The sequence below is a fragment of the Rhizobium sp. BT03 genome (assembly GCF_030053155.1).
GTDB lineage: Bacteria > Pseudomonadota > Alphaproteobacteria > Rhizobiales > Rhizobiaceae > Rhizobium.
The window spans coordinates 508,529-565,717 of sequence record NZ_CP125640.1; the positions used below are offsets into that span (position 1 = coordinate 508,529).

The following is a 57,189-nucleotide window of genomic DNA, read 5'->3' on the forward strand; positions in this document are numbered from 1 at the left end:
GGCGGCGGCGCGGGTCGAGACCGGCACTCGTGAGCGTGACACCTGTCATGGCATTACCTTCCTGTTGATGCGCCTCTATAGACCCTGGAAAGCGGCTTGTCAGCCTTGCCAAGGCCGCATTGTTCATCGCATTTTGGCCGCATGCGCCCCGCCATTCTCGATCCTTTGTTTTCTCCCATTTCGGGCCTTCCGGGCGTCGGCCCGAAGATCGCCGAACTGCTGGTGAAGCTGCTCGGCCGCGAGACGCCGGAGGATTGCCGGGTCATCGATCTCCTCTTCCATGCGCCCTTTTCGTTGATCGACCGGCGCAACCAGCCGGGCATCGCCCGCGCGCCGCAGGGTGCGATCGTGACGATCACCGCCCGCGTCGACCGCCACCAGGTGCCGCCGCGCGGCAAGAGCAATGTGCCCTACCGCGTCTTCCTGCATGACGAGACCGGCGAATTGACGCTGGTCTTCTTCCGCGGCCAGGCGGCCTGGCTGGAAAAGCAGCTGCCGATCGATGCCGAGGTGACGGTCAGCGGCAAGGTCGACTGGTTCAACGGCCGCGCCTCGATGGTGCATCCCGACTATATCGTCAAAGCTGACGAGGCGGAGAACCTACCGCTGGTCGAGCCGATCTATCCGCTGACGGCAGGGCTCTCGCCGAAGACATTGCGCAAGATCATCGATGCCGCCCTGCCGCGGTTTCCCGAGCTGCCGGAATGGATCGACTTGGCGCTGGCGCAGAAGCAGGGCCTGCCGTCCATCCGCGACAGTTTTCATATGCTGCACGAGCCGCGCGACCCCGCCGATATCGACCCGCAGGCCCCAGCGCGGCGGCGGCTTGCCTATGACGAGTTCCTCGCCGGCCAGCTTTCGCTGAGCCTGGTGCGCCAGAGGCTGCGCAAAGTGGCCGGCCAGCCGGTGCAGGCGACGGGAGACATCAGCGGCAAGATCCTGAAGTCCCTGCCCTTCTCGCCCACATCAAGCCAGAACGGGGCGATCGCCGAGGTTCTGAAGGACATGGCCGGCACCGAGCGCATGCTGCGGCTGCTGCAGGGCGATGTCGGCTCCGGCAAGACGCTGGTGGCGCTGATGGCGATGGCGGCGGTGATCGAGAGCGGCGGCCAGGCGGTGCTGATGGCGCCGACCGAAATCCTGGCGCGCCAGCACCACGCGACGATCTCGAAATTCGCCGCCTCATCAGGACTCGGCATCGAGGTGCTGACCGGGCGCACCAAGGGGCGCGAGCGAGAGGAGATGCTCGAACGCATCGCCTCGGGTGCAGCACAGATCATCATCGGCACGCATGCGCTGTTCCAGGACAGCGTCGCTTACGCCAAGCTGATGCTGGCCGTCGTCGACGAGCAGCATCGTTTCGGCGTGCACCAGCGCCTGAGGCTGACCGCCAAGGGCATTTCGCCGCACATGCTGGTGATGACGGCGACGCCGATCCCGCGCACCCTGGTGCTCGCCGCCTTCGGCGACATGGACGTTTCCAAGCTCACCGAGAAACCGGCCGGCCGCAAGCCGATCCAGACGATCACCGTGCCGATGGAGCGGACCGGCGAAATCGTCGGGCGGCTGCAATGCGCGCTTGCCGAGGGCAAGAAGGCCTACTGGATCTGCCCGCTGGTCGAAGAATCCGAAGAGCTCGACCTGATGTCGGCCGAGGAGCGGCATGCGACACTGGTCTCCGCCCTCGGCCCCGATATCGGCCTCATCCACGGCCGCATGAGCGGGCCGGAGAAGGATGCGGCGATGATGGCCTTCAAGACCGGCGAGACCCGGCTTCTCGTCGCCACGACAGTCGTCGAAGTCGGCGTCGACGTGCCGGATGCGACGATCATGGTGATCGAACATGCCGAACGCTTCGGTCTGGCGCAACTGCATCAGCTGCGCGGCCGGGTCGGGCGCGGCGATGAGGCTTCGACCTGCATCCTGCTCTATAAGGGTCCGCTCGGCGAAACCGGCCATTCCCGGCTTTCGATCATGCGAGAGACGGAGGACGGTTTTCGCATCGCCGAAGAGGACCTGAAGCTGCGCGGCGAAGGCGAATTGCTCGGCACAAGGCAATCCGGCACACCGGGATTCCGCATTGCCAGCCTCGAGGCGCATGCCGATCTGCTCGAGATCGCCCGCAAGGATGCGGCCTATCTGATCGAGCGCGATCCGGAACTGACCAGCGAAAGAGGACAGGCGATCCGCACCCTGCTCTATCTCTTCCGCCGCGACGAGGCGATCCGGTTCCTCAGAGCAGGATAAAGCGCGCCACACGCGCCATGCATGTTGTTATCCCAAAATCGCTAAACACTTTTGGGCGACATGCATCATTCAGCCTTGGAAACGGCCACCGGCTTCGGCCGCGGCAAATGCTTCGGCTTCGGCTCGGACTGAGGGATTTCAGGAGCCACGAGCCCGCCTGAGATCAGGAACTTGGCGGCATCTTCCGGCGACATGTCGAGCAGCACAATCTTCTCGCGCGGTACGAAGACAAGGAAACCGGCGGTCGGCACCGGCGTCGGCGGCAGGAAGACCGCAACCATATCCTGGCCCATGGCGTTGAACTTCGAAGCGATCTCGCCCTTGGCGTCGGTGGCCACGAAAACCAGCGCCCAGAGACCGGGACTGGGATATTCAATGAGGCCGACTTTCTTGAAGGAGTTCGACTGCTCCTTCAGCACCGTTTCGAAAATCTGCTTCACGCTTCTGTAGATCGTGCGCACCAGCGGCATGCGCTGGACGACCGATTCGCCGAAACCGACGATGCTCTGGCCGATCAGGTTCTTGCCGAGAAAACCGACAACGGTGATCAGCACGACGGCCGTCAGCAGGCCGAAACCGGGAATGGCGAAATTGAGATAGCTTTCCGGATTCCAGCGCGCCGGAATATAAGGCCTGACCCAGCTGTCCGACCAGTGGATGAAGGTCCAGGTCAACCAGATGGTAATGGCGATCGGCGCGCAGATGATCAGGCCTGCGAGAAAATTATTTCTCAGCCGGGTCGCGACCGGCATTCTGGGGGTGTTGTCGGTCATCTCTCCTGATGAGCTCCATCTCGGTCCTGGACAGGCCGGAACGCCGGCCTTCCCCCTTGTCCGCCGACCAAAATTGCCAGAATTCGGGGCGTCGCACAATATGTTTCGGCGCGAAGATCGGGTCGTCGCGGGCTTATTCCACGGTCACGGACTTCGCCAGATTACGCGGCTGATCGACATCAGTGCCCATGAAGACGGCGGTGTGATAAGCGAGCAGCTGGATCGGCAGCGAGAAGATCATCGGCGCGATGATTTCGTCGACGACAGGCAGGGTGATGGTCGCCATGGTCGGTAGTTTCGAGGCGGCAGCACCGGCCTCGTCGGTGATGAAGATGATGCGGCCGCCGCGGGCTGCGACCTCCTGCATATTCGAGACGGTCTTTTCGAAGAAACGGTCGAAGGGGGCGATGACGATCACCGGCATGTTCTCGTCGATCAGCGCGATCGGCCCGTGCTTCAACTCGCCGGCGGCATAACCTTCGGCGTGGATATAGGAAATTTCCTTGAGCTTCAGCGCGCCTTCCATGGCGAGCGGGAAGCTGGTGCCGCGGCCGAGATAGAGCACGTCCTTGCACTTCGACAGTTCGCGCGACAGGCTTTCCATCTGCGGCTGGATGAGGTTCAAGACCCGGCTCATGATGCGCGGCATTTCGGCGAGGTGACGCACCAGCGCCCTTTCCTCCTCGGCACTGACCGTGCCGCGCGCCTTGCCGGCGCCGATCGCCAGCGATGCCAATACGGCCAGCTGGCAGGTGAAGGCCTTGGTCGAGGCGACGCCGATTTCGGGGCCGGCCATGATCGGGAAGACCGCGTCGGATTCGCGGGCGATCGTCGATTCGCGGACATTGACGACGGCGCCGATCTTCAGGCCGTTATCGCGGCAATAGCGCAGCGATGCCAGCGTATCGGCGGTCTCGCCGGACTGGGAGATGAAGAGCGCGGCCTGGGAGGGCGACAGCGGCATTTCGCGGTAGCGGAATTCGGAAGCGACGTCGATCTCGACAGGCAGACGGGCATAGCGCTCGAACCAGTATTTGCCGACGAGGCCGGCGAGATAGGCGGTGCCGCAGGCCGAGATCGCCAGGCCGGTCGCCGCCTTGAAATCGATCGCGGCGGCATTGGCGCCGATCGTGTTCTCGGCGAAATCGACGTAATGGCTGAGGGCGTGGGAGATCACCTCCGGCTGCTCGTAGATTTCCTTTTCCATGAAATGGCGGTGGTTGCCCTTGTCGACGACATAGGCGGTCGCCTGCGAGATCTGCCGGGCGCGCTTGACCGGCTTGCCGGCGAAATCGATGACGGCGACACCGTCCCGGGTGAGGACGGCGAAATCGCCGTCGACGAGATAGGTGATCTCGTTGGTGAAGGGCGAGAGCGCAATCGCATCCGAACCGAGGAACATCTCGCCGCGGCCGTAGCCGACGGCAAGCGGCGGGCCGGAACGGGCGGCCATGATCGTGCCGGGATCGGCCTTCAGCATGACGGCGAGCGCATAGGCGCCGGTCAGCCGGTTCAGCATCTGCAGCATGGCGGCGCGCGGCTCCAGGTCCTCGCGCAGGTATTTCGCCATCAGCTGGGCGACGACCTCGGTGTCGGTCTGGGTTTCGAAGACCGCGCCCTGCGCGGTCAGTTCGTCGCGCAGCTCGGAGAAGTTCTCGATGATGCCGTTATGGACGACGGCGACACCTTCGACGAAATGCGGATGGGCATTGGTTTCGTTGGGAACACCGTGGGTCGCCCAGCGCGTATGGGCAATGCCGACCAGGCCTGGCAGCGGCTCGGCGTCGAGGCGCTTTTCCAGATTGAACAGCTTGCCCTCAGCGCGGCGGCGATCCATCACCCCCTCATGAATGGTGGCGACGCCGGCGGAATCATAGCCGCGATATTCGAGACGCTTCAGCGCATCGACCAGACGCCCGGCTACAGGCTGCGTTCCGACGATCCCCACAATACCGCACATGTAATATCCCCATGAGCCTCTAACAATGAGGCCAGTCCTAACGATTTCCGCTTATTTCTCAATCACCTCGGCGGTCACTTTCAATTTCCGCCAGTTACGCAAAGCGGCCTTCAAGCCTTGACCTTCTTCGCCGCCTTGATGGCAAGCGCGCGCTCGCGCAGCAAGGATGCGCGGCCAGGCTTGACCTCCTGCCGGGCGCGGCCAAGCGCCAGCGCATCGGCCGGCACGTCGATGGTAATGACGCTGCCGGAGGCGATATAGGCGCCGTCGCCGATCGTCACCGGCGCGACCAGCGAGGAGTTGGAGCCGATGAAGGCGTTTTCGCCGATCACCGTCTCGGCCTTGTTGACGCCGTCATAATTGCAGGTGATCGTGCCGGCGCCGATATTGCTGCCGGCGCCGATGACGGCATCGCCGATATAGGTGAGATGGTTGACCTTGGCGCCCTCGCCGATCCGGCCGTTCTTGACCTCGCAGAAATTGCCGACCTTCGAACCATTGCCGAGATCGGCACCCGGCCGCAGCCGCGCGAAGGGGCCGACGGTCGCACCCTCACTGACATGGGCGCCTTCGATATGCGAGAAGGCATGGATGACGGCGCCGCTGTCGATCACCGCGCCGGGGCCGAAGACGACATTCGGCTCGATCAGCGCGTCCTGGCCGATGACGGTGTCGTAGGAGAGAAAGACCGTTTCCGGCGCAATCATGGTAACGCCCGAAAGCATCATCTCATGGCGGCGGCGCTCCTGCCAGAAGCGCTCGATGACGGCAAGTTCGGCCCGGGTGTTGCAGCCGGTCATCTCGATTTCAGGGGCGTCAACGGCGGTGACGCGGCCACCGAGCGAGCGGGCGATCTCGACGAGATCGGTCAGATAGAATTCGCCCTTGGCATTGGCATTGCCGATGCGCGACAGAAGATCGAGCGCCTTGCGGCCGTTGATCGCCATCAGCCCGCTGTTGCACCAGGTGACGGTTCGCTCGGCATCGGTCGCGTCCTTTTCCTCGCGGATGGCGATGAGTTCGCCGTCCTTGACGAGCAGGCGGCCGTAGCCGGTGGGGCGATCGGTGTGGAAGCCGATGACGACGATATCGCTGCCGTCGGCAAGTCCTTGGCGGGCTGCCTTCAGCGGCCCGTCGGTCTGCAGCGGCACGTCGCCATAGGTGACGAGAATATCGTCATAACCCTTGGCGATCGCCTCGCGCGCCGCCAGCACTGCATGGCCGGTGCCGAGGCGCTCTTTCTGCAGGCAGGCTTCGATGCCGACGCCGGCAATCGTTGCAGCCTTCGCCACCTCCTCGGCGTCGCGGCCGACGACGAGCGCGACGGAGGAAATGCCGGCGGAGGCGACCGCCTCGACCACATGGGCGATCATCGGCCGTCCGGCGACCGGATGCAGCACCTTCGATTTCGAGGATTTCATCCGCGTGCTGTCACCGGCGGCAAGGATGACGGCAAGACAAGTACGTTCCATGATCTGCTCCGCGAATCCACGCCATGAGGCGGCTTTGTTGCCTCATACTGCATAATTCCTGAAATCGGAATCGATTTTCGGAAAGCACGCTGGGTGGATTGAAAGTCTTTGCAGCGTGCTTTGCGCGCCCGAAAAGACGCGCGGTGCCCTCAGATCAGCAAAGCCTTTACGGGTGTTAAATTTCGGTCGAAATCGACACGATGACAGTGTCCGAACCGACGGCGGCAAAGGCCTCGTGCACATGGTGGCGGCCGTCCAGGATGACGAGCTCCATGGCGCGGCGCGCAGCAAGGCTGTCGCCGGAAACGATCGCATCGACGATGCGCATATGGGTGTCGGCGATATTGGCGAAGCCGTTTTCGGTGGGCGGCGTGCTCATACGGAACATGCCGACGAGGGCCGCCTCGATGAGGCTGCCGAGCGTGCGCATGAAGGGATTGTGCGAGGCTTCGGCGATCGCCAGGTGAAAGCGAAGGTCGGCAAGCGCCAGGCTGTCGGCCGTATGGCCGCTCGCCGCCATATCGAGCGCCAGTGCGCGCAGCGTCTCGATATCCTCGGCATTCGCCCGTTCGGCGACAAGGCCAGCGGCGAAGGGTTCGACGGCGAGACGGATATCGTAGAGCTGCAGCAGGAATTCTTCCGTCACGCCATTGTCGAAGTGCCAGGCGATGATCTCGCTGTCGAACATGTTCCAGAGGTTCTTCTCGGTCACACGCGTACCGACCCGCGCCTTGGCGACGACCATGCCCTTGGCGGCGAGGGTCTTCATCGTCTCGCGCAAGACGGTGCGGGACACCTTGAAGCGCTGCGCCAGTTCGGTATCGCCAGGCAGGATCGAGCCGACCGGATAGGTGCCGGCGACGATCGCCTTGCCGAGTTCGTCGACCACCTGCGCGTGGCTCGTCCGGGTTCTGCGCCCCGTCTTACGTGTCTCTTCCAATGTGTTGCGCAAGCGATCCCTCTCCCCTTCAGGCGTACCTCTTGTTCAGACTGGAAACGAACAGGATGGCTTTCTGCATCAGGATGAATGCAAACAGCAGAAGCCCAATCAGGATCTTGGTCCACCAGCTCGACAGCGTGCCGTCGAAGGTGATGTAGGTCTGAATGAGCCCCTGGATCAGGATACCGATCAAGGTTCCCGCCACGAATCCCGCTCCTCCGGTCAGCAGCGTCCCCCCAATGACAACCGCCGCGATGGCATCGAGTTCGACGCCGACTGCTGCAAGAGAATATCCGGCAGAGGTGTACAGCGAAAAAACGATCCCGGATAGGCCTGCCAGAAAGCCCGACAGCGCATAAATCTGGATTGTCGTGAGTCCCACAGGCACGCCCATCAGCCGCGCCGTCTGCGGGCCGCCGCCGAGCGCATAGACATTGGTGCCGAAGCGGGTGCGCTGGGCGATGAAAATGCCGGCGGCAAAGACCAGAAGCATGATGCCGCCGATCAGCGTCAGCCGGCCGCCTCCGGGCAGCCGCCAATAGAGGCTCGTCAGCGTCGAATAATATTCGTGGTCGATCGGGATGCTGTCGATCGAAAGCACGAAGGCCATGCCCCGCGCCAGGAACATGCCGGCGAGGGTGACGATGAAGGCCGGCATTTCCAGATAGTGGATGATTGCGCCCATGACTGCGCCGAAGGCGGTGGTGATGACGAGCACCAGCGCGAAGGCAAGCAACGGATGGATCGCCGTCTTCTGCAGGATCACCGCGAGGAAGACGCCGGTGAAGGCGATGATCGAACCGATCGACAGATCGATACCGCCTGAGATGATGACGAAGGTCATGCCGACGGCGGCGATCCCAAGGAAGGCGTTGTCGGTCAGAAGATTACCGATGACGCGGGTCGACAGCATGTTCGGATATTGCAGCGTGCAGCCGGCATAGGCGAGCACGAAGATGACGATGGTCGCCAGCAGCGGCAGGTATTTGGAGTTCATTTCGGCTGCTCCCTTCCGCCCTGCCGGCGGCTGGCGAAGATGGCGAGCGACTGCACCGCCGGCGACTGGATGACGAGGATGACGATAATGATGACCGCCTTGATGATCAGGTTGAATTCGGGCGGGAAGCCGGAGGACAGGATGCCGGTATTCACCGCCTGGATGATCATCGCACCGATCAGCGATCCGAGAATGCTGAAGCGGCCGCCGAGCAGTGAATTGCCGCCGACGACGACGGCGAGGATGGCGTCGAGTTCGAGCCACAGGCCGGCATTGTTGGCATCGGCGCCCTTGATGTCGGCCGCGACGATGATGCCGGCGATCGAGGCGCAGAGCCCGCTCAGCATATAGACCGCCATCAGCAGCACCGGCGTTTGAATGCCGGACAGCGTGCTGGCGCGGCGATTGATGCCGACGGCCTCGATCAGCATGCCGAGCGCAGTCCGGCGGACGAGCAGGATGACGAGCAGGCCGACGAGAAGCCAGATGACGACGGGCATCGGCAGGAGGGCCATGGAGCCACTGCCGAAGAAGGTCAGCCCGTCATCGTTGAAGGTCAAAATGGCGCCTTCGGTGATGAGCTGGGCGATGCCGCGACCGGCGACCATCAGCACCAGCGTGGCGATGATCGGCTGGATATTGAGGACAGCCACCAGGAAACCGTTCCAGACGCCACAGGCAATGCCGATCGCCAACGTCAGGATAATGGTGTAGGCCACTGAATTTCCTGAGACAATCGACGATGCGGCAACCGCACCACAGATGGCGATAACAGCGCCGACGGACAGATCGATGCCCTTGGTGGCGATGACCAGCGTCATACCGATCGCCAGCAACGCCACCGGCGCGCCGCGGTTCAGCACGTCGATCAGGCTGCCATAGAGGCGGCCGTTTTGCACCACGACATTAAAAAACTGCGGTGACGTGATGAAATTCAACAAAAGAATGACAACAAGCGCAATCAATTGCGGCGCCAGGCGATAAGCCAGCGCGTTCAGCGAGGACCTCATGCCTCCTCCATCTTATGCTCGGCCGCGGCGATGGCATCGACGATGCCGGCGGCCGTGATCCGTTCGCCTGTGAGTTCGGCGATATGCTGCCTGTCGCGAAGCACGATGACACGTGAACTATAGGCGACAAGCTCTTCAAGTTCCGAGGAAATCACGATCAGCGACATGCCTTCGCCGCAGAGCTGCTCGATCAGCCGGATGATCTCGGCATGGGCGCCGACATCGATGCCGCGGGTCGGCTCGTCGAGGATGAGAAATTTCGGATTGGTCGCCAGCCAGCGGGCGAGGATCGCCTTCTGCTGGTTGCCGCCGGAAAGCAGCCGGATCGGCTTCTCGCGGTCGGTGGTGCGGATATCGAGCGCCTTGATGTAACGGTCGGCAAGCGCATTCTGCTCGGTGCGCGACAGCGGCCGCGTCCAGCCGCGGCGGGCCTGCAGCGCAAGCGCAATGTTCTCCCGGATCGACAGGTCGCCGACGATGCCGTCGGTCTTGCGGTCCTCGGGGCAGAAGCCGAAGCCCTTTTCGATGGCCGCGCGCGGGCTCGAAAGCGTCACCGGCTGGCCGTCGATCGTGGCGCTGCCGCTGTCGGCATGCTCGACGCCGAAGAGAAGTTCGGCGGTTTCGGTGCGGCCGGAGCCGAGCAGCCCGGCAACGCCGACCACCTCGCCGGCGCGCACGTCGAGATCGAAAGGCTTGACCTTGCCGCGCTTGCCGTAACCCGAGAAGCGATAGCGAACCTCGCCGGCGGCATGGCTGTGTTCCCTGACCGTCTCCTCGACATGCGCCAGTTCGCGGCCGAGCATCATGGCGATCAGGCCCTGGCGCGGCAGATCGGTGGCGTCGCGGGTGCCGACGAGCTTGCCGTTGCGCAGCACGGTGATCCGGTCGCTGATCGCATAGACTTGCTCAAGAAAATGGGTAATGAAAACAATTCCGAGACCGCGTTTCTTCAGGTCCTCGATGATGCGGAAGAGCAGTGCCACTTCCTGGTTGTCGAGGCTTGCCGTCGGCTCGTCCAATATCAGAACCTTGCCGGAAAGATCGACGGCGCGGGCGATGGCGACCACCTGCTGGACGGCGACGGAGAAGCGGCCAAGCTCGGCGGTGACGTCGATATCGATGCCGTAGCCGGCCAGCAGTTCGCGCGCCTTGCGGTTCATCGCGCGCACATCGGTCATGCCGAAACGCCTTGGCTGGCGTCCGAGAAAGAGATTTTCGGCGACGCTCAGATTGGCCAGCAGGTTGACCTCCTGGTAGACCGTGCCGATGCCGAGCTTCTGGGCGGCGAGCGTGTTGGCCGGATTGATTTCCTGGCCGTCGAGCGTCAGGCTGCCCTCGTCACGATGATAGGCGCCGGTGATGCATTTGATCAGTGTCGATTTGCCGGCACCGTTCTCGCCCAGCAATGCGTGCACCTCGCCCTTGCGCAGCGTGAAATCGACCTTGTCCAACGCCACTGCGCCGGGAAAGAATTTCGATATTCCTGAGGCCGCGAGAACGTTCTCGAAATCGTGAATCATAAGGGTGTGTTATCCTGATATTGACGGCGAAAGCCGCGCCGCGGCCGGACATGACGTCCCAAGGCGGCAAGGCAGTTCCGCACCGGTCCATGACGGGCCGGTGCGGTTCTACAGCGCTTGAATGCTGCATCTTTCACCCAAATCGATCTCGATTTGAGGTTATGCAGCGGTGTCAAATCAGATCAGTAGCCCTGACCCTTCTTCTCTTCGTAGACCTTCATCGGCTCGTCGGCAGGGGTGTAGAGCTTGGATTCGGTCTGGATCCACTTCGCCGGAGCCTTCTTGTCCTTCAGGTAGGCATCGAGGGCATCGAAGGCCGGGCCTGCCATGTTCGGGGTCAGTTCGACCGTGGCATTGGCTTCGCCTTCGGACATCGCCTTGAAGATATCGGGAACGGCGTCGATCGAGACGACGAGGATATCCTTGCCGGGCTTCAGGCCGGCTTCCTTGATCGCCTGGATGGCGCCGACGGCCATGTCGTCATTATGGGCGTAGAGTGCGCAGATATCCTTGCCGCCATTCTCGGCCTTCAGGAAGCTTTCCATGACTTCCTTGCCCTTGGTGCGGGTGAAGTCGCCAGTCTGGCTGCGAACGATCTTGAGGTTGTCGTGGCCGGCAAGAGCTTCTTCGAAGCCCTTCTTGCGGGCGATGGCCGGCGACGAACCGGTCGTGCCCTGCAGCTCGACGACGTTGCACTTCTTGTCGCCAACGGTCTTGACCAGGAAGTCACCGGCAACCTTGCCTTCGTGGACGAGATCCGAGGTGACAGCCGTCAGGTAGAGATCATCAGGAGCCTTGATGGTGCGGTCGAGAAGGATGACCGGAATCTTGGCTTCCTTGGCTTCCTTGAGAACGTCGTCCCAGCCGGTTTCGACGACCGGAGCAATGAGGATGGCATCGACGCCCTGAGCAATGAAGGAGCGCAGTGCCTTGATCTGATTTTCCTGCTTCTGCTGCGCATCGGCAAACTTCAGATCGATGCCGCGCTTCTTGGCCTGTTCCTTGGTGACGGTCGTTTCAGCCGCGCGCCAGCCCGATTCCGAGCCGATCTGCGAGAAGCCGACGGTCAGTCCGCCGGCCGAAGCCGAACCGAACATGCAGGCAGCAAGAATCGTGGCACTCAAAAGTGCAGTCTTCAATTTCATGATTTCCTCCCAAGCCGCGTCTCGCGGCGCAGGGTCAAAAAATCATATAGTATTACTTTTGTAAATCGGAATCTTTGCATGCACCGCAGCAAAAAAAAGAGCGCCCCACAGGGCGCTCTTCGCAACTGCGAATTGAGTGCGGTTTATTTCCCCGGCAGCTTGTCGTCGACCCCTTCGACATAGAAATTCATGCCAAGCAGCGTGCCGTCATCCGCCTTCTCGCCGGCCTTCAGCCAGGGCGTGCCGTCCTGCTTGTTGATCGGGCCGGTGAAGGGATGCAGTTCGCCTGACTTGATCTTGGCTTCGGTTTCCTCGGCCATCTTCTTCACGTCGTCAGGCATGTTGGTATAGGGCGCCATCTTCAGGATGCCGTCCTTCAGACCGTCCCAGCTCTGCTCGGACTTCCAGGTGCCGTCCAGAAGCGCGTGAACGCGCTTGGAGTAGTAGGTGCCCCAGGTATCGACGATCGCAGTCAGCTGCGCCTTGGGGCCGGCTGCGATCATGTCGGATGCCTGACCGAAGGCATGGATGCCGCGTTCTTCGGCAACCTGCATCGGCGCGGTCGTATCGGTGTGCTGGGTCAAGACGTCGACGCCCTGGTCGACCATCGCCTTGGCGGCATCGGCTTCCTTGCCGGGATCGAACCAGGTGTTGACCCAGATGACCTTCAGCTTGAAGCTCGGATCGATCGACTTGGCGCCCTGCTCGAAGGAGTTGATGCCCATCACCACTTCCGGGATCGGGAAGGAGGCGATGTAGGCGGCACCATGATTCTTCGAGGTCTTGGCGGCGATCTGGCCGAGGATGTAGCGGCCTTCGTAGAAGCGCGAATTGTAGGTGGCGAGGTTGGGGCCGGACTTGTAGCCGGTGCCGTGCTCGAACTTGACCTTCGGGAACTTGGCGGCGACCTTGACCGTCGCATCCATGAAGCCGAAGGACGTCGTGAAGATCAGCTTGCAGCCGGAACGGGCAAGGCGTTCGATGGCGCGCTCGGCGTCCGGGCCTTCCGGCACGTTTTCGAGGTAAGGCGTTTCGATCTTGTCGCCGAATTCGGCCTGGACCTGCTGGCGGCCGAGATCGTGGGCCTGCGAATAACCGCCATCGGTGTGCGAACCGACATAGACGAAGCAGACCTTCGTCTTATCGGCGGCTTGAGCGGCCGACGAGATGCCGATCACGGCGGCGGCCGAGGCGGCGAGTGTCAATGCGTATTTCTTCATGGGAACCCCTGTTGGTTTGAAGTTGTTGCGGAAACCCGTCTTTATCGTGTTGCCTTATCGCTCCGGCACGAAGGCTTTTCCGAGCGAGGCGGGCGTATTGATCAACGTCGTGCGCCGATTATGAGAAATGATGATGAGAACCACAATAGTCGCGGCATAGGGCAGCATCGAGAGGAACTGCGAGGGAATGCCGAGACCGAAGGCCTGCGCGTGCAGCTGCAGGATGGTGACCGCGCCGAAGAGATAACCGCCGGTAAAGACCCGCCACGGCCGCCAGGAGGCGAAGACCACCAGCGCCAGCGTGATCCAGCCGCGCCCCGCCGACATGTTCTCCGCCCATTGCGGGGTGTAGACGAGCGACAGCTGGGCGCCGGCAAGGCCGGCGCAGGCGCCGCCGAACATCACCGCCAGATAGCGTGTGCGGATAACCTGAATGCCGAGCGCATGGGCCGAAGCGTGACTGTCGCCGATCGCTCTCAGCTTCAGCCCGGCGCGGCTGCGGAAGAGGAACCAGCTGACGCCGACCACAAGCGCAATCGACAGGTAGAAGATCAGATCCTGCCGGAAGAGAACATGGCCGATGACCGGAAGATCCGACAGGACCGGAATGACGATCTCTCCCAGCCGGATGCCGGGAACGCTGACATAGGCCTCGCCGAGCATGCCTGAGGCGCCGAGACCAAGAAGGGTGAGCGCCAGCCCTGTCGCCACCTGATTTGCCACCAGCGTCAGCGTCAGGAAAGCGAAGAGAAGCGAGAAAAGCGCGCCTGCCGCAATGCCGCAGACGATGCCGACATAGGGCGAGCCCGACATTTGCGCGCCGGCAAAAGCGGCAACCGCGCCCATGATCATCATGCCTTCGACACCGAGATTGAGAACGCCGGAACGCTCGGTGACGAGTTCGCCTAGCGCGGCGATGACGAGCGGCGTCGAGGCGGTAATCACCGTCAGCAGAATCGCTTCGAAGATGCTCATGCCGCGCCCCTGACCCGCGACCAGACGATGCGGATTTTGTAATAGATCAGCGTATCGCAGGAGAGCACGAAGAAGAGCAGCAACCCCTGGAAAACGCGGGTGACCTTGTCGGAAACGCCGAGCGACAGCTGTGCGGCCTCGCCGCCGAGATAGGTGAGCGCCAGCACCAGGCCGGAGGCGATGATGCCGAGCGGATTGAGGCGGCCCAAGAAGGCGACGATGATGGCGGTGAAGCCGTAGCCCGGCGAGATCGCCGGCTGCAGATGGCCGATCGAGCCGGAGACCTCGGCTATCCCGGCAAGGCCGGCAAGAGCGCCGGAGAAGAGGAAGCTGAACCAGATCATCTTCTTCGAGGAGAAGCCGGCAAAACGCCCTGCCCGCTCCGATTGGCCGAGCACGACGATCTCGAAGCCTTTTAGCGTATAACGCAGCATGAACCAGACGCCGACCGCGGCGACAATGGCGAAGATGAAGGCCCAATGCGCCCGGCCCGATTCTTCCCAGATTGCCGGCAGCACCGCCTCAGGCGCGAAATCACGCGAGACCGGAAAGTTGAAACCCTGCGGATCGCGCCAGGCGCCGCGGATCAGCCAATCGAGAAAGAGCTGGGCGATATAGACCAGCATCAGCGATGTCAGGATCTCATTGGTGTTGAAATGCGCCTTCAACAGCGCCGGAATGGCGGCGAACAACGCGCCGCCAAGCGCGCCAAGGATCAGCATCAGCGGCAGCACCAGCGGCGAATGCCAGTCGTAGAAGACGATCGGCAGATAGGAGCCGGTGATGGCGCCAATGGTGAACTGGCCTTCGGCGCCGATATTCCAATTGTTCGAGCGATAGCAGACTGCCAGGCCGACGGCGATCAGGATCAGCGGTGCGGCCTTGATCGCCAGTTCGTGCAGCGACCAGACCTCAAGCAGCGGCTCGACGAAGAAGGCGTCCAGCGCCTCGACCGGATCCTTGCCGAGCATGGCAAACATGATGGCGCCGAAGGCAAGCGTCAGGGCAAGGGCCAGCAGCGGCGAGACGAAGGCGAAGAGCTTCGAGACGTCGGGGCGTTTTTCGAGCTCAATGCGCATGGGCCGCCTCCGCGACAGAGCCCGTTTCGTGCAGGCCGCCCATCAGCAGGCCGATCCTTTCGCGCGTCAGTTCGCCGGCCGGATAGGGCCTGGAAAGCCGTCCCTCGGAGATGACGGCAATTTCCGTCGCCACTTCGAAGATCTCGTCGAGATCCTGGCTGATCACGACGACGGCGGAGCCGGCCTTTGCGAGATCGACGAGCGCCTGGCGGATGCGGCTGGCAGCCCCGGCATCGACGCCCCAGGTCGGCTGATTGACGACGAGCACGGCCGGCTGGCGGTCGAGTTCGCGGCCGACGATGAATTTTTGCAGATTGCCGCCGGAAAGCGAGCCGGCGGCCGGATCGTCGCCGCTCTTGCGCACATCCATCGCCTCTGAAATCCGCCGCGCAGCACATTTTACCGCGCCGTGGCGGATGATGCCGAGCACGCCGAGAAAGGCTTTCCGATCCGACTGACTGCGGGCGAGCACCAGATTGTCCGACAGTTTCATGGCAGAAACGGCGGCATGGCCGTGCCGTTCCTCCGGCACGAAGCCGGCGCCGAGCAGGCGGCGGGCGGTGATGCCCTCAGTGCCCACCGGCTTCTTGCGGATGACGATCGCCTCGGCCGACGCGACCGGATATTCGCCGGAGAGCGCATCGAAAAGCTCGCTCTGGCCGTTGCCGGCAACACCGGCAATGGCGAGGATTTCGCCAGCGCGCACGGCCATCGAGACATCGCGGAGCGGCATGGCGAAAGGCGTGCGCGCTGAAACCGACAGGTTGGCAACGGCAAGCTGCACGTCGCCCTTGTCACTGCGCTCCGGATGGGTGACGGTCGCCACCTCGCTGCCCACCATCATGCGGGCAAGCGAGGCGGGCGTTTCCTGCTTCGGATCGCAGGCGCCGGTGACGCGGCCATGGCGCAGCACGGTGGCGCGGTCGCAAATGCGCTGCACCTCTTCCAGCCGGTGGCTGATATAGAGAACCGAACGGCCTTCGGCCCGCAGCTTGAACAGCGTCTCGAACAGCCTGTCGGCCTCCTGCGGCGTCAGCACCGATGTCGGCTCGTCGAGAATGATCAGCTTCGGGTTCTGCAGCAGCGCACGGACGATTTCGATGCGCTGGCGTTCGCCGACCGAGAGATCGGCGACATGGGCATGCGGGTCGAGCGGCAGGCCGTAGGCTTGCGACAGCGCCCTCGCCTCCTCGGCGATCCTGTCGATCGGGATGGCGTCATCGAGCGACAGGGCGATGTTTTCGGCAACCGTCAGCGCCTCGAACAGCGAAAAATGCTGGAACACCATGCCGATGCCGAGCTTGCGGGCCTCACCCGGGGAGGTGATCGAAACCGGCTTGCCCTGCCAGAGGATATGCCCATGCGTCGGCTCCAGAACGCCGAACAGCATCTTCACCAGGGTGGATTTGCCTGCGCCATTTTCGCCGAGAAGCGCGTGAATTTCACCCGGCGCAATATCGAGATCGATTTCATTGCAGGCGGCAAAGCCACCGAAAAACTTCGTCAGCTTCTGGACGGATAATAACGCACCGGCTTCCGGCACATTCAATGGCGACACGTTCCCCTCATTTCTTCTGCCGATCGGTCCGTTCGGATCTCATGGAATCAGCAGCGTCGTTCCTGTTGTTTTTCTTGTTTCCAGATCCGCGTGAGCCCGCCCAACCTCACGCAACGGATAGGTTTGATTGACATTGATACGCACTTTGTTGCTTTGCACAACATCAAATAGCGCCTTGGCGCTGTCGATCAGCTCCTGGCGTGCGGCGATATAAGTGAAGAGCGTCGGCCGCGTCGCAAACAGCGAGCCCTTCTGCGCCAGCGCGGCAAGGCTGAAATTCTCGATCGGCCCGGAGGATTGGCCGAAAGAGGCAAAAAGGCCGCGCGACTTCAGGCAGTCGAGCGATTGTGGAAAAGTATCCCGGCCGATCGAATCATAGACGACATCGACGCCCTTGCCTGAGGTGATCTCGCGGACCCGGACGGCGAAGTCTTCACTCTTGTAGTTGATCACATGGTCATAACCATGGGCGAGCGCCAGCGCGATCTTGTCCTCCGAGCCCGCCGTGCCGATGACGATGGCGCCGAGCGCCTTTGCCCATTGGCCGGCGATCAGCCCGACACCGCCGGCGGCAGCATGGAACAAGAGGACCGTCCCGGGCCCCACCTTGAAGGTGCGGTTCAAGAGATATTCGGCGGTCATGCCCTTCAGCATCATCGCCGCTGCCGTTTCAAGCTCGATGCCATCAGGCACATGCACCAGATGGCGCGTTTCGATATTACGCTCGACGCTATAGGCGCCGTCGGCGCTGGCATAGGCGACACGGTCGCCGATCTTGAAATCCGTAACACCGGGGCCGACCGCCGTGACGGTGCCGGCGCCCTCCTTACCGGCGACGAAGGGCAGATGCGGCGCCTTATAGGTGCCGTTGCGGAAATAGACATCGATGAAATTCAGGCCGACTGCCGCCTGTCTAAGCTGCACCTCACCGGCCGAAGGCGGCGGCAGATCGAGTTCGACATAGTCGAAAACCTCCGGCCCGCCTGTCTTCGAGAATGAAACCGCCTGTGTCTTCGTCATTTGCCTGTCCTCAAGCTTCGCGTCCGAGAGCGGGGAAGAATTGCAGCACCGCGCCGATGACGTAAAGATAGAGCCCGGTCACGATGAAGAGAATGAGCGCCCATTCCGGCGTGTCGAAGTGCATCAGCAATGACAAAATGCCGAGCGCCGACCACAGGAAGAAGACGCCGAGATTGAGCGGACGCAGCCTTTTGACGCGGACCGGGTGGAGGAAATTGATCGGCAGGAAGGTCAACACCACCGAAATCGTCACGACGGCGAGCGCCGTCGTCGCGCTGGCATCGATGACGAACAGGGTGAAGACGATCATGTTCCAGACGACGGGAAAGCCGGAGAAGAAGTACTCGTCGGTCTTCATGCCCATATCGGCATAATAGATGGCGCTGGAAACGACGATCATGCCGGCGGCGACGAAGGACCAGGGCTCGCCGATCATGCCGCTCTGATAGAGCGCGAAAGCCGGCAGCAGCACATAGGTGACGTAGTCGATGATGTTGTCGAGCGTATCGCCAGACCAGTTCGGCAGCACTTCCTTGACGCGCACCTTGCGGGCGATCGGCCCGTCTATGCCGTCGACCAGCAGGGCCAGACCCAGCCACCAGAACATGTCGATGAAGCGGTGTTCGGCGGCGGCAACGACGCCGAGAAAGGCCAGGAAAGAACCGGAGGCCGTCAGGATATGGACAGAAAAGGCGCGCATCTCCGCGTAAGGAACGCGTTTGTACTTAAAAATCTTCATATTCCCCCGACCGCCCTATCACGCTCGCCCCGGCAAGCTTGTTTTTTGCCAACCATCACCGGCCCCCTCTTTCCTGAATCGGGACCCGACGCCGTAGGTCTTTGTTGTCGCACCGTTTTTGCCGAAAACCGGCGTGCAGTCCAGGCGCGCCGCCCTAATATGCATCCTTTGCCGGGCTTCGCCAGCGGGAAATACGACATTGCCCGCTGCCCCCTGGTTGGCCATTGAATCCTGACAATGACATGCATATTTCCCTTCAGGAGCACTGCGTGGAATGGAATGCCTTTAATTCGAGCCCGATATGTAATATCTGCCTCGCATCCGACAGTTCATCCGACGAAACGGGATCCGCTACCGCAATGAACGCGCCTGCAAAGACCGAAGACTTCGCCTCGTCCATCCCCGCCGGCGTCTACGCCGAGACGGTGCTTTCCGTGACGCATTACACCGACCGGCTCTTCCGCTTCACGATGACCCGGCCGCAGGGCTTCCGTTTCCGTTCCGGCGAATTCGCGATGATCGGCCTGATGGTCGAGGGCAAGCCGGTCTTCCGCGCCTATTCGATCGCCAGCCCTGCCTGGGCCGAAGAGCTCGAATTCTTCTCGATCAAGGTGCCGGACGGCCCGCTGACCTCGCATCTGCAGGCGATCAAGCCGGGCGACCAGGTGCTGATGCGCAAGAAGCCGACGGGCACGCTGGTGCTCGACGCGCTGACGCCGGGCCGCCGTCTCTATATGTTCTCGACGGGAACGGGCATTGCGCCCTTCGCCAGCCTGATCCGCGATCCCGAGACCTATGAAAAATTCGAGGAAGTCATCCTCACCCATACGACCCGCGATGTCGCCGAGCTGAAATACGGCTTTGACCTCGTCGAGGAGATTCAGAACGACGAGTTGCTGAAGGAAGTCGTCGGCGACAAGCTGCGCCACTACGCGACCGTCACCCGCGAAGATTTCGAATATCGCGGCCGCATCACCGACCTGATCTCCTCCGGCAAGCTGTTTACCGATCTCGGCGTGCCGCCGCTCGATCCGGCGATCGACCGCGGCATGATCTGCGGCTCCTCGGCCATGCTGAAGGACACCAAGGAACTGCTTGAAAAGGCCGGCCTCGATGAAGGCGCCAACAGCAAGCCCGCCGAATTCGTCATCGAACGCGCTTTCGTCGGCTGACGTTTTCACTGGCAATAAGATTTGAAAATGGCTCCGGAAACGGAGCCGTTTTCATGTGCGGGCGAGATAATCGATCAGCACCGCCATGGCGGCTTGCGCTTCCTCCGCCCTGCCCTGATGGATGGCGCGGATGACGGCGACATGCAGCGCGATGGCGCGGTCCATGCGCTCCGGGCTTGCCGTTGAGTACCAGAGGCGACGCGCATGCGTCTGCACCGGGCCGAGTGCCGCCATGATGAAGCCGTTCGGGCAGGCATCCTCGAGGATTTCGTCGAAAGCCTTGTCGGCAGCGAAGAAGCCGGCGAGATCGCCGGTGACGGCGCATTGCTCCATCGCCCGGGTGCAGTCGCCGAGGCGGACACGCTGCTCGTCCGTCGCATGTTCGGCGGCAAGGCTTGCAGCGATCGGCTCCAGCTCACGGCGCACCTGCATGACGTTGCCGTGATCCTCCGGCGCGATCTCCGCCACCTGCAGCCCGACACGCGGCTTCACCCGGATCAGCCCCTGCCAGGCGAGCTTCTGGATCGCCTCGCGCACCGGTGTGCGCCCATGGCCCGCCATATCGATCAGCTGCTTTTCGGTGACAAGCGCGCCGGGCTTCAGCGCCAGCGTGACGATCAGATGCTCCAGCGCGAGATAGGCAAGATGGCTCTGTGACGTCTGCATGCTGAAAGTCCGCTGCCCAATCTGATATATCACATAGTGGCACGGTCAAAAACCGAAGACAAGTCGGCATCGAAATATTGGAATGGAGACAAGGAGATAACAGCGGGTGTGAATTCGGCGAATGCGATTGCTGACTTGGTCTCCGCCGCGAAAGAACTCCCTTCACTCGCCCTCCGTCCTCCTCGGCCTTGAGCCGAGCATCCACACCAGATCCACCAGCGGTAATGGCATGGATCCTCGGCTCAAGGCCGAGGAGGACGGAAAGCGGGTTGGCGTTCCTCCCGAACTCACCCACGGCGTAAAGAGCCGCCTCGCGTCGGGCGCTCTACAATGCCGGCACCTACCCTTCGGTTCAGCCTTTGCGAAAAGCTCGGCTGGAGACCGAGATCGGATTTTGACACGGGTCCTTTGCATTGGCGAACACATAACCGTCAGCCTTGTGAAGAGTACCGAACTCCAGACCGTTCTCTGCGCACCGGATGCAAAAAGCCTCGACATCCTCTACGTCGAATACAAGCTTGACGATGGATTGGCCGCTCCGCCGCCCTTTGGCGGCCTGATGAAGCATTATATTGGCACCGCCGTCCTGAGCGACGAGTTCAACGATGCGGTCGCCAGGCAGGCTGGTCGCCTTGAATCCGAAGTGCTTCTCACAAAACCGCGCCGTTTCCTCGACGTTCCCGGGGTAGATCACCAGCCTGTTGAGCGGCATGACGGCGCCTCATGTTTCCTCAAGTTTACTTTGAGTGCAATGCAACCGCTGTTCCTGCGGCTGCGTTGCCTCAGGCCAAACTTAACTGAACAGAATTCCCGAAACCTGCGTGCCATCCGCAAGGTAGAAGAACTCGATGCTGTTTGCTCCGGCGTACCAGTCTTGCAGTATCACCGTGGCGTTTTCATAGCCTGTGCCGGGCGTCGCGTCGGCGTGAGATTGAAGAACAAGATCATCCCCTACTCTCATGTTATCCAAATCCGCAAAAGATAGAACCCTGTCCAGATACACCGCGTCACTGCCTCCGACACCGGTGTCCTTGATCGTCGCAGCAAGAGCCATGTTCACACGGTAGCTGTCGCCGTCGTTGCCGCCATCTGCAAAACCTTGGCCCAATATCAGGTTCAGGGTATCGCTGCCGTCGTCGCCATAGAGCTGGAAATCGCCAGTGCCGCTAAAGAGCGTATCATCGCCGCTGCCGCCATGAAGCTGATCGTTGCCGCCACCACCGTTCAGCGTATCATTGCCGGTGCCGCCGGTGATGATGTTGTCGCCGGTATTGCCGGTCAGGGTCGCGTTGCCGGTGCCGGTGAAAGACAGCCGCTCGACGTTGGCGTCGTTCGCCATGGAATAGGTCGCCAGCGTGGTGCGGATCTCGTCCGTCCCTTCTCCAGCAGCCTCCGTGATCGTCACACCCTGGGCGTCGACAAGGTAGATATCGTCTCCCGCGCCTCCGACGAGGGCGTGTCCCGAAGTGGAAGAGGACAGGGTGTCGGCGAAGGAAGAACCGACGACCCGCTCGAAATTGGCCAGAACGTCACCCGCCGCATCACCGCCGGTGACGACATTGGTCGTCAGGTTGATACTTACCGCATCACTGGAGAACGAATAATCGATCGTATCCAGAGTGCCCGCTCCACCATTCAAATTGTCCGCCGAAGCCGAGCTGAAGAAGGTGTCATCGAAGTTCGATCCCTTGAATGCTTCAATGCTGTCGAAGCTGTCGCCGGCGGCGTCACCTGCATGGACCCCGGTCTTCAAATCGAGAGTGATTGCAGCCGCAGCATTAGCATAGCTGGCGGTATCCGTCCCTGCACCACCGATCAGCTGGTCGGCTCCCGCCCCACCGATCAGCGTGTCGTTGCCGATGCCCCCCCGTGATGACGTTGTCGCCGGCATTGCCGGTCAGGGTCGCGTTTCCGGTGCCGGTGAAGGTGAGATGCTCGACATTGGCGTAGGCCGCCATCGAGTAGGACGTCGCGGTGGTGCGAATCTCGTCGTCGCCGGCGCCTGACGATTCGGTGATGATGGTGTTCTGGGAGGCGACGACATAAGTATCATTGCCGCCGCCGCCCTGCAGCATCTGGGTGCTCGTGGCGGTCGAGCCGAGCGTATCTGCGAAGGCCGAGCCGATGACCTGCTCGATGCTGACGAGGCTGTTGCCCTCGGCGTCCCCGCCCGATGCGACAGTCGTCACTCCGCTTGCCCCAAGGGTTACATTGACTGCTGCCGCCGAGGAGGAATAGCTGACGGTGTCGGTGCCGACGCCGCCGTTGAACGTGACGGCCGTGCCGTTGCCGACGAAGGTGTCCTTGGAGGAAGAGCCCTGGAAGACCTCGATGCTGCTGAAGGTGTCGCCTGCAGCGTCGCCGGTGTGAACTCCGGTCTTCAGATTGATAGTGATCGCAGCCGCTGCATTGGCGTAGCTGGCGGTATCCGTCCCTGCACCGCCGATCAGTTGATCGGCTCCAGCACCGCCGGCGAGGATGTCGTTGCCGATGCCGCCATCGAGCACGTCGTTGCCGGCACCACCATTCAGCGTATCGTTCCCCGTGCCCCCGATCATGACATTGTTGCCGGCATTGCCGGCCAGGTTCGATCCCCCGGTGCCGGTAAAGGTGAGGCGCTCAACGTTGGCGAAGGCCGCCATTGAATAGGTTGCCAGCGTGGTGCGGATTTCATCCGTGCCCCCTCCAGCAGCCTCCGTGATCGTCACGCCCTGATCGCCGACGAGGTAGATATCGTCTCCGGCTCCTCCGACGAGGGTGTGTCCGGAAGCGGAAGAAGCCAGGGTGTCGGCGAAGGAAGAGCCAACGACGCGCTCGATGTTGACGAGGCTGTTACCCTGGGCGTCGCCGCCCGATGAGACCGTCGTCACCCCGGCAGCCCCAAGGGCCACGTTGACGCCTACAGTCGAAGCGGAATAGTCGACGGTATCGGTACCGACGCCGCCGTCGAAGGTGATGGTCGTGCCGTTACCAATGAAGGTGTCGTCGAAGTTCGATCCGCTGAGCACCTCGATGCCGCTGAAGGTATCGCCGGCGGCGTCGCCGGTGTGGACCCCGGTCTTCAGATTGAGAGTGACTGCGGCTCCCGCATTGGCATAGCTGGCGGTATCCGTCCCTGTGCCGCCGATCAGTTGGTCGGCGCCACCGCTGCCGATCAGGATATCGTTGCCGCCGGCGCCGTTCAGGATATCGTCGCCGGCGCCGCCGGTCAGGATGTCATCGCCGGCGCCGCCGGTCAGGTTCACTGGCCCGGTGCCGGTGAAGGTCACCCGCTCGATATTGGTGTAGCCAGCCATTGAAAAGGTTGTCAGCGCGGTGCGGATTTCGTCCGTGCCCCCGCCAGCGTCCTCGATGATGGCGACGTCCTGGACGCCAAGGACGTAGACGTCGTTCCCGGCCCCGCCCTGCAGCACGCTCCCGGGCGCCGCCGAGACCAGCAGGTCGTCATAGGCTGAGCCGATCACCTTCTCGATGCTGCCATAGGCGTCGCCTTCAGCATCGCCGCCGCTGCCCGTACCGGTCCAGAAGCTGACGGTCACCGCAGCCGTCGAGGTCGAATAATCAACCGTGTCGAAGCCATTGCCGCCGTTGAAGCCGGTGGCCTCCGAGCCGCTCACGAAGGTGTCGTTAGAGCTCGAGCCGATGAAGCCCTCGATCGAGGTGAAGGTATCACCGGCCGCATCGCCGGTGTACACGCCGGTCTTCAGGTTGATCGTCACGGCCGACACGCTCGAGCTATAGCTCGCAGTGTCAATGCCGGCGCCGCCATCCAATTGGTCTGCCCCTGTGCCGCCGATGAGGGTGTCATTGCCGTTGCCGGCGATCAGCTGGTCATTACCGGCGGCGCCGTTCAGGAGATCGTTGCCGGCGGCGCCGGTGATGGTGTTGTCCAAGGCATTGCCCGTGCCGTCGAAGTTAACAGTGCCGGTATAGGTCAGTCGCTCGACATTGGCGTAGCCCGCGATGCTCAGCGTCCCTTGCTCCGTCTGCACCGTGTCGTCGCCTTCGCCCGCCGCCTCGACGACGGAGACGCCCTGGACGCCAAGGACGTAGACGTCGTTCCCGGCCCCGCCCTGCAGCACGCTCCCGGGCGCCGCCGAGACCAGCAGGTCGTCATAGGCTGAGCCGATCACCTTCTCGATGCTGCCATAGGCGTCGCCTTCAGCATCGCCGCCGCTGCCCGTACCGGTCCAGAAGCTGACGGTCACCGCAGCCGTCGAGGTCGAATAATCAACCGTGTCGAAGCCATTGCCGCCGTTGAAGCCGGTGGCCTCCGAGCCGCTCACGAAGGTGTCGTTAGAGCTCGAGCCGATGAAGCCCTCGATCGAGGTGAAGGTATCACCGGCCGCATCGCCGGTGTACACGCCGGTCTTCAGGTTGATCGTCACGGCCGACACGCTCGAGCTATAGCTCGCAGTGTCAATGCCGGCGCCGCCATCCAATTGGTCTGCCCCTGTGCCGCCGATGAGGGTGTCATTGCCGTTGCCGGCGATCAGCTGGTCATTACCGGCAGCGCCGTTCAGGAGATCGTTGCCGGCGGCGCCGGTGATGGTGTTGTCCAAGGCATTGCCCGTGCCGTCGAAGTTAACAGTGCCGGTATAGGTCAGTCGCTCGACATTGGCGTAGCCCGCGATGCTCAGCGTCCCTTGCTGCGTCTGCACCGTGTCGTCACCTTCGCCCGCCGCCTCGACGACGGAGACGCCCTGGACGCCAAGGACGTAGACGTCATTCCCGGCCCCGCCCTGCAGCACATGCCCGGGCACCGCCGAGACCAGCAGGTCGTCATAGGCCGAGCCGATCGCCTTCTCGATGCTGGCATAGGTGTCGCCTTCAGCATCGCCGCCGCTGCCCGTACCGGTCCAGAAGCTGACGGTCACCGCAGCCGTCGAGGTCGAGTAGTCCACCGTGTCGACGCCGGCGCCGCCATCCAATCGGTCTGCCCCTGCGCCGCCGATGAGGATGTCGTTGCCTCCGAGGCCGGAGATCTGATCATCTCCGGTCGTGCCATTCAAAGTATCGTTACCTGCCGTTCCCGTAATGACTGCCATTTTAGCCCCCTGGCGATTCAAATGTTGAAAGAAATGATGTTGTTCGTCCCGACACACATGCTCGACGTGGTCGCTGAGCGGGTTCATGAAATAAGGGAGGACCGTTCGATCGCCCTGCGAATGAAAACCTCCGTGGGCCAGTAAGAGCTTGAGATCGCGAAGCCTTTACCGTTCGTTTTGAATCGTCTGAAATCCCAGCAAACGCGCGTTTTGTCAGCGCACCATCAACCACCGCAGCCATGCGTGGCATCAGGCGCTCGCGAATGATCTCAAGAAAGAGTCCTGTCGTGCGGAGGAGCACGGCGGTCAGGGTCGGAACGCTTTTGCCCGGCATCACCCGATGGTAGATCTCGATCATGAAAATCGGCGTGTTGAGCGCCAACATATTGATTAGACACGAGAAGAGAAACACGCCCCCTGAAGCGGCAAGGCAACTCCGATACTCCTGAGGCTGCTTTCTACCCAGCACTGCATCCCTCTCGCCGCTTATAACTCCCCACGAGATCGTTAGGACGACAGGAATTCAGGCGCAACTTTTAATTTAAAATCTTGACATATGGCGAAGCCTATGCCCGCCATAGTATTAAACGTTGGAAGCAAATGTCGATAAAATATCTATTTATGATTGAATTCAGCCTCTTAAATAACATTCAAATTCAATAAAAAGAAATTCGAATAGCTGCAATCGAGTCATCTCCCAGAAATTATTCCACAACATTTCAGAGCATGAGCCGCAGCCTCAGAAAGCGCCAGCGCCAACGAACGACGCATTGGAATTGCGACGGCAAGACGGGCGGAACTATTTTTCTCGCAGGAGCTATTTCACAATGGCCGAAGTCGGAATGATGCCTAGTGCAACTGCGAGATAGCCGGCGTGACGCGGCCCACGCGCATCGAGTTTTTCTGTAACGGAATTCAAGGCTGATCGCACGGCGGTGCCCGAAACCGAACGCATATCGCCAATCTGTTTGATTTCATAGCCGGCAACGTAGAGCGCCAGATAGTCCGTTTCCTTGACGGTCAATGCGGAAACGCGAGAAGGTTGCGCTGCCGATTTCACCTCGATCTCCGCTGTCCGGAGCTGAATGGCTTTGCCAATCTGAATGAGCGATGGCAGAGCACAGCCCTTGAACGTCGCCCAATCGTCCCCCTCAAGATTTGATGTGACGCTGAACAGCGCCCGCCCGGCCTGGGCATCGACAAGAGGTATGGAGACGCCATTATTGCCGACGCCATGGCGCTCGGCTTCTGCGAAGAAGGACGCGGTTTCCTTCGACACAGACCTCAAATGGCTCCAGTCTAACGGTTGAGATGCTCTGCGTGCGGCGATCTCGATGGGGTCGGTGCGAAGGTAATTTTTCGACTGATAGAGTTTCTTCCACCTGTCGGAATAGGTTTCTGCAACGAGCCGTTCATTGGTCACCCGGCCCGGAATGAAAAGAGCTTGATAGGCAAGATTGGCAGCCCCGACCAATGCGCGCAGCTGATGGACAATTGCCGAGAGATGGCCAATTTCATGGAGGTTGCGGATGCAGTGGAATGCTTCCTGCAGGATACGCTGGTCGACAGACATTTTCTTCCGAAATCAATATTTCTAATCAGCAGCAGACCGACGCGGCCCGCATGCTTTTGATATACATTCATTACAACGAGGATTTTACAGTGTGGGTTGTATTTATCCAGTCTGCATTATTGCGATGCAGAATTGACATTGTCAGGCGACACCGCGGAGGGAATCTCAAGCACCCGGACAGCGGTCCATCCAGCACTGCCAATCATAAGATTCCCATGCACCCTGCGATGACGCATTCATCACGCGTCACTCGTGCCGCAGCGCCTCGATCGGGTTCAGCTGCGCAGCCCGTCTTGCCGGGAAATAGCCGAAGATCATGCCGATGGCGGCGGAGAAGAGGAAGGCGACGGCGACCATCATTGGGCTGAAGACGAAGGGGACTTTCAGGAGCGTCACAGCCACCAGACCGAGGCTCAGGCCGAGAGCGATGCCGGTGATGCCGCCGAAGAGCGAGAGCGCCACTGCTTCGACCAGGAACTGGGTGAGCACCTGGTTTTCCAGCGCGCCGATCGCCAGGCGAATGCCGATCTCGCGGGTTCGTTCAGTGACGGAGACCAGCATGATGTTCATGATGCCGATGCCGCCGACGAGCAGGCTGATGGCGGCGACGGCGCCGAGCAGGCCGGTCAAGAGCGTCGTCGTGCCGGTCATCGCCTCGGCGATCTGCGTCATGTCGTTGACATTGAAATCGTCCTGCCGGCCGGGGATGATCTTGCGGCGCTCACGCAGCAGGTTTTCGACGTCGGCCTGCACCTTGGCGGTGGAGACGCCGTCGCGCGCCGAGATGATGATCTGCGGCACGTTGCTGTTGCCGCTGATGCGCCGCTGGAACACCTTGACCGGCATGATGACGACATCGTCCTGATCGGTGCCCATGCCGGACTGGCCGCGCTTGGCGAGCACGCCGATAACCGGGCATGAGACCTTGCCGACGCGGATCTGCTGGCCGATCGGGTCGGCGGCGCCGAAGAGCTGCGAGCGCACCGTCTCGCCGATGATGCAGCGGGACTGGCCGCGCTCCTCGGCGGGGGTGAAAGTGCGGCCGAGCGCCAGGTTCCAGTCCTGCGCGACGAAATAGTCGTTGGTGGTGCCGGAAACGCTGGTCGAATGGTTCTGGCCGCCTGAGATGACCGTTGCTGTCGACTGGTTGAGCGGCGCCACGGCCCTCAACCCGCTGATCTGGTCGCGGATGGCGGCGACGTCCTTGACGCTGAAGCGCTTGGCCTCGGAGCTCGCCCGGCCGGGGCCGAACTGGCCGGGACGGACGAACAGCATATTGGTGCCGAGCCGCGACAATTCGGTCGAGACCTGCGCGGTCGTGCCGTTGCCGATCGTTACCAGCGCGATGACGGCTGCAACGCCGATGACGACGCCGAGCACGGTCAGGAACGAGCGCAGCATGTTGCGGCTGATGGCGCGCAGAGCCAGCTTCAGCGTCTCAAACAACATGATCCGCCCTCCTCCGGTGCTCGACCTCGGTCTCCAGCTTGCCGTCGACGAATCTGAGCAGCCGCTGGGCATAGGCGGCGATATCGGGCTCGTGCGTGACCATGACGATGGTGATGCCCTGCTCGCGGTTCAGCCGGGTCATCAGATCCATGATCTCGATGCTGGTTTTCGTGTCGAGATTGCCTGTGGGTTCGTCGGCCAGCAGCAGCGCCGGTTCAGTGACGATGGCGCGGGCGATGGCGACGCGCTGCTGCTGGCCGCCCGATAGTTCCTGGGTCTTGTGATGTTCGCGGCCGGAGAGGCCGACCAGCGCCAGGGCTTCGCGCGCCCGTTCACGGCGCTCGCGCACCGCCATGCCGCGATAGATCAGCGGCAATTCGACGTTCTCGACCGCCGAGGTGCGCGACAACAGGTTGAAGCCCTGGAACACGAAGCCAAGCAAATGGCGGCGTAAGAGCGTCAGCTGGCCGCGGTCGAAGCCGCCGGTCGGAATGCCTTCGAAGATGTAGTCGCCCGACGTCGGCACGTCGAGGCAGCCGAGGATGTTCATCGCCGTCGACTTGCCCGAGCCCGACGGGCCCATGATCGCGACGAATTCATGGGCGTTGATGGCAAGGTCGACATGGTCGAGCGCGCGGATGGCCGCCTCGCCCTCGCCGTAAACTTTCGAGACCTGCCTGAATTCGATGAGCGGCGGGCTTGCCATCCGTCTCTCCGCCTAGTTCGCACGCGTTGTGGCGTCGGTCACCAATGCGTCACCTTCCTTGAGCTCACCGGAGACGACCTGGGTGAACTGGCCGTCGGATGAGCCGACCTGGATGACGACAGGCGTGGGCCGGCCGCCGTGCAGCACCCAGACGCGGCGCTGAGCGCCCGTCAGCGCCTGACCGGAATTGCCGCCGCCGCGCTGGCGCGGCGGACCGAAGATGCCGAAAATACCGCGGCCGCGCCGTTCGGCCTGCGGGGGCGCATAACGCAGCGCCGTGTTCGGCACCATCAGCGTATCCTTGACGGCCTCGACGGTGACGTCGGCGGTCGCCGTCATGCCGGGGCGCAGCAGGAGATCGGCATTGTCGACGGAGAGGACCGCCTTATAGGTCACAACATTGTTGACCACTTCGGAGGCGAAGCGGATCTGCTCGATCTCGGCTGGGAAGCTCCGGTCTGGATAGGCGTCGACAGAAAATTTCGCCTTCTGGCCGACGGCGATCTGGCCGACATCGGCCTCGTCGACATCGACCTGCAGCTCCATCTTCTTCAAGTCGCCGGCGATGGTGAACAGGATCGGCGCCGAAAGCGAGGCTGCGACCGTCGCACCCGGATTGACGGCGCGGGTGAGGATCACGCCGTCGATCGGCGAGACGATCTTCGCCTTGGCGAGATTGACCTCGGCAAGCTGCAGGTCGGCTTCCGAAGCGAGCACCTCGGCTTCGTTGATCTGTTTGGCGGCGACGGCGGAATCATATTTGTAAGTGGCGTCATCGAGGCTCTGCTGGGTGGAGACATTGCTCCGGACCAAGCTCTTCAGCCGCTCGAGCGAGGTGCTTGCCGACTGCAGATCGGCATTGGCCTTGGCGACGTTCGCCTTGGCCGAATTCAGCTTGGCGCGCGAACTCTTCACATCGGCCTCAAGCTTGTTGGTGTCGAGCAGCGCCAGCACGTCGCCTGCTTTGATCGTGCTGTTGTAATCGACATTGACGTCGCGGACCGTGCCGGAAAGCTCGCTCGATATATCGACCTGCTCGGTCGGCTGCACCGAGCCGGTGGCGGTGACGAGCACCGTCAGATCGCCGCGTTTTGCCGGCTGGGTGGCATAGCTCACTTCGCTTTGCCCGCGGCCCATATAGAAATAGGCGGCGACGGCTGCTGAAGCAACGAGGATCAACAGGATGAACAGCCGCCCGCGCCAACGGCTGCGCTTGTCCTGCCGTCCCGATGCGGCAAGCACCGCCGCGAGGTCGGACGCGCCGCTTGTCTGTGCCGCGGTCTTCTTGCCGGTTCCGGTATCGTTCATGTCATCCTCGATCAGTCAGCGGCTGCCTTGGCCCCGCAGTAAAATAATCACAGCGCAGATGAACCGGGCATTAGCGTTGCCGCCGAAGTGGCACGGAATTGCGGATGGGAGAAATGAAATATTGGTAAGAAAAGTCAAGTTTTGGCGCGGAGCGCTCGTCAGCCGGCATCCTCGGCATATTGGCCAGCACCCGGCAGCGGATGCAACCAGCGCTCGCGCCGCTTGATCCAGACTTCATGATCCGGCGCAAGGTCGCTCGGCGGGCTATCGAGCGAACCGAGGCGAATTTCCACCGCCTCCTCCTGCAGGCAGAAAAGCCTGCCGCCGCAGGCGGGGCAGAAGCTGCGGCCGGCGAAAGTGGCGATCTCGCCGCTGTGGGAAAAAGCCAGGCGCGGCCAGACCGCGAAGAAGACGAAGGCGGAGCCGCTCGATTTGCGGCAATCGGCGCAGTGGCAAAGGCCGACGCGAAGCGGCTCGCCTTCGACGCGATAGTCGACTGCCCCGCACAGGCAGCTTCCCGTCCGGATCCGCATAGCGGTCGTCAGGCGTCGAGACTGGTGAGCAGTCCCGGCGGGCGGCGCTTGGCCGCCATCAGCAGATCGAGTTCGGTGGCGGATGGGCCGAACTTGTCGTAGAGGCGTTTTGCCTCCTTGTCATCCAACCGGTATTTCCTGGCAAATTCGCCGATACTGTAGGGGCGGCCACGCAACACTCTTCGCGCCGGGGTCGCCGTATTCGGTGCGTCGGTCATGGGTTTCTCCTTTCATTCCATGCCCTCTAAGTTAGAGCGATGGGGTCGATTGGAAAGAGCCGACGAGCTGGAGCGGGCTTCCGGCGTAGATCGATCGGGCTGATCGCGGAACCTTCCTGCCGCCAGACGCATTGTCAAATCGAGGTTGCGGGCCGCGCCAAGCGGACGCGGCGGCGCCGGAGAACATCGGGATTTTTCCGCTTTCTCCCGATGGCCAACGAAACGGCAGGCGAGCTCCCTACCCGCCCGGTCCGCTTCCTCATCTCCTCATTTCGAGACGAGATCACGAAATATTAAAATGTGGAACGCATGCGCTGGAGCGAGGTTTTTCTTTCGAGGTCGACGTGGCCTCGTTCAAACCCAAGGAGAACCGAATGGCAAACCAAGGTGGAACCCATGAACAGCACGTCAAAGCCGGGCAGCAGAGTCACAAGAGCGACGCCAATGCCCGCAGCTCCTCTTCAGGTGGCCGCGACGCGCAGTCCAGCGGATCCCGCGGCGGCAGCCATGAACAGCATGTAAAAGCTGGTCAACAGAGCCATAAGAACAGCCACTAAGGCTGTCCTGAGATGAATATTCGGCCCGCGCCTCCATTTCGGCGCGGGCTTTTTAAATACACGACGCTCGCATCGCCAGCCGCATAGCCCTATTCCGACCCACCGGGGTCCGGCCGATCTTGCGTCAATCTCGCTCGTAGTTCCCGAAGAGTCCGAGCTGAAATTGCGCTAATTGCCACTAGCATCAGAGACCCGACAAAATTCAGAGAGTAAATGACTGAGAAGTTGAAGTTCTTTCCACCAAGCATAATTTCAATGAAGTAACACTTTGAAATAGTACAGGCGGCTGTAATAGGAAATGAAATAACTATTACCCAATAAAATGCGTAAACAAGTGCAATAAAATATAAATTCCACAATTCCTTTTTAAGAGAAAATTCATCCATGGCGATTAAGGGCAAATCGCCTCGCAACTTCTTTTCGATAGTATATATCCCCACAAAACACACCATTGTCGCAATCTGCCCCATGAATATGATGAAACGCAGATCGTATTTGTGCAAAAACATTAGCGAAATTGCAGCAATAATTCCCAATGGAAATAGATAAGCCGCGACAAAACGCTCTCCCGTCATCTCTCTCCGATGCACGAGAGCTGTGGTAGTCACATAAGCCGACCATATGGTGGCTACGATCGGAATGGGGCCAATAACCCACGGCACGCCAATAGACGGCATAAAGTCCCCCAGAGATACCCTAACAGTATTCTATCAACTCAGAGATTTATCAACGACCAACCTTTGTTAGCGCATCTACGGCTCAATAAGCTTGAGGAAGCCTTGAGGCGAATGTTCGTTTGAGGGTCATTTCCTGCCCGTCAAGACAGACGCCGGCCGTCCTCACCAAAGAGGTGCAGCACGGCGGGGTCGAGACGGAGCGGCAGGTTGTCGCCGGATTTCATTTGCTGCTGGCCGGCGAAGACCGCGATCAGTTTCTTGCCGGCCGCTTCGGTGTGGACGACGGTTTCGGAGCCCAGTTCCTCGACAAGGGTGACCCGCGTGTCCAACTGGCCTGCGGCGGCCGCATCGGCCAGGGTGATGTGTTGCGGGCGGATGCCGATGCTGACCCTCTCGCCCGTCGGGTGTGTCTCCCCGGCAGTGACCGAAATGCGATGGCCGCCGACGGTTTCGACCTCGGCAAAACCGTTCTCGTGGCCGACGATCGAGCCTTCCAGGAAATTCATATGCGGGGCGCCGATGAAGCCGGCGACGAAGCGGTTGGCCGGCTTGTTGTAAAGTTCCAACGGCGTTCCCACCTGCTCGATCCGACCGCCTCTCAGCACGACGATGCGGTTTGCCAGCGTCATCGCCTCGACCTGATCATGGGTGACGTAGATCATCGTCGCCTTCAGGCGGGCGTGAAGGGCGGCGAGTTCGGCGCGCATGCTCACTCTCAGCTCGGCGTCGAGATTGGAGAGCGGCTCGTCGAGCAGGAAGGCATCAGGCCGGCGGACGATGGCGCGGCCGATTGCGACGCGCTGGCGCTGGCCGCCGGAAAGCTGGCCCGGGCGGCGCTGCAGGAAGGGCTCGATCTCCAGCATGCGGGCGGCATCGGTGATGCGGGCCTCGATCTCGGCCTTGGCCACCTTGGTATTCTCCAGGCCGAAGGCCAGATTTTCCCGCACGCTCATATGCGGATAGAGCGCATAGGACTGGAAGACCATTGCGAGGCCGCGGTCGGCGGCGCCGATCTCGGTGACATCCGTGCCGTCGATAGCGATGCTGCCGCCTGTTGGCTTATCGAGGCCGGCGATGAGGCGTAGCAGCGTCGATTTTCCGCAACCGGAGGGGCCGACGAAGGCGACGAACTCGCCGTCCTTGACCTCAAGCGAGACATCGCGGATGACCTCGACGGAGCCGAAATTCTTGACGATGTTTCTGAGCTCGAGCCCGCTCATGCACTCTCCTGTATTTTTGTAGCCTGGCCTATTTCAGGCCGGAGCCGGCGATGCCTGTGGTGATGAAACGCTGCAGGAAGACGAAGATCAGCACGACGGGGATCATCGAGACGACGGTCATGGCGAGGATATAGTGCCATTGCACATTGAGCTCGCCGGCATAGACGTTGAGGCCGACCTGCAGCGTATAGAGTTCCTTGCGCGACAGCACGATCAGCGGCCAGAGGAAGTCGTTCCAACGCCAAACGACCGAGAAGATCGCCAGCACCGCCAGTGCCGGCGCCGAGAGCGGCAGGATGATTCGCCAGTAGATCTGCCATTCGCTGGCCTTGTCCATGCGTGCGGCGTCGATTAGCTCGTCCGGGATCGTCAGCATATATTGGCGGAGCAGGAAGACACCTGTGGGGGTGGCGACCGTCGGCAGGATGACGCCCCAGAGGCTGTCGAAAAGGTTCAGTGTGCCGATGACGGAATAGAGCGGCACGACGATCACCGAGAGCGGCACCATCAGCGTCGCCAGGATCATCAGCATGACGGCGGTGCGGCCAGGGAACTGGTATTTCGACAGCGCGAAGGCGGCCATCGAATTGACCAGCAGCGTGATCGCCGTCGCCACAACGGTCACGAAGACGGAGTTGCGCAGGAACAGGAAGAAATCGAAGCGCTGGAACGGTTCGGTGTAATTGGCGGCGGCGAATTCGACCGTGCGCACCGGGGTGCGGTCCTTGATGTTCGCCTTGACGATTTCGCCAGGCTGTTTCGGATCGACCATCTGGCCGATAATGCCGATGCGGCGGACTTCGGCGAGCACGCGGCTGCTGCCATCAGGCATGGTGACGTTATAGAGTGGCAGCGGCTTGTCATAGCCCGGCACGACGGCCTGTTCGGTGACATAAGGCAGCAAGGACGGCGGGAATTCGGCAAGGGCGGCTGGTGTCTTGAAGGAGGAGAAGACCAGCCAGACGGCCGGGCCGAACATCAGGAAGACGCCCGAGATCAGCCAGATCCAGGTGACGACATCCGTCCAGTGCCAGCCGCGGCCGCGGCGGCGCAGCAGGAACGAGCCGACAGCGCTCATTGGCGTGTTCCCTTCTTCTCGTTGCGGCTGCTGACGCCCAGCTGGACCAGCGTCAGGATGACGAGCACGATGCCCATCAGGATCGACGCGGCCGACGCAAGCCCCGGATTGCGCAGCGAACTCGCAAAGCCCGTCTCGTAAATATACTGGGTGATGTACATGGTGCTGGTGCCCGGGCCGCCGCCGGTGAGAACGAAGACCTCGTCGAAGATCTGCACGGCGCGGATCAGCGCCAGCACTAGGACGACGATGAGGTTCGGCATCAGGAGCGGCAGGGTGATGCGGCGGAAGATGCGAGTGGGACTCGCCTTGTCCATCGCCGCCGCCTCGTAGAGATCTCTCGGGATCGCCTGCAGGCCGGCGAGCAGGATCAGCGCGTAAAAGCCCATATGCGCCCAGACCGAGACGAAGACGGCGAAGAAGAAGGCCCAGAAACGATCGCTGAGCCAGGAGAAGGGCTCAAAGCCGAAAGGGCTCAGCGCATAGTTCAGCAGGCCCTGACGCTGCAGGATCCATTTCCAGATCAGGCCGACGACGACGGGCGACAGCAGCACCGGAAAGAAAAAGACGGCGCGCCAGAAGCCGCGATTGGAAAGCTCGCGATTGAGGATCAGAGCCGTCGCCAGCGCTGCGACCAGCATGGCCGAGACCTGGAAGACGACGAAGACGGCGGTGTTGCGCACCGCCGCCCAGAAAGTGTCGGCGGCACAGGTCGAGGGGTCGAGATAAGAGCCGCAATCGAACAGGATGTGGTACTGGTCGGCACCGACATAGGTTCTGTTCGGCAGGAAGATGGCGCCGCCGCTCGTCGTCGAATAGATGAAGTTGATGACCAGCGGCAGGAGCACGAAAACGCTGAAGATCAGCATGTTAGGCGCCAGGAAGACGCCCGCCATGCCGTTCAGCCCCGTCAGCTTCTGCCAGGCGCGCATGGGAATATCGACGATCCCCATCAGGAGCCGGACAGGTGCTGCGAGCGCCTGCCGAGGGCCGGCCTTTGCCCGCGGTTCGGAAGAAACCATCTTCTCCGCCATCTATCCGTCCGTCAGTTGGCGCCGACCTTGGCCTTGATGTCCTCGTCGATGCGGGCATAGGCGTCGTCGAGCTTCATTTCGCCGGCGATCACCTGGCTGATGCGGGCGACGATGGCGCTGTAATAGGCGTCCGACCACTTCCAGCCCGGCAGTTTCATGGCCGGTGCGGCCGTCTGACCGGCGGATTCGACGAAGGCCTTCAGCGCCGCCTGCACATGCGGATTGTCGGTCTTGAAGTCCATCTGGCCTGAGGCGACGCCCTTATGCGCCGGAATGAACAGGCTGCGCTCGGCAAACTCCTTCTGTACGTCGGCGCTCGCCAGGTAATCCATCACCTTGGCGACATCCTTGGGGTTCTTGGTGTATTTGACGGCGACGAGACCGGCGCCGCCCTGCATGCCGGTGCAGGCGGCCGTGCCGCAGGGGCTTCCCGACATCACCCAGTCAAAGCTGTCGCCGATCTTCTGGGCGAAGGCCGAAATCTGCCAGCTGCCCGAATAATAATAGGCAAGACCGCCATTGATGAAGTCTTCGGCGGCGGCGCGATAGGTGGTGCCGGCAGCGCTGACCCAGACATCCTTGTTGATGGTGCCGTCCTCGTTCCATTTGACGAAGCGGCTGAGGAACTCCTTGGCGCCCTGATCGATCGGCGCCGGCTTGCCGTCGGCGGCGATATAATTGGCGCCGTAGGAGATGTTCGGGCCGGAGACGCGGTGGCCGGAGCGGTCGATCGCCATGGCGAAGACCTTCTGGCTGTCGGCGACCTTCCTGGCGGCGGCCGCCCAATCGTCCCAGGTCGCCTTCTGGCCGGGGATTTCGACGCCGGCCTGCTCGAACAGCGTCTTGTTGACGAAGCCGCCGGTCAGAGTCAGCTGCGTCATGAAGCCGGTGATGGCGTTCGAGCCGTCGGGACGCATCCAATCGGCCTGGGCGCCGAAATTGTCGTCCCAATATTTCGCATCGGCGAGCAGCGGACGCAGATCGAGCCAGTGCTGGGCCTGCGCCTTCAGATTGGTGACGCGGGCGATATCAGGCCCCTTCCCGGCTTCGAGCTGCACCGGCAGCTGTTCCTTGACCACGTCGTAGGAGACCTCGTCGAGGATGACGTTGACATCGGGATTGGCCTTGGAGAAGCGCGCCAGCAAGTCCTTGACGACAGCGCCTTCGCCGCCGTCAGAATACCACATGATGCGCACGTCGCCGGCATGGGCGGCAACGGTACTCAAGAGAACCGCAGCCAAAGCCGCGCCGATCGATTTCATTCTGGTCATTTTCTCCTCCTCCTGACCGATGAATTGTTGTGCCTGGCCGGGTCCTCCACCCGGTCAGGCATGTCATCTATGAGGCGGCGCGCCGAGGCTGCCTGCCGGGTATCTCAAGATGTATCGCGTCTCCCCGCACCGACCAGTCCGACGGCCGAAGAATGCGGCCTTCGGCGCGCACGGTGCCGTCCTCTTCGAAGACGACCTGGCCATAATCCGGATCGATGACGATCAAGGCGCCGTTATTGTCGCGGGGGGCGGCGAGCGTGGCGAAACGTGCCCGCATGCCGTCAAGGCCGCCTTCGCGGGCGAGATCGGAAAGACGGACGATCCAGCGGCCCCTGCGGCCGGCGAGGCGCAGCTCGACATCCGTCGTCGGGCCATGCTTCACCGGCTCGAGCACGCCATTGCCGATCAGCATCGCAAGGCCGTTGCCGGAACGGGCAAGCGCCAGATTGCCATCGACCACCGTGTTGTCGAAAGCTTCGAGCGGGAACCAGGCATGAGTGAAATCCGGCTGGCCCTCGTGGATGTCGAAATCGAGAATGGCGAGATCGCGATATTGATGGACGCGCGGCAGCGTTCCGCAGCCGCCCCAGAAGCTCGGCCGGCCGTAACCGAACTGGATGGTCTCGCCGGGATGGTTGATCCAGACCTGCGCTTCCGGCCGGTCGCCGAGGCGCAGATGCAGCACCGTCTCCTGATATCCCCAGGCACAGGGACGATAATGCGCGATGGTGCCGAGCGCGGTGTCGCGCGTCTTGTAGTGATAGAGGGCAGCAAAACGGTTTTCGCCCTGGGAAAAGGTCCATTCCTGCGCGGCGTCGGCGTCATGCGCGGCGATCGCAGCAAGGCTTTCGGGAAAATGCAGGCCGTGGTCGCGGATGCAGACGGCAAGCTGCGGCAGCGCGTGGACGCGCCGGCCATACCAGCCGCGGCCCCAGAGCAGCCGGGCAATGGCCGAGAGTTCGACCGAACGGCCGGGGCGCAGCGTATGTTCGTAGGAGCGGCCCTGGCTGCCGGTCAGCATGCCGTGATGGGCCGAGCGGGCGACGATCTCCATCAGGCGGACGATGCTGGCATTCGCCCGGGCGCGGATCGTCTCATCCGGGGCGCAGGCGGCAAGCGCCGTCAGACCCTTGAGGTCGATCGGGAAATAGGGAACGGAATTCCACTCGGCCATTTCCCAGCGCTCGAAATGATCGAGCCAGGCGCGGACCCGCTCTTCGCCGACCTTCATCTGCTCGGCGCCGGTGCGGCCGGAGCGGACGAAGACGGCGTCGGGGAAAAGCCGGCCGCCGAGATAGGCGGCGGTGTGGAAGAGCAGCGCGTGGTTTTCCGAGAAATACCACTGAACGTCGTTGCCCGGCTCGTCCATCCAGTAGCGGTAATTGAGGACCGCTTGCTCGATCCTGGCGCGCAGATCCTGCGACAGCAGATCGCTCCAGCGGGTATAGGCAAAGAGCAGCGGCACCAGCACGAAATCGGCGCAGTCGTGACAATCCTCGATGACCGGCAGCATGGCCGAGATTATCGCTTCGGTCTGCTCGCCGCCCTGCCCCACAGCCAGACGCGCGAAAGCGCAGACCGTATCGGGCTCGGAATGGGCGGCGACTTCGGCCAGCGCCTCGGCGACACGATCTTCCAGCGCAGCCGGCGCCGGCCCCTGGCGCTGGGGATGACAGATCTCGACGCCGAGGGTGCGGCCGAGCGAAAAGTCGCCTGTTTTGAGGGTGATGCGGAAATGGCGGAAATCGGCGGGCATATCAGCCGAAGTGCCGAGTTCCAGCCTGGTTGCGCCCTTCTCCAACGCGAAATCATAATCGAAGCGCTCGGCCGACATGAAGTCGCCTTCGATCTCGATATGGCAGGTCAGCGCCATCGGCAGCGGCGCGGGAAACAGGATCGTCACGTCCTCGCCGAGATAGGCGGTGCGGTCGAACCGCATGCCTTCGAGGATCGCCTCCAGGCCATCCGCAGCATCGGCGGCGATCGGAACGGGAACAGCGGTTTCGACCTCAGGCCCGTCGAGATAATCCAGCTGGAAATAGAAGCGGGCGTCGCGTTCGGCCAGATCGCCGAAATAGACGCGGATCTCGTTGAGGCCGGCGACAAGCTCCACCTCGAAAGTCTGTTGCGCTTCTAGATTGCGCTCGTAAGGCGCCATGAAACCCTGTTCACGGCCGTTGACGAAGAGGATGGCGCCGCCGCAGGTCGACAGGCGAAGCGTGGCAGCCCCGCCCGTGCCGGCATCGAGGAAGGTGCGCGCCCAGCAGCCGATGCGGGTCGGGCGAAACCAGAAACCGGAGAGATCGACACGCGGCGAGGCAAAGGGCAGCCACCACCGGACCGCCTCGAATTCGGCGGTCGGTTGCGGTCTTTGGCCGGAGAAGGATTTTTTGAATTCGGTGCGGCAGGGATATTCGTGCGGAATGAAGTTCTTCGTCTTGGTAACGAAGAAAAACGGATCCATCCTGCCTTCCATCGGCCGGTCGGCGATGTCGTAGCGCTCTTGTGAGAGGTGGCCGAGCTGCCAATAGACGATCGGGCTCTGCTTGCCGGTGGCGCGGCGAAGATGGGATTTCTCAGCGGTCATGCTTCAGCTCGTTCGAGCCGCGAGACGTCGGAAAAACCGACGCGTGGACTGGCCGTCAAACCGCATCTTCAAAGCCTCCCTGCTCTGTCGCTTGCCGCGGACTCCTCAGGCAATTGTGCATAGGCATTCCATTTGCGCAATCTGAAAGATTTTTGCATAAAGAGGTAGCAGCGAGGAGCAGACATGGCAGCGGAGCAGAAAAAAGGCAGGCGCACACGCCTCGACGATATCGCCGCCCGGTGCGGCGTCTCGATCAGCACGGTGTCGCGGGCGCTTGCCGGTGAAAAAGGCGTGAGGCCCGAAATTCGCAAGCTGGTGCTGGAAACGGCAAGTGCGGTCAGCTACGCCCTGCCGGCCAGCGTCGCCGGCAAGAAGGTCATGCTCGTCGCCTCCGGCGCCGCGATGATCGATTATGTCCGCAACCAGTTCACGCTTTATGTGCTCGAAGGATTGAATGCGCGCGCGGCCGCTCTCGGCATCGAGATGGCGATGCGTCCGGTCGCAGACAAGGCCGATGAAGCCCGTGCCATCGCCGAGATGCGGGATAATCCAAGCTTCGGCGGCATGCTGATCCTGACCGTCGACGAGGAGGATATGCTGGCCGCCGCCGCCGGTCTCGGCAAGCCCGTCGTGCTGGTCAACAGCGACGATCCCTATATGCGGCTTTCCAGTGTGACGCCCTGCAACCGCTCGGCCGCCTTCATCGCCGCCGAACACCTGATCAAGGCGGGGCACGAACGCATCCTGTTCATGCTGCGGCCGGGACGGCGGACGATCGAGCGGCGTCTGGAGGGCTGGCGCGATGCCCTGCAGCATCACGGGCTGAAAGCCGATGCCGACCTGGTGCTCGAGGTCGACGACTGGCTGCCGGAACTCGGCGCCGAGGCGATCACCCGCCTCGTCCGCGACAAAGGCCTTTCCTTCACCGCCATCCTGACGGCGGGCGACAGCCTTGCCAGCGGCGCCGTACGCGGATTGCAGGCGATGGGTTATGCCGTGCCGCAGGATATCTCCGTCATGGGCATAGACGACCTGCCGCAATCGGCCTTTCTCAATCCGCCGCTTTCGACGGTGCATATCCCGATGCGCGAACTCGGCGCCACCGCGCTCGATCTGTTGCGCGACATGATGCTCGGCCTGGCCACGCCGCGGCGGCGCGTCGAGCTTTCCTGCCATCTCGTCGAAAGGGGTAGTGTGGCGGTGGTCAGCGGCGCTGCAGGGGGAAATATCAGGCCTCGATAAAGCTCGCTTCGAACAGTTCGCGTGCATAGGCATCATGGGTGATGCCGGCCTGCAGATCCTGTTTGGTCAGTTCGTCGACGAAGCCGCCGTTCTTCATGATCAGCACCCGGTCGCACATATGGGCGATGACCGCGAGGTCGTGGCTGACGAGCAGATAGGTCAGCCCCTTTTCATCACGCTGATCGGCAAGCAGGTTGAGGATTTCGGCCTGGACGGATACATCGAGCGCCGATGTCGGCTCATCGAGCAGCAGGATCGGCGGCGACAGAATGAGCGCCCGGGCGATCGCCACGCGCTGCCGCTGGCCGCCGGAAAGCTCATGGGGAAAACGATTGGCGAAGCTCGCCGGCAGGCCGACCTGGATCAAGGCCTTTTCGACCTTCGACCAGATCTCCGAATGGCGCATGGCGCGCAGCGGCTCGGCGAGCGCGGTGCCGATGCGGTGGCGCGGATGCAGGGAGCCGTAAGGGTCCTGAAAGACCATCTGGGCGAATTTCAGCTCCTCGCGGGAGCGATGCTTGCCGATCGGTCGGCCGCTAAGCTCGATCTGCCCGGTCCAGCCGGTCTCCATTCCGGCGAGGCAACGCAGCACCGTCGATTTGCCGCAGCCGGATTCGCCGACAATGCCGAGCGTCTCCCCCTGCCTGACCTCAAAACTGATGCCCCTGACGACATGGTTGCTGGATTTGCCGGAGGCGAAGACGACATCGAGGTCGCGGACATTGATCATTGCGCGGTCTCCAGATCGAGTTTCGCCCTGTCGAGAACGGCGAGCCGGCGAACCGGGTTCTTCGGGTCGGGCAGCGCCGCTATCAGCCCGCGGGTATAGGGATGGCGGGCCTCTTCGAGACTGGTCAGGGTTTCGACGATGCGGCCGGCATACATGACGATGATGCGCTCGCAGAAGGCCGCCACCATGCGGATATCGTGGCTGATCAACAGCAGGCCGGAATTGTTCTCGCGCACCAGTTCATCGAGCAACAGCAGCACATCCTTTCGCACGCTGACATCGAGCGCCGAAGTCGGCTCGTCGGCAATGACCAGCTTCGGCCGCGCCAAGAGCATCATGGCGATCATCACGCGCTGACCCATGCCGCCCGATATCTGATGGGGATAAAGCGCCATGACCCGATCCGGATCGCTGATGCGCACACGCTCCAGCATGGCGCGGGCGGCGTCTTGCGCCGGGGCCTTGCCGAGACCGAGGTGAAGGCGCGCGGCCTCGGCGATCTGCTTGCCGATCGAGAGGACCGGATTCAGCGAATAACGCGGATCCTGCATGATCAGCGCGATGTCCTTGCCGCGAAGCGCGCCCATCTGCCGCTCGCTCTTTGACAGCAGGGGATCGCCGCCGAGATCCAGGCGTTCGGCGGAGACCACCGCTGCCGGCGGCAGCAGGCGCATGATGGCGCGCCCCGTCGTCGATTTGCCGGAACCGGATTCTCCGACGATGCCGACCCGTTCGCGCCCGACGTCGAAACTGACATTGGAAACGGCGGGCACGGCGCCGCGGCCGAAGCGGACAGTCAATCCTTTGACGGAGAGAACGGGCTGCAGATCATGATCCTGCATTTTACGATCTGGCATGGCGGGGATCCAGAATGTCGCGCAGAGCATCTCCGGCGATGTTGAAGGCAAGGCTGGTGAGAAGGATGGCGATACCCGGCATGACGGCGACCCACCAGTAATCCAGCATGAATTTGCGGCCGTTGGAGATCATCGCCCCCCATTCCGGTGCCGGCGGTTGCGCGCCAAGGCCGAGAAAGCCGAGGGAAGCCGCCGTCAGGATGATGCCGGCCATATTGAGGGTCAGGCGAACGATGACCGAGGGAACGCACATCGGCGCAATATAGAGAAGAAGGATGCGGATTGGCGAAGCGCCGTACAGGCGGGCGGCGACCACATAATCGGCATTTCTGACGACAAGGGCTTCGGCGCGCGCCAGCCTGGCGATCGGCGGCCATGCGGTCAGCGAGATCGCGATGATTGCCGTGGTCAGGCCGGCGCCGAGTGCGGCGGCAAAGGCCAGCGCCAGGATCAGCGACGGGAAAGACAGGACGATATCGGTGGCGCGCATCAGCAGGGCGTCAGTGCGCCCGCCGAAGAAGCCGGCGACGACGCCGATCAGCAGGCCGATCGGACCGACGATCAGGGAGATCGACAGCACGGTCTGGATGGTGATGCGCGTGCCGAAAATCAGGCGGCTCAGAATGTCGCGGCCAAATTCGTCGGTGCCGGCCCAATGCGCCAGGCTCGGGGCCTGCAGGGCATCGCCGAGCGATTGCACGACCGGATCATAAGGCGCCAGAAGCGGCGCCAAGATCGCGATCAGGCACAGCAGGCCGAGGATGACGAAGCCGGCAAGGCCAAGCGGTTCCGCAGCCAATTTGCGGCCGGCGCGCGCAAACGAGGCGGCGACGCGGGTCGACACGCTTGGCGGGCGGATCTGAATGTCAGTGCGGATGGCGTCGCTCATCGGGCCGCCTCCCGCATGCGCGGATCGAAGACGGCATAAGCGACGTCGGCGAGGAAGTTTAACAGCATGAAGATGAATCCCACGATGATGGTGCCGGCCACGATGGCGTTCATATCGCCGATCATGAGGGCGTTCGTCATGTATTGGCCGATGCCCGGCCAGGAGAAGACGATCTCGGTGACGACGGCGCCTTCCAGCAGTCCACCATAGGAAATCGCCAGGATGGTGATCAGCTGCACCGCAATGTTCGGCAGGACATGGCGCCAGATCGTGCCGAAAGGACTGACACCCTTGGCACGGGCCGCGATGACATAATCCTGGCTCAACTGCTCCAGGGTGAAGCTGCGTGTCATGCGGGTAATATAGGCCATCGCCGCATAGGCGAGGATGATGGCAGGCAGAATGATGTGGCCGAGCGCATTCCAGAAGATTTCCGTCTCGCCCTGCAGCAGGCTGTCGATCAGCAACAGGCCGGTCTGCGGCGTCACGAGGCCTTCGTAGAAGACATCGATCCTGCCCGGTCCGCCGACCCAGTTGAGGCCGGCATAGAAGATGACCAGCCCGACGATGCCGAACCAGAAAACCGGGATCGAGTGCCCGACGAGGGCCACCACCCGGGCTATCTTGTCGATGAAGCTGTCGCGAAACAATGCCGCGACCAGGCCGAGCGGCACGCCGACGAATGTCGAGATGATCACCGCCAGCGTCGCCAGTTCGAATGTCGCCGGAAACGCCTGGGCGAGGTCCGACGAGACGGGGTTGCCGGTGAGGACGGCAGTGCCGAAATCACCATGCGCCAGCCCGTTCAGATAGAGGAAAAACTGCTGGTAGATCGGCAGGTCGAGTCCAAGGCGGGCCCGCATCGCCGCATAGGCGGCGGGATCGGCGAGTTCGCCGACGATCGCGCCGACCGGATCGGTGGGCAGAACGCGGCCGATCACGAAGGTCACACAGAGGAGAATGAACAGGCTGACCAGCAAATGCGCCAGGCGTCGGCCAAATTCGGCTACGGAGAGTTCCTTCATGATCGGCTGCCCTCTCGAGTCTTACTGGGTTTCGACCTTGGTTACGTTCTCGAGACGCGTCATTTGAGACGGATGTCCGACATATCCCTGGACCTTGCCGGTCAGGACGATCGGCTCAAAGCGCTCGAACATCGGCAGCACGGCAGGCTTCTGTTCGACGAACATCTTCTGCATCTGCACGTAGAGTTCGCCGCGCTTCTTGGCGTCCGGCTCCATCGATGCCTTCGCGGTCAGGGCCGTCAACTCGGGAATATCCCAGGCCGAGCGCCAGACGAAATTGCCGGCATTGTTGGCCTCTTTCGAGTTGTCGGGATTGGAGGAAAACTGCTCCATCGAGCCGAGCACGTTCGGCATGTAGGCGCTGGTCTGCGGGATCAGCAGATCGAAATCCCGGGCGCGATGGGCGGCGATGATTTCCGAACCGTTTCCCTGCTGGATGTCGATCTTGATGCCGACCTGGGCAAGGGAAGCCTGAATGGCGGTGGCAAGATCGATGCGCGGTGTCTGGGCGATTGTCTTCAGCGTCAGCGAGAAGCCGTCCTTATAACCCGCCTCTGCCAGCAGCTGCTTGGACTTCTCGACGTTGAGCTGCCAATCCGGGCTCGGGATCGCATATTCGAAATTCTCCGGCACGGGCACGGTTCTCGCCCGTCCGTAGGGGCCCATGATCGTCTTCTCGATGCCCTTGTAGTCGATGCCGTAGGCGATTGCCTCGCGGACCTTGGGGTTGGAGAGGTACTGGTTGCCGGCATTCATCGACAGCACGTAGAAACCGCCTGTCGGAATGCGCTGGATGGCAAAACCCTGCTTGGCCTGGAATGTCGCGAGATCGGAGGCCGTCAGCGCACTGGCAATATCGATATCGCCGCGCTCCAGCATCAGCCGCTCGACCTGGCTTTCCGGCACATGGCGGACGATGACGCGACGCATCTTCGGAGCGCCGTCGACATAACCCTTGTTGGCGTCGAGAATGACCAGCTCGTTCGGAGACCAGCGGTTGAGGGTGAATGGACCGGAACCGGCCGAATGCGTTCGCATCCAGGCATTGCCATAGTCATTGTCGACGGCGTGGCTTTCGACCTCGACGCTGTCGACCACGCTGGTGGTGGTCGTCGTCAGCCGGTAGAGCAGAAGCTCCGCCGTCACCTGGTCGGAAAGATCGATACGCACCGTCTGGTCGTCGACCGCCTTGACGAGCTTGTCGACATTGTTCTTGTCGTAGCCGACGCGCTTGAGGTTGGCGGCTGCGGCCTGATCCATCTTCAAGAGCCGCCCCAGCGAATAGACGACGTCCTTCGAAGTCACCGGGTTGCCGGAGGCGAAATTGGCCTTGCGCAGCGTAAAAGTGATGCCCTTGTCGTCAACCTTCCAGCTTTCCGCCAGCTGCGGAAGGATCTTACCATCAGCCGTGCTGGCGACCAGCCGGTCGTAAAGATTCGACATGATCTCCACGGCTTTGCCCTCGGTCGCCTGTTGCGGATCGAGGGACAGAACCTGGGCCAACGACGTTCCGATCACCAGCTGGTCTTGCGGCGTCGCAGCCTGCAGCTGCGGGGCAGCCATGGTCAGGGCGCCGAAAACGGCGCCGACGAACAGGCCTTTAGAAAAATGCTTCATTGTCACTCCTCCATGAATTACTATAGAAGACATATTATGTCGCCCGTATGTCGTATTATGATCTATCGAAGTCAGATACGATTGACAAGGCCCGAACGGGAGACTTGAGTGCAATGGGATTGGGGAACAGAAAATGACGACACTCAGCCGTGGCCGGCAAAGACTGGCGCAGCAGGTCATCGATCAGCTGCGGGCGCAGATCGAGGCTGGCATGCTACGGGTCGGCGACCAGCTGCCGACCGAGCCGCAGCTTGAAGCGACCTTCGGCGTCAGCCGCACCGTGGTGCGCGAGGCGATCGCCGATCTCAGGTCGGCCGGCTTCGTCAAGCCGATCCAGGGCAAAGGAGTGTTTGTCGCGAATCCGAAATCTCAATCGGTGCTGCCATTGACGCCGGTGGAAATCAAAAGCATCCCCGAAACCCTTGAGTTGCTGGAGTTTCGCATGGCGGCCGAGGGCGAAGCGGCGGCGATTGCCGCCTATCGCCGCACCGCCGAGCAGGAGGCGGCGATCCGCGAGGCCAACCGCCGGATGGCGAACCTGATCGAGACCGGGCAGCAAACGGTGGAGGCGGATTACGCCTTCCACATGGCGATCGCCGCCGCCACCAACAACCGATTCTATGTCGATGTGCTGCGCCAATTCGGCCCCAAAGCGATCCCCCGCGGCCAGTTTCCGACGCTGCCGGAGGCCAATGACCGCGACTATCTGCAAAAGGTCTATGCCGAGCATGTCGAAATCCTCTCGGCCATCGCCGATCAGGATCCGGATCGCGCCCGCCAGGCGATGCGTGCGCATATGATGGCCAGCCAACGTCGCTATCGGATGCTCTCCGAGCAGCAATAGGGCTCGACTCTCTTCGAAATTCATATTATGTCATATGACAGTGTGTAATTTCGAAAGAGACTCAAATGTATCTGGGAACACAGGTCGCCGCGCGGGATGACGACGATTATCGCATTTTCGCGCAACTGGGTGTGAAGCATATCAACGCCGATCCGCCGGGAGAACCGAGCAGCTGGACGCTTTCCGACCTCGAGCGCCATCGCGACAAGGTCGAAAGCTTCGGCCTGATCCTCGACATGATCCAGCTGCCCCTGCCCTCACAGCCGATCGAGAAGGCGTCCTATCCCGATATTCTGCTTGCCGGCCCTGAGCGCGACAGGCAGATCGACGCCGTCTGCAAGCTGATCGAGAATACCGCGGCGGCCGGCATTCCGGCGGTCAAATATAATCTCAACCTGATCGGCATCCCCCGCACGCCCGATGAACCGGGACGCGGCGGCTCGATGAATGCCAGCTTCCGCTGGGACAAGACCGATCAGCAGGCAGCACCCGGTCTTGCCGGCGTTCTCTCCGAAGACGAAAACTGGGAACGGATCGACTATTTCCTCGAACGGGTCGTGCCGGTCGCTGCAAGCAACCGCGTCAGGCTCGCCTGCCATCCGCACGATCCCTATACGCCGCCCGGCTTTCGCGGCGTCACGCGCGTGCTCGGCACCGTCGAAGGCCTGAAGAAATTCGTGCTGATGCGCGAAAATCCCTATCACGGCCTCAATTTCTGCCAGGGTTCCATCGGCGAAATGCTGGAGAATCCCGGCAGGGAGATCGATGACGTCATCCGCTGGTTTGGCGAGCGCAACAAGATCTTCAACGTCCACTTCCGCAACATCCGCGGCGGCAAGCTCTCCTTCATGGAGACCTTCCCCGACGAGGGCGACATGGACATGGTCCGCTCGGCGAAGATCTACAAGGAAGTCGGTTTCAAATACATGCTGATGCCCGACCACGTGCCGACGGTCAGCGGCAAGGACCCTTCCGCCACCGCATTCGCCTACTGCTACGGCTATATCGCTGCCCTTCTGCAGACGCTCGAAAGCGCCTGAGACGGCCAATTTTCAACAGCTAAGGAACAGGACTTTCATGATGAACCCGATTGAATTGAAGAAGGCCGTCGGTAGTGGTCTCCTCTCGTTTCCGGTGACGCATTTCGACGATCAGCTCACATTCGACGAGGCGAAGTACCGCCGTCATGTCGAATGGCTTTCGGGGTATGATGCCGCCGCACTGTTTGCCGCCGGCGGCACGGGAGAGTTCTTCTCCCTCAATCCGGCCGAGATTCCGCAGGTCGTCCGCGCCGCCAAGGCCTCGGCCGGCAAGACGCCGATCATCTCGGGCACCGGCTACGGCACGTCGCTCGCCATCGAGATCGCCAAAGCGGCCGAGAAGGCCGGCGCGGACGGGCTGCTACTGCTGCCGCCCTATCTGATGTTTGCCGAACAGGCCGGCCTAATCGCCCACGTCAAGGCGGTCTGCCAATCGGTCGGCATCGGCGTCATCGTCTATAACCGCGACAACGCCGTCCTGACGGCCGAAAGCATCGCCCGGCTGGCGGAGGAATGCCCGAACCTGATCGGCTTCAAGGACGGCGTCGGCGATGTCGACAAGGTGATCGAGATCACCACCCTGCTTGGCGACTGCCTCGTCTATGTCGGCGGCATGCCGACCCATGAAGTCTACGCCCAGGCCTATTTCGCCGCCGGCGTGACGACCTATTCCTCGGCCGTCTTCAACTTCGTGCCGGCGCTGGCCCAGCGCTTTTACGGCGCCCTTCGCACCGGCGACCAGGCGACCGTCGACGAGATCCTGAAGAGCTTCTTCTTCCCCTTCGTCGCCCTGCGCAACCGCAAGAAGGGTTATGCCGTCTCGATCATCAAGGCGGGCCTGCGCGTCCTAGGCCAGAACCCCGGCCCCGTTCGCCCGCCCTTGACGGATCTCACCCCGGAAGAGCTGACACTCTTGGAAAAGATCGTCCAGGCCAACGGCGTCTCGCGGATCGCGGCGGAGTAGTCGCGGGTTACCTTTATCAACGACAAAACCGCCGGGCTTGCTCGGCGGTTTTGTCGTTGTCAGCCATCCGCTAAATCACGCCCACAGCCTATCGCACAAAACGCGCGCAGCAATCAAAGCGCCACGCCACTGCCGCGGTCGAAGACATGCACCTGGTCGCTGGCGATGCTTGCCTCGAACACCGCGCCGTAGCGGGCGGGGTATTCACCGTCGACGATGGCGGTCACCTGCTGGCCGGCGAGATCGAAGACCACATGGGTCTGGGCGCCTGTGGGTTCCACCAGCATGGTGCGGCCGGCAAGCGGCGTGCCGGCCGACAGGCCGGGAACGAGATGTTCGGGGCGCAGGCCGATGGTGACGGCCTGTCCGGGCCTGACCCGGCGGTCGGGCGCAATAAGGATCGCTGTGCCGTCTTCGAGGCGGGCGGTGGGCGCGCCGTTTTGACCCTCCACCGTGCCGTCGAGCATGTTCATAGCCGGCGAGCCGATGAAGGCGGCGACGAAGAGGTTGGCCGGCTTCTTGTAAAGTTCGAGCGGCGTGCCCGACTGCTCCACCCTGCCCTGATTGAGCACGACAATGCGGTCGGCGAGCGTCATCGCCTCGATCTGGTCATGGGTGACATAGATCGACGTCGTCTTCACCTTCTGGTGCAGCGTTTTGATCTCCGAGCGCATCTGCACGCGGAGTTTCGCATCGAGGTTGGAGAGCGGCTCGTCAAACAGGAAGACGGCCGGATTGCGCACGACGGCGCGGCCCATGGCGACGCGCTGGCGCTGGCCGCCGGAAAGCTGGGCCGGCTTGCGGTCGAGCAGCTCGGCAAGATCGAGCATGCGGGCAGCCTCGGCAACGCGGGCCTCGATCTGGGGTTTGGCAACGCCGGCGAGCTTCAAGTTGAAGCCCATGTTTTCGGCGACCGTCATATGCGGATAGAGCGCATAGGACTGGAAGACCATGGCGATGTTGCGCTCGCGCGGTGTCATCGCGTTGACGATATTGCCGCCGATGGCGATCTCGCCGTCGGTGATCTCCTCGAGGCCGGCGATCATCCGCAGCAGCGTCGATTTTCCGCAGCCGGACGGGCCGACGAGGGCGACGAATTCACCATCCTCGATATGAAGCGAAATGCCGTGAATGACGTCGACGGCGCCATAGGCCTTGGTTACATCGTGCAGTGAAACGGATGCCATGATTGCAGCTCCAATGGGTCGGCTCAGGACTTGACGGCGCCGGCGGTCAGGCCGGCGATGATGTGCCTCTGGGCAACGAAGAAAACGATGATCGTCGGCAGGATGGTCAACGTGATGAAGGCCAGCACCAGTTGCCATTCCGTGCCGTATTCGCCGCGATAGACCATGATGCCGAGCGGCCAGGGATATTTCGATTCCGAGTTCAGCATGATCAGCGGCAGGATGTAACTGTTCCAGCTGCCGACGAAAGAGATGATGCTGACGGTGGCGACGATCGGCCGGGAGAGCGGCAGCGAGATATGCCAGAAGAATCTCATATAACCGCAGCCGTCGACGAAGGCCGCCTGAAACAATTCTTCCGGGAGGTTGCGGAAATAGTTCCTGAACAACAGGATGCTCATGCCGAGGCCGAAAGCCACCTGCGGCAGCACCACGCCCCAATAGGTATTGAGCAGGCCGAGATCGCGGATGCGGATGAAGAGCGGCAGGATCGCGGTCGCCGCCGGAAACATCAGGCCGAGCAGGAAATAATTGAGCAGGAAGGACGAGCCGAAGAAGCGGACATGGGCAAAGGCGAAGGCCGCCATCGACGAGACGATCAGCGTCAAGAGCACGGTGAGCGCCGCAATGATCAGCGAATTGCCGATCTGCAGCCAGTAGCGTTCGCCGAAGAGGATGTCGGTATAATTCGCCCACTGCCATTCCGTCGGCAGGCCGAAGGGATTGGTGCGCAGGTCGCCCAGCGTCTTGAAGCCGCCGAGCGCCGTGGTCAGCAGCGGGATCAGCACGATGGCGGCGATCAGGCTCAGCGACACGTAGAGATAGATGCGTGTCGAGGTGCGCATGCGGATGGAAGAGCTCATATCAGTCATGGCGCATGAAGATCCTTTTGTAACCGAAGGCGAGCGTCACGCAGATGACGAAGAGCACCACGCCAACGGCGCTGCCCAAGCCGACCTGCATGCGCATGACGCCGTAGGTGTAGAGGAAGGTGACCATCGTCTGCGTCGAATTGGACGGGCCGCCGCCGGTCAGCGGCATGATCATGTCGAAGAGCTGCAGCGAGCCGACGACGGCAAAGAAGATCGACAGGCGCAAGGTCGAGCCGAGCAGCGGCAGCGTGACGTAGCGGAATTTCTGCCAGCCGGTGGCGCCGTCGATTTCGGCGGCTTCCAGCACGCTCTTGTCGACCGATTGCAGGCCGGCGATGAACAGCATCATGTGAAAACCGAAATATTTCCAGACGATGACGCCGAGCACGGCGTAGATCGCCACGTCCTTGTCGGCGAGCACATAAGGATTGGCGAAGCCGAAGAAGTTTGAAATGGCGGCAAACAACCCGTAATCGCCGTCATAGACGAAGCGCCAGATCAGGCCGGCGGCAACGTCTGCCAGCACATAGGGCAGGAAGAAGATCAGCCGATAGCCGACGACACCAGGAATGCGGTGGGCGAGCATGGTGGCCAGCCAGATGGCGAGCGGCACCTGGACGCAGATGGAGATGACGATGATCAGGCCGTTATTGAGCAGCGCCTGAGTGAAGGCGGCATTGCGGAACAGAACCTGGAAATTGCGGAGCGCGATGAATTCGGTCGGCGTGCCGTAGCCGTTCCATTTGTAGAGGCTGTACCAGGCCGCCTCGCCCATCGGCATGATGACGAAGAGCGTGAAGAGCAGCAGCGCCGGCGGCAGAAAGAGCAAGAGCACCGTCAGCCGGTCATGGGCGACCGAGCTTTTCCTGTTTGCGGCTCGCCTTGCCGGGCTTGCGGCTGCGGTCATCGAAGGGATTGAAATATTGGCCATGGATCCTGCTTTCGTTCGTCGGCAGCAATGCCAGCGCTCCGCTTGATCGGGAGCGCCGGGAAGGCTCTGCGGGCGCTGGTTACTGTTCCAGTTCGAAAGCGTCCTGGATCATCTGAGCGCCGTCCTTGGAATTCATCTGGCCGGAGACGATTTCCACCGAGACGTCGTTGACGACACGGCCGACGGCCGCGCCGAGATCCTGGTCGAAGAAGTTCTGATGCCAGGTCGAACCGGCCAGCTGTTTGGCCGATTCGGAAAGCAGCGGGTTGACGACGCCGTCATCGGCGCCGACGGCAACGGGAAGCAACATGCCAGCCTTAGCCATCGCCCGCTCGTTCTCGGCGTTGGTGAGGAAGGCGAGGAAATCGAGCGCCTCCTTGGAGGCCTTCTTGGTGACCGCCCAGCCGTTCAGGCCGCCGAGCGTATCGGTCGGCTTGCCGGCGCCGCCCTCGACCGTCGGGAAGACGAAACGGCCGATATTGTCGGGTGCCAGGCCCTTGCCGTCGCCGGCATTCTTGCGCTGGTTGGCTTCGGTGGCTTCAAAGCCGAGGATCATCGCGGCCTTGCCGTCGCCGAAGACACCGAGCGTCTGCGGCCAGGTTGCGCCGAGATAGCCGGGCTGGAAAGGTTCGAGCTTGCCGAGCTCGGCGAGATCCTCACCGGCCTTGATGATGGCGGGATCAAGGAAACCTTCGCCCTCGCCGTTCTTGGCGGCTTCGAAAACCTTCTGGCCGCCTTCGCGCATGACGAGATAGCTCCAGTAGAAATGGATCGGCCATTTCTCGCCGCCGCCGCCGGCAATCGGCACGATGCCGGCCTCCTTGATCTTCTTCACCGCAGCGAGGAAATCCGTCCAGCTCTTGATGTCTTCGGCCTTGACGCCAGCTTTGGCAAACAGCGCCTTGTTGTAGAAAAAGCTGACCAGACCGACCTTGTAGGGAATGGCCCAGGTCTTGCCCTCAAAGGTCAGGCCGTCGACCGAAGCCGGGGTATAGGCCTTTCGCAGCTTGCCGCCACCGGCATCGAGGGCTGCCGTCACATCCTGCAGCGCGCCGGTCTCCGACTGCTGCTTCAACACGCCGCCGCCCCAGCTGAAAAAGAAATCCGGCACGTCGTCGGACTGCAGCAGAGTGGGAAGCTTGGCCTTGAAGGCCTCGTTTTCGAGGAACTGCATCTGGATGTCGACGTCGGGATGCTGGCCTTCGTATTTCTTGACGATGTCTTCCCAGGCCGCAACGTTTTTCGGGTCGAGCTCGAGATGCAGCCATTTGACCACCGTCGTCGCGGAGGCAGCGCCTGCCCCCGCCAGCAACATGCCGGCTGCCGCGGCCATGGATACGATGCGCCTGCCGCCGAAAGCGGCGTTCTTCAGCATAAAATTCATGATTTTCCTCCCGGGGACCTATCCTCACAATTTTTCCCCAATGCGGATTAATTCAACGGAGCTTGCGCCGGATGTCAACCCAATTGCCGCTATTTTTATCAAATGCGCTTGACAGGCCCGTGGGATTGCCTGCTATTTATTTCGTAACCCGTTAAAAATATTGGCTTCCGCCCAACGAACGATGCCGGCTAGTTTTTCATGAAGACCGCAGATCCAGAATTGATGCGCGCGATCAACCGTTTGAACGTGCTCGATACCATCCGGCGCCATGGTCCGATCTCGCGCATCGAGATCAGCGAGCGGACCGAGCTTTCCACCACGACCGTTTCCGCCATTACCGCCTCCCTGCTCGACGATGGGCTGATCCTGCCGCGTCATGAAGGCGATATCCGCAACGAGGCGGTGCGCGGCAGGCCGCGCGTGGCGCTGGAGCTCAATCCGGATGCGGCCCGCGTCGTCGGCGGCAAGATCGCCGCCAACCGGATGGTCTTCGTCGTCACCAATTTCCGCGGCGACGTGCTGTCGAAGCTCGCTTTGCCGATCCGCCTCGACCGGCAGCCGATCGGTGTCATCGCCGATCTCGTCGAGGACGGGGTCAGGCGTTGCGTCGTCGATGCCGGGCTGTCGCTCGAAGATGTCGACAGCGTCTGCCTCGGCTTTCCCGGCGTCATCGAGCACCGCACCGGCTACATCAGAAGCAGCCCGATTTTCCGCGACACCAATGTCGATTTCGCCGCCGAGATGTCGACGCGCCTGTCGACGTCCACCATCGTCGAAAGCGACGCGCATGCCATCACGCTCGGCCATCACTGGTTCGGCAAAGCCCGTGACCTGGAAGATATGGTGTTGATTTCATTGGAGCAGACGCTGGGCCTCGGCGTGCTGCATGGCAACAGCCTGTTTCGCGGCGCCGGCGGCCTCAGCCACAATCTCGGCGACCTCGTGCTCGGCATGGGGCCGAATGGCGTCGTGCGGCTCTTCAGCCAGGCCGGCGAAAGCGCCATCCTCGGCGAACAGCAGGCCGACGGCCGCTTTGCCGAAGCGATCCGGCTCGGGCGCGGCATGACCCATGCCCAGGCGCTGATCAAGGCCGACGACGACCGGCTGATCAGCGCCGCCATCCGCGCCGGCGAGGCTGTTGGATTGACCATCGCCAATATCGTCACGCTGTTTGCGCCGCCGCGCGTCATCCTTGTCGGGTCGAGCCTGGCGCTCGGCGAACCCTTTTTGAACAGCTTGCGCGATGCCTATGCGCTCGCCATTCCGCCCTCGCTGAAGGGGGTGAGCGAACTCGTCTTCGACGATTCGAGTGATGATTTCTGGGCGCAGGGTGCGGCCGCGGTGGCGCTCTACGAACTCTACGAATCGCCCTGGAGCACGACCGGGCCGGCGCTCTGACGGGCGTCACCAATCAAGATCAATGGAGGAATTCATGGAGAGAGTCGGTATCGGCATCATCGGATGCGGCAATATTTCGGGCGCCTATCTCAAAGCGATGGCATCCTTTCCCATTCTCGACATTCGCGGTGTGGCCGATCTCAACCGGGAACTGGCGGAGGCGAAGGCTGCCGAATTCAACGTTCCCGCCAGATCCGTCGAGGAGCTCTTCGCCGACCCCAAAGTCGAGATCATCGTCAATCTGACGATCCCGAAAGCCCATGTCGCCGTGGCGCTGCAGGCGCTCGAGGCCGGCAAGCACACCTATTCGGAAAAGCCGCTCGGGATTAATTTCGCGGAAGGGAAAAAATTGGCCGAGGCCGCCAAGGCCAGGAATCTCCGCATCGGGGCGGCCCCCGACACCTTCCTCGGCGGCGGCCATCAGACGGCCCGTGCCTTGATCGACCAAGGCGTCATCGGCCAGCCGGTCGGCGGCTCGGCGAGCTTCATGTGCCCGGGCCATGAACGCTGGCACCCGAACCCCGCCTTCTTCTACGAGGTCGGCGGTGGGCCGATGCTCGATATGGGTCCCTATTACATCACCGATCTCGTCAATCTTCTCGGGCCGGTCGCGCAAGTGGCCGGCTTTGCGACGACGCCACGCGCCGAACGTCTGATATCAAGCGAGCCGCGCAACGGCGAGCGCATTCCCGTGCATGTGCCGACCCACGTCGCCGGCATGATGGCTTTTGCGGGCGGCGCCGTCGTCCAGATCGCCATGAGCTTCGACGTCGCCGGCCACAAGCATGTGCCGCTCGAGGTCTACGGCACCGAGGGCACGCTCATCGTGCCCGATCCCAACAAATTCGAAGGCCCTGTCGAATATCTGCGTAAGGGCGGCCAATTCGAGGATCAGCCACTCACATCACCCTATGCCGATGGCAATTATCGCTCGCTCGGCGTCGCCGACATGGCGCATGCGATCCGCTCCAACCGGCCGCATCGCGCCAATGGCGATCTGGCGCTGCATGTGCTGGAGGTGATGGAAGCGTTCCACACCGCGTCTGAGACCGGCCGGACGGTGGCGATCTCAACGGCGGTGGAGCGCCCTGCCCCCATATCGCAATCCATCGTCGACGGACGGCTGGCGAAATAATTTCAGGAGGAATGACTATGCGTGAAGCACTGATCGTCTGGGGTGGCTGGAGCGGCCATGAGCCGCAGGAATGCGCCGAAATCATCAAGTCCATGCTCGAGGAGGACGGCTTCAAGGTCTATCTCGAACACGGCACCGAGGCGCTGGCCGACCCTTCTGTCCATGATCTCAGCCTGGTCGTGCCGATCATGACCATGTCGAAGATCGAGAAGGAGGAGGTCAAGAACCTCGCCGCCGCGATCGAAAGCGGTGTCGGCATATCAGGTTATCACGGCGGCGCGGGCGATGCCTTCCGCGACTCCGTCGACTATCAGTTCATCATCGGCGGCCAGTGGGTGGCCCACCCCGGCAACATCATCGACTATACCGTCAACATCACCCGGCCGGACGATCCGCTGATGGAGGGGATTGCCGATTTTCCCTATACGTCGGAGCAATATTACATGCATGTAGACCCCTCGAACGAGGTTCTGGCGACGACCAAGTTCACCGGCGATCACGCCTACTGGATCGACGGCGTCGTCATGCCGGTCGTCTGGAAGCGCAAATACGGCAAGGGCCGCGTTTTCTATTCCTCGCTCGGCCATCAGGCCAAGGAGTTCGACGTGCCTGAGATGAGGACCATCTTCCGCCGCGGCGCGAATTGGGCGGCGCGGTGATCTGTTCGCTTCGGTGGAGCCAAAAGACCCCTCCCCAACCCCTCCCCACAAGGGGGAGGGACTAAGATGCTGCACCGCTTCACATAAACTCTCCAGCAAGACCTCTCCTTTTGGTCGCCGCCGGAAACCACAGCTTAGTCCCTCCCCCTTGTGGGGAGGGGTTTTTGGCAATCTCAGCGCAGAATCAACGCCGTCCCGTAAAGCCCCAATGCGAACACCGTATGCGCCAGCAGATTGAAGCACCGGACCTTGTTCGGCGTCGGATGTTTGGAGGCCGCCCAGCCGATGCCGAGGCCCGGCTGCAGCAGGAACCACCCTGCCCCGACGGTGACGATGCCGAAGATCCAGGCGGGGAGAAATGTCGGTGCGGCGAGCCAGCCCTGCCCCATGATGAGCGCAAAGATCACGCCATAGAGAATGCCGACGGCGTAATGGCTGATCCAGCCGAGCGCCAACTCGTGCTGATAGGGTTCGGCATCGGCAATGCTGTCATGAAAGACCTTGCCGCGGCGAAGATGCCAGAACCAGCGGCCGACCGGCGCCCAGTTGGGCGGCGTCTGGCCGAAGACCTGGGTGAGCACGATCGCCCAGAGGTCCATCAGGATGGTTGCGCCGGCGCCGATCGCCAGGCCGCGCCACAGAATATCGAACATTGGGAATCAC

The 57,189-nt window shown here is 62.0% G+C and carries 51 protein-coding genes (1 of these 51 running past the window's edge); 10 read left to right on the forward strand and 41 right to left on the reverse strand.

Annotated elements, in window-relative coordinates; translation table 11 throughout:
• On the reverse strand, positions 1-49 hold the beginning of the coding sequence (locus QMO80_RS02440) for a succinate dehydrogenase assembly factor 2 (protein WP_283198750.1). 257 nt of this gene lie to the left of the window's left edge; the window shows 49 of its 306 coding nt (coding positions 1-49); the start codon lies at positions 47-49; its stop codon lies off the left edge, out of view.
• Positions 50-141: 92 nt separating this feature from the next.
• On the opposite strand from QMO80_RS02440, the gene recG reads away from it, so the two are divergent.
• Positions 142-2,247 (forward strand): ATP-dependent DNA helicase RecG, encoded by a 2,106-nt coding sequence (gene recG, locus QMO80_RS02445; RefSeq protein ID WP_283198751.1) that lies wholly within the window; start codon positions 142-144, stop codon positions 2,245-2,247.
• A 65-nt stretch (positions 2,248-2,312) separates the two neighbouring features.
• Here the strand turns inward: recG and QMO80_RS02450 are convergent, their stop codons facing one another.
• The 14 genes from QMO80_RS02450 to pcsA form a co-directional block, all read right to left on the reverse strand.
• A complete protein-coding gene (locus QMO80_RS02450) occupies positions 2,313-3,020 on the reverse strand; it encodes a DUF502 domain-containing protein (RefSeq protein WP_184465995.1) in 708 nt (235 codons plus the stop codon).
• Positions 3,021-3,153: 133 nt separating this feature from the next.
• Positions 3,154-4,980 (reverse strand): glutamine--fructose-6-phosphate transaminase (isomerizing), encoded by a 1,827-nt coding sequence (glmS, locus tag QMO80_RS02455; protein WP_283198752.1) that lies wholly within the window; start codon positions 4,978-4,980, stop codon positions 3,154-3,156.
• Positions 4,981-5,090: 110 nt separating this feature from the next.
• Entirely contained in the window at positions 5,091-6,452 is a 1,362-nt protein-coding gene (gene glmU, locus QMO80_RS02460; protein WP_283198753.1) for a bifunctional UDP-N-acetylglucosamine diphosphorylase/glucosamine-1-phosphate N-acetyltransferase GlmU, read from the reverse strand.
• Between the two features lie 175 nt (positions 6,453-6,627).
• Positions 6,628-7,404: a FadR/GntR family transcriptional regulator gene (locus QMO80_RS02465; RefSeq protein WP_283198754.1), complete on the reverse strand. Its 777-nt coding sequence runs from the start codon at positions 7,402-7,404 to the stop codon at positions 6,628-6,630.
• 16 nt (positions 7,405-7,420) lie between these two features.
• The gene (yjfF, locus tag QMO80_RS02470) at positions 7,421-8,389 is read right to left on the reverse strand and encodes a galactofuranose ABC transporter, permease protein YjfF (protein WP_283198755.1); all 969 of its coding nucleotides are present in this window, start codon (positions 8,387-8,389) and stop codon (positions 7,421-7,423) included.
• Positions 8,386-9,399, reverse strand: a complete 1,014-nt coding sequence (locus QMO80_RS02475) for an ABC transporter permease (protein WP_283198756.1) — start codon at positions 9,397-9,399, stop codon at positions 8,386-8,388. The genes yjfF and QMO80_RS02475 overlap by 4 nt, the downstream gene beginning before the upstream one ends.
• Positions 9,396-10,919: a galactofuranose ABC transporter, ATP-binding protein YtfR gene (ytfR, locus tag QMO80_RS02480; protein WP_283198757.1), complete on the reverse strand. Its 1,524-nt coding sequence runs from the start codon at positions 10,917-10,919 to the stop codon at positions 9,396-9,398. The genes QMO80_RS02475 and ytfR overlap by 4 nt, the downstream gene beginning before the upstream one ends.
• Before the next feature lie 182 nt (positions 10,920-11,101).
• Positions 11,102-12,064, reverse strand: coding sequence for a galactofuranose ABC transporter, galactofuranose-binding protein YtfQ (gene ytfQ / locus QMO80_RS02485; RefSeq protein WP_283198758.1), 963 nt, complete (start codon positions 12,062-12,064; stop codon positions 11,102-11,104).
• Between the two features lie 143 nt (positions 12,065-12,207).
• Positions 12,208-13,284: a BMP family ABC transporter substrate-binding protein gene (locus QMO80_RS02490; protein ID WP_283198759.1), complete on the reverse strand. Its 1,077-nt coding sequence runs from the start codon at positions 13,282-13,284 to the stop codon at positions 12,208-12,210.
• A gap of 54 nt (positions 13,285-13,338) precedes the next feature.
• Positions 13,339-14,259: an ABC transporter permease gene (locus tag QMO80_RS02495; protein ID WP_283198760.1), complete on the reverse strand. Its 921-nt coding sequence runs from the start codon at positions 14,257-14,259 to the stop codon at positions 13,339-13,341.
• Positions 14,256-15,338 (reverse strand): ABC transporter permease, encoded by a 1,083-nt coding sequence (locus QMO80_RS02500; RefSeq protein ID WP_283198761.1) that lies wholly within the window; start codon positions 15,336-15,338, stop codon positions 14,256-14,258. The genes QMO80_RS02495 and QMO80_RS02500 overlap by 4 nt, the downstream gene beginning before the upstream one ends.
• Positions 15,328-16,896, reverse strand: coding sequence for an ABC transporter ATP-binding protein (locus QMO80_RS02505; protein WP_283198762.1), 1,569 nt, complete (start codon positions 16,894-16,896; stop codon positions 15,328-15,330). Before QMO80_RS02505 ends, QMO80_RS02500 begins: the two co-directional genes overlap by 11 nt.
• A gap of 39 nt (positions 16,897-16,935) precedes the next feature.
• Positions 16,936-17,916 (reverse strand): quinone oxidoreductase, encoded by a 981-nt coding sequence (locus tag QMO80_RS02510; protein ID WP_283198763.1) that lies wholly within the window; start codon positions 17,914-17,916, stop codon positions 16,936-16,938.
• Between the two features lie 10 nt (positions 17,917-17,926).
• Positions 17,927-18,655, reverse strand: coding sequence for a phosphatidylcholine synthase (gene pcsA / locus QMO80_RS02515; protein WP_283198764.1), 729 nt, complete (start codon positions 18,653-18,655; stop codon positions 17,927-17,929).
• A 359-nt stretch (positions 18,656-19,014) separates the two neighbouring features.
• On the opposite strand from pcsA, the gene QMO80_RS02520 reads away from it, so the two are divergent.
• Positions 19,015-19,827, forward strand: a complete 813-nt coding sequence (locus QMO80_RS02520; RefSeq protein ID WP_283198765.1) for a ferredoxin--NADP reductase — start codon at positions 19,015-19,017, stop codon at positions 19,825-19,827.
• Positions 19,828-19,878: 51 nt separating this feature from the next.
• Here QMO80_RS02520 and QMO80_RS02525 read toward each other — a convergent pair whose 3' ends face one another.
• The 10 genes from QMO80_RS02525 to QMO80_RS02570 form a co-directional block, all read right to left on the reverse strand.
• Complete coding sequence (locus QMO80_RS02525) at positions 19,879-20,493, reverse strand: GntR family transcriptional regulator (RefSeq protein WP_283198766.1); 615 nt, start codon at positions 20,491-20,493, stop codon at positions 19,879-19,881.
• Positions 20,494-20,845: 352 nt separating this feature from the next.
• Positions 20,846-21,205: a VOC family protein gene (locus tag QMO80_RS02530; protein ID WP_283198767.1), complete on the reverse strand. Its 360-nt coding sequence runs from the start codon at positions 21,203-21,205 to the stop codon at positions 20,846-20,848.
• A gap of 81 nt (positions 21,206-21,286) precedes the next feature.
• Positions 21,287-22,384, reverse strand: coding sequence for a calcium-binding protein (locus QMO80_RS02535; RefSeq protein WP_283198768.1), 1,098 nt, complete (start codon positions 22,382-22,384; stop codon positions 21,287-21,289).
• Positions 22,272-25,541, reverse strand: coding sequence for a calcium-binding protein (locus QMO80_RS02540; protein WP_283198769.1), 3,270 nt, complete (start codon positions 25,539-25,541; stop codon positions 22,272-22,274). Before QMO80_RS02540 ends, QMO80_RS02535 begins: the two co-directional genes overlap by 113 nt.
• Positions 25,542-26,358: 817 nt before the next feature.
• A complete protein-coding gene (locus QMO80_RS02545) occupies positions 26,359-27,114 on the reverse strand; it encodes an autoinducer binding domain-containing protein (protein ID WP_283198770.1) in 756 nt (251 codons plus the stop codon).
• Positions 27,115-27,360: 246 nt separating this feature from the next.
• Positions 27,361-28,563: an ABC transporter permease gene (locus QMO80_RS02550; protein WP_283198771.1), complete on the reverse strand. Its 1,203-nt coding sequence runs from the start codon at positions 28,561-28,563 to the stop codon at positions 27,361-27,363.
• Positions 28,553-29,269, reverse strand: a complete 717-nt coding sequence (locus QMO80_RS02555; protein WP_283198772.1) for an ABC transporter ATP-binding protein — start codon at positions 29,267-29,269, stop codon at positions 28,553-28,555. Before QMO80_RS02555 ends, QMO80_RS02550 begins: the two co-directional genes overlap by 11 nt.
• Positions 29,270-29,281: 12 nt before the next feature.
• Positions 29,282-30,577, reverse strand: coding sequence for an efflux RND transporter periplasmic adaptor subunit (locus tag QMO80_RS02560; protein ID WP_283198773.1), 1,296 nt, complete (start codon positions 30,575-30,577; stop codon positions 29,282-29,284).
• A 158-nt stretch (positions 30,578-30,735) separates the two neighbouring features.
• Positions 30,736-31,110 carry a GFA family protein gene (locus tag QMO80_RS02565; RefSeq protein ID WP_283198774.1) on the reverse strand — a complete coding sequence of 125 codons (375 nt, stop codon included), beginning with the start codon at positions 31,108-31,110 and terminating at the stop codon, positions 30,736-30,738.
• An 8-nt stretch (positions 31,111-31,118) separates the two neighbouring features.
• Positions 31,119-31,328 (reverse strand): hypothetical protein, encoded by a 210-nt coding sequence (locus tag QMO80_RS02570; protein ID WP_283198775.1) that lies wholly within the window; start codon positions 31,326-31,328, stop codon positions 31,119-31,121.
• A 374-nt stretch (positions 31,329-31,702) separates the two neighbouring features.
• On the opposite strand from QMO80_RS02570, the gene QMO80_RS02575 reads away from it, so the two are divergent.
• Positions 31,703-31,885 carry a hypothetical protein gene (locus tag QMO80_RS02575; RefSeq protein ID WP_283198776.1) on the forward strand — a complete coding sequence of 61 codons (183 nt, stop codon included), beginning with the start codon at positions 31,703-31,705 and terminating at the stop codon, positions 31,883-31,885.
• A gap of 89 nt (positions 31,886-31,974) precedes the next feature.
• Here QMO80_RS02575 and QMO80_RS02580 read toward each other — a convergent pair whose 3' ends face one another.
• From QMO80_RS02580 to QMO80_RS02605, 6 genes are all read right to left on the reverse strand, one after another.
• Positions 31,975-32,562 (reverse strand): hypothetical protein, encoded by a 588-nt coding sequence (locus QMO80_RS02580; protein ID WP_283198777.1) that lies wholly within the window; start codon positions 32,560-32,562, stop codon positions 31,975-31,977.
• Positions 32,563-32,702: 140 nt separating this feature from the next.
• Positions 32,703-33,782 carry an ABC transporter ATP-binding protein gene (locus QMO80_RS02585; protein WP_283198778.1) on the reverse strand — a complete coding sequence of 360 codons (1,080 nt, stop codon included), beginning with the start codon at positions 33,780-33,782 and terminating at the stop codon, positions 32,703-32,705.
• Positions 33,783-33,810: 28 nt separating this feature from the next.
• The gene (locus QMO80_RS02590; RefSeq protein ID WP_283198779.1) at positions 33,811-34,860 is read right to left on the reverse strand and encodes a carbohydrate ABC transporter permease; all 1,050 of its coding nucleotides are present in this window, start codon (positions 34,858-34,860) and stop codon (positions 33,811-33,813) included.
• Entirely contained in the window at positions 34,857-35,894 is a 1,038-nt protein-coding gene (locus QMO80_RS02595) for a carbohydrate ABC transporter permease (protein ID WP_283198780.1), read from the reverse strand. The genes QMO80_RS02590 and QMO80_RS02595 overlap by 4 nt, the downstream gene beginning before the upstream one ends.
• 11 nt (positions 35,895-35,905) lie before the next feature.
• A complete protein-coding gene (locus QMO80_RS02600; protein ID WP_283198781.1) occupies positions 35,906-37,165 on the reverse strand; it encodes an ABC transporter substrate-binding protein in 1,260 nt (419 codons plus the stop codon).
• A gap of 67 nt (positions 37,166-37,232) precedes the next feature.
• On the reverse strand, positions 37,233-39,752 hold the full coding sequence (locus QMO80_RS02605) for a hypothetical protein (protein ID WP_283198782.1): 2,520 nt from the start codon (positions 39,750-39,752) through the stop codon (positions 37,233-37,235).
• 183 nt (positions 39,753-39,935) lie between these two features.
• On the opposite strand from QMO80_RS02605, the gene QMO80_RS02610 reads away from it, so the two are divergent.
• Positions 39,936-40,994 (forward strand): LacI family DNA-binding transcriptional regulator, encoded by a 1,059-nt coding sequence (locus tag QMO80_RS02610; RefSeq protein ID WP_283198783.1) that lies wholly within the window; start codon positions 39,936-39,938, stop codon positions 40,992-40,994.
• Here the strand turns inward: QMO80_RS02610 and QMO80_RS02615 are convergent.
• The 5 genes from QMO80_RS02615 to QMO80_RS02635 are packed head-to-tail and all read right to left on the reverse strand — an operon-like array spanning position 40,981 to position 46,112.
• Positions 40,981-41,724 (reverse strand): ABC transporter ATP-binding protein, encoded by a 744-nt coding sequence (locus QMO80_RS02615; protein ID WP_283198784.1) that lies wholly within the window; start codon positions 41,722-41,724, stop codon positions 40,981-40,983. The genes QMO80_RS02610 and QMO80_RS02615 overlap by 14 nt on opposite strands.
• Positions 41,721-42,566: an ABC transporter ATP-binding protein gene (locus tag QMO80_RS02620; RefSeq protein ID WP_283200093.1), complete on the reverse strand. Its 846-nt coding sequence runs from the start codon at positions 42,564-42,566 to the stop codon at positions 41,721-41,723. The genes QMO80_RS02615 and QMO80_RS02620 overlap by 4 nt, the downstream gene beginning before the upstream one ends.
• Before the next feature lies 1 nt (position 42,567).
• Entirely contained in the window at positions 42,568-43,470 is a 903-nt protein-coding gene (locus tag QMO80_RS02625) for an ABC transporter permease (RefSeq protein ID WP_283198785.1), read from the reverse strand.
• Positions 43,467-44,495 (reverse strand): ABC transporter permease, encoded by a 1,029-nt coding sequence (locus tag QMO80_RS02630; RefSeq protein ID WP_054183148.1) that lies wholly within the window; start codon positions 44,493-44,495, stop codon positions 43,467-43,469. The genes QMO80_RS02625 and QMO80_RS02630 overlap by 4 nt, the downstream gene beginning before the upstream one ends.
• A gap of 21 nt (positions 44,496-44,516) precedes the next feature.
• Positions 44,517-46,112 (reverse strand): ABC transporter substrate-binding protein, encoded by a 1,596-nt coding sequence (locus QMO80_RS02635; RefSeq protein WP_283198786.1) that lies wholly within the window; start codon positions 46,110-46,112, stop codon positions 44,517-44,519.
• Positions 46,113-46,245: 133 nt separating this feature from the next.
• On the opposite strand from QMO80_RS02635, the gene QMO80_RS02640 reads away from it, so the two are divergent.
• The 3 genes from QMO80_RS02640 to kdgD all read left to right on the forward strand — a co-directional run bounded on the left by QMO80_RS02640 (position 46,246) and on the right by kdgD (position 48,960).
• Positions 46,246-46,956 (forward strand): FadR/GntR family transcriptional regulator, encoded by a 711-nt coding sequence (locus tag QMO80_RS02640; RefSeq protein WP_283198787.1) that lies wholly within the window; start codon positions 46,246-46,248, stop codon positions 46,954-46,956.
• A 65-nt stretch (positions 46,957-47,021) separates the two neighbouring features.
• A complete protein-coding gene (locus tag QMO80_RS02645; protein ID WP_283198788.1) occupies positions 47,022-47,996 on the forward strand; it encodes a mannonate dehydratase in 975 nt (324 codons plus the stop codon).
• Positions 47,997-48,033: 37 nt separating this feature from the next.
• Positions 48,034-48,960, forward strand: coding sequence for a 5-dehydro-4-deoxyglucarate dehydratase (gene kdgD / locus QMO80_RS02650; protein WP_283198789.1), 927 nt, complete (start codon positions 48,034-48,036; stop codon positions 48,958-48,960).
• A 113-nt stretch (positions 48,961-49,073) separates the two neighbouring features.
• On the opposite strand, the gene QMO80_RS02655 is transcribed toward kdgD, so the two are convergent.
• From QMO80_RS02655 to QMO80_RS02670, 4 genes are all read right to left on the reverse strand, one after another.
• Positions 49,074-50,147, reverse strand: coding sequence for an ABC transporter ATP-binding protein (locus tag QMO80_RS02655; protein WP_283198790.1), 1,074 nt, complete (start codon positions 50,145-50,147; stop codon positions 49,074-49,076).
• Between the two features lie 23 nt (positions 50,148-50,170).
• A complete protein-coding gene (locus QMO80_RS02660) occupies positions 50,171-51,019 on the reverse strand; it encodes a carbohydrate ABC transporter permease (RefSeq protein WP_049735543.1) in 849 nt (282 codons plus the stop codon).
• Positions 51,012-51,950: a carbohydrate ABC transporter permease gene (locus tag QMO80_RS02665; protein WP_283198791.1), complete on the reverse strand. Its 939-nt coding sequence runs from the start codon at positions 51,948-51,950 to the stop codon at positions 51,012-51,014. Before QMO80_RS02665 ends, QMO80_RS02660 begins: the two co-directional genes overlap by 8 nt.
• A 79-nt stretch (positions 51,951-52,029) precedes the next feature.
• Positions 52,030-53,334: an extracellular solute-binding protein gene (locus QMO80_RS02670; protein ID WP_283198792.1), complete on the reverse strand. Its 1,305-nt coding sequence runs from the start codon at positions 53,332-53,334 to the stop codon at positions 52,030-52,032.
• A gap of 198 nt (positions 53,335-53,532) precedes the next feature.
• On the opposite strand from QMO80_RS02670, the gene QMO80_RS02675 reads away from it, so the two are divergent.
• The 3 genes from QMO80_RS02675 to QMO80_RS02685 are packed head-to-tail and all read left to right on the forward strand — an operon-like array spanning position 53,533 to position 56,526.
• On the forward strand, positions 53,533-54,732 hold the full coding sequence (locus QMO80_RS02675) for an ROK family transcriptional regulator (protein ID WP_283198793.1): 1,200 nt from the start codon (positions 53,533-53,535) through the stop codon (positions 54,730-54,732).
• A gap of 34 nt (positions 54,733-54,766) precedes the next feature.
• Positions 54,767-55,867, forward strand: a complete 1,101-nt coding sequence (locus QMO80_RS02680) for a Gfo/Idh/MocA family protein (protein ID WP_283198794.1) — start codon at positions 54,767-54,769, stop codon at positions 55,865-55,867.
• A gap of 17 nt (positions 55,868-55,884) precedes the next feature.
• Positions 55,885-56,526 carry a ThuA domain-containing protein gene (locus QMO80_RS02685; protein ID WP_283198795.1) on the forward strand — a complete coding sequence of 214 codons (642 nt, stop codon included), beginning with the start codon at positions 55,885-55,887 and terminating at the stop codon, positions 56,524-56,526.
• Positions 56,527-56,699: 173 nt separating this feature from the next.
• On the opposite strand, the gene QMO80_RS02690 is transcribed toward QMO80_RS02685, so the two are convergent.
• Positions 56,700-57,179, reverse strand: a complete 480-nt coding sequence (locus QMO80_RS02690; protein ID WP_283198796.1) for a DUF2938 domain-containing protein — start codon at positions 57,177-57,179, stop codon at positions 56,700-56,702.
• Between the last annotated feature and the right edge of the window lie 10 nt (positions 57,180-57,189).

Bases quoted from the DNA above. Each gene is read 5' to 3' on its own strand.
- ytfR (WP_283198757.1), bottom strand. From the start codon at position 10,919: ATGATTCACGATTTCGAGAACGTTCTCGCGGCCTCAGGAATATCGAAA.
- QMO80_RS02620 (WP_283200093.1), bottom strand. From the start codon at position 42,566: ATGCAGGATCATGATCTGCAGCCCGTTCTCTCCGTCAAAGGATTGACT.
- QMO80_RS02540 (WP_283198769.1), bottom strand. From the start codon at position 25,541: ATGGCAGTCATTACGGGAACGGCAGGTAACGATACTTTGAATGGCACG.
- QMO80_RS02590 (WP_283198779.1), bottom strand. From the start codon at position 34,860: ATGAGCGCTGTCGGCTCGTTCCTGCTGCGCCGCCGCGGCCGCGGCTGG.
- QMO80_RS02520 (WP_283198765.1), top strand. From the start codon at position 19,015: ATGAACGCGCCTGCAAAGACCGAAGACTTCGCCTCGTCCATCCCCGCC.
- yjfF (WP_283198755.1), bottom strand. From the start codon at position 8,389: ATGAACTCCAAATACCTGCCGCTGCTGGCGACCATCGTCATCTTCGTG.
- glmS (WP_283198752.1), bottom strand. From the start codon at position 4,980: ATGTGCGGTATTGTGGGGATCGTCGGAACGCAGCCTGTAGCCGGGCGT.
- QMO80_RS02660 (WP_049735543.1), bottom strand. From the start codon at position 51,019: ATGACTGATATGAGCTCTTCCATCCGCATGCGCACCTCGACACGCATC.
- QMO80_RS02570 (WP_283198775.1), bottom strand. From the start codon at position 31,328: ATGACCGACGCACCGAATACGGCGACCCCGGCGCGAAGAGTGTTGCGT.
- QMO80_RS02495 (WP_283198760.1), bottom strand. From the start codon at position 14,259: ATGAGCATCTTCGAAGCGATTCTGCTGACGGTGATTACCGCCTCGACG.
- QMO80_RS02670 (WP_283198792.1), bottom strand. From the start codon at position 53,334: ATGAATTTTATGCTGAAGAACGCCGCTTTCGGCGGCAGGCGCATCGTA.
- QMO80_RS02655 (WP_283198790.1), bottom strand. From the start codon at position 50,147: ATGGCATCCGTTTCACTGCACGATGTAACCAAGGCCTATGGCGCCGTC.
- QMO80_RS02475 (WP_283198756.1), bottom strand. From the start codon at position 9,399: ATGAGGTCCTCGCTGAACGCGCTGGCTTATCGCCTGGCGCCGCAATTG.
- QMO80_RS02500 (WP_283198761.1), bottom strand. From the start codon at position 15,338: ATGCGCATTGAGCTCGAAAAACGCCCCGACGTCTCGAAGCTCTTCGCC.
- QMO80_RS02665 (WP_283198791.1), bottom strand. From the start codon at position 51,950: ATGGCCAATATTTCAATCCCTTCGATGACCGCAGCCGCAAGCCCGGCA.
- QMO80_RS02450 (WP_184465995.1), bottom strand. From the start codon at position 3,020: ATGACCGACAACACCCCCAGAATGCCGGTCGCGACCCGGCTGAGAAAT.
- QMO80_RS02645 (WP_283198788.1), top strand. From the start codon at position 47,022: ATGTATCTGGGAACACAGGTCGCCGCGCGGGATGACGACGATTATCGC.
- QMO80_RS02580 (WP_283198777.1), bottom strand. From the start codon at position 32,562: ATGCCGTCTATTGGCGTGCCGTGGGTTATTGGCCCCATTCCGATCGTA.
- QMO80_RS02585 (WP_283198778.1), bottom strand. From the start codon at position 33,782: ATGAGCGGGCTCGAGCTCAGAAACATCGTCAAGAATTTCGGCTCCGTC.
- QMO80_RS02525 (WP_283198766.1), bottom strand. From the start codon at position 20,493: ATGCAGACGTCACAGAGCCATCTTGCCTATCTCGCGCTGGAGCATCTG.
- QMO80_RS02510 (WP_283198763.1), bottom strand. From the start codon at position 17,916: ATGACGAAGACACAGGCGGTTTCATTCTCGAAGACAGGCGGGCCGGAG.
- QMO80_RS02530 (WP_283198767.1), bottom strand. From the start codon at position 21,205: ATGCCGCTCAACAGGCTGGTGATCTACCCCGGGAACGTCGAGGAAACG.
- QMO80_RS02575 (WP_283198776.1), top strand. From the start codon at position 31,703: ATGGCAAACCAAGGTGGAACCCATGAACAGCACGTCAAAGCCGGGCAG.
- ytfQ (WP_283198758.1), bottom strand. From the start codon at position 12,064: ATGAAATTGAAGACTGCACTTTTGAGTGCCACGATTCTTGCTGCCTGC.
- kdgD (WP_283198789.1), top strand. From the start codon at position 48,034: ATGATGAACCCGATTGAATTGAAGAAGGCCGTCGGTAGTGGTCTCCTC.
- QMO80_RS02680 (WP_283198794.1), top strand. From the start codon at position 54,767: ATGGAGAGAGTCGGTATCGGCATCATCGGATGCGGCAATATTTCGGGC.
- QMO80_RS02635 (WP_283198786.1), bottom strand. From the start codon at position 46,112: ATGAAGCATTTTTCTAAAGGCCTGTTCGTCGGCGCCGTTTTCGGCGCC.
- QMO80_RS02490 (WP_283198759.1), bottom strand. From the start codon at position 13,284: ATGAAGAAATACGCATTGACACTCGCCGCCTCGGCCGCCGCCGTGATC.
- QMO80_RS02690 (WP_283198796.1), bottom strand. From the start codon at position 57,179: ATGTTCGATATTCTGTGGCGCGGCCTGGCGATCGGCGCCGGCGCAACC.
- QMO80_RS02605 (WP_283198782.1), bottom strand. From the start codon at position 39,752: ATGACCGCTGAGAAATCCCATCTTCGCCGCGCCACCGGCAAGCAGAGC.
- QMO80_RS02555 (WP_283198772.1), bottom strand. From the start codon at position 29,269: ATGGCAAGCCCGCCGCTCATCGAATTCAGGCAGGTCTCGAAAGTTTAC.
- QMO80_RS02560 (WP_283198773.1), bottom strand. From the start codon at position 30,577: ATGAACGATACCGGAACCGGCAAGAAGACCGCGGCACAGACAAGCGGC.
- QMO80_RS02550 (WP_283198771.1), bottom strand. From the start codon at position 28,563: ATGTTGTTTGAGACGCTGAAGCTGGCTCTGCGCGCCATCAGCCGCAAC.
- QMO80_RS02600 (WP_283198781.1), bottom strand. From the start codon at position 37,165: ATGACCAGAATGAAATCGATCGGCGCGGCTTTGGCTGCGGTTCTCTTG.
- QMO80_RS02675 (WP_283198793.1), top strand. From the start codon at position 53,533: ATGAAGACCGCAGATCCAGAATTGATGCGCGCGATCAACCGTTTGAAC.
- glmU (WP_283198753.1), bottom strand. From the start codon at position 6,452: ATGGAACGTACTTGTCTTGCCGTCATCCTTGCCGCCGGTGACAGCACG.
- QMO80_RS02685 (WP_283198795.1), top strand. From the start codon at position 55,885: ATGCGTGAAGCACTGATCGTCTGGGGTGGCTGGAGCGGCCATGAGCCG.
- QMO80_RS02565 (WP_283198774.1), bottom strand. From the start codon at position 31,110: ATGCGGATCCGGACGGGAAGCTGCCTGTGCGGGGCAGTCGACTATCGC.
- pcsA (WP_283198764.1), bottom strand. From the start codon at position 18,655: ATGAAGATTTTTAAGTACAAACGCGTTCCTTACGCGGAGATGCGCGCC.
- QMO80_RS02595 (WP_283198780.1), bottom strand. From the start codon at position 35,894: ATGGCGGAGAAGATGGTTTCTTCCGAACCGCGGGCAAAGGCCGGCCCT.
- QMO80_RS02535 (WP_283198768.1), bottom strand. From the start codon at position 22,384: ATGCCGGCGACAACGTCATCACGGGGGGGCATCGGCAACGACACGCTG.
- QMO80_RS02610 (WP_283198783.1), top strand. From the start codon at position 39,936: ATGGCAGCGGAGCAGAAAAAAGGCAGGCGCACACGCCTCGACGATATC.
- QMO80_RS02545 (WP_283198770.1), bottom strand. From the start codon at position 27,114: ATGTCTGTCGACCAGCGTATCCTGCAGGAAGCATTCCACTGCATCCGC.
- recG (WP_283198751.1), top strand. From the start codon at position 142: ATGCGCCCCGCCATTCTCGATCCTTTGTTTTCTCCCATTTCGGGCCTT.
- QMO80_RS02640 (WP_283198787.1), top strand. From the start codon at position 46,246: ATGACGACACTCAGCCGTGGCCGGCAAAGACTGGCGCAGCAGGTCATC.
- QMO80_RS02615 (WP_283198784.1), bottom strand. From the start codon at position 41,724: ATGATCAATGTCCGCGACCTCGATGTCGTCTTCGCCTCCGGCAAATCC.
- QMO80_RS02630 (WP_054183148.1), bottom strand. From the start codon at position 44,495: ATGAAGGAACTCTCCGTAGCCGAATTTGGCCGACGCCTGGCGCATTTG.
- QMO80_RS02625 (WP_283198785.1), bottom strand. From the start codon at position 43,470: ATGAGCGACGCCATCCGCACTGACATTCAGATCCGCCCGCCAAGCGTG.